Origin of the sequence: Confluentibacter citreus, assembly GCF_002807055.1 — a bacterium.
GTDB lineage: Bacteria > Bacteroidota > Bacteroidia > Flavobacteriales > Flavobacteriaceae > Confluentibacter > Confluentibacter citreus.
In genome coordinates, this window is record NZ_NIXN01000002.1 from 230,686 (window position 1) to 288,356 (window position 57,671).

Below are 57,671 nucleotides of genomic sequence, written 5' to 3' on the forward strand. Positions count from 1 at the left end.
GGAATATAAAGTATCTATTAAACCAATTTGAATTCCTCTATCCGTCTTTGAAGTTGTCTTTTCTTCATTAATCTGTTTTTTATTTTGTCCACAGGAAACAATGCTCAATAATAAAATAGCAATTAGTAATTTTTCAAATTTTATCATTGAAGTACATTTTTTTAGTTTGTCTCCCGTAATTGCTCGTGGCTTTTATCTTAATCAAAAAAGACTCCTCTGCTCTAAGCTAAGCGGTAGCGAGGGTTGTGTGGCGTTTTATTTGTCGGTTTCATTATATCTATCTCCACGAGTTGTAGGTTCTGAAATCACAATAAATTCTAAATTTTCTGATTGGTCATTTCGAATTCTGTGTTTTGTTCTTGGGGGAATATGAATTCCGTTCCCTTTTTCAATTTCGACTATTTCATTTTCAATTTCAAAAGTCGCTTTTCCGCTTAATATTCTAAAAAATTGTTGAGATAAGTTATGGTAGTGTTTTGTCTCTTGAGTTTTCGGAGGCATTAATTCCTCTATCACACTTAAACTTTGAGATTTCACTAAGTGCCAACCACTACAATTATCTCCCCATATATAATGCTCGCTATTCTCTTTCGATTTTTTCATTTCCTTTTTGATTTGTAGTGTTTTTTTAAAAAGACACAATGATTTTCAAGTAATGTAAAGTTGTATGTTTAGATATAACTAACCATTTTTTACACAAGGTGTTAGCACAGTTATTTTTCTAAACGTTTAACTTTATCTCCATCTAAAAACCCATTTAATAGAACCACTTCATTAACCATTCCAGTGGAGTCTCTCAAAAATCTCACCGCGGAATCCGTCTGTTCCATATAAAATTGATTAGCAGATTGCGGGATTAAATGAACTTTATTTGGCCCCAATATTACAAATAAGCTGTCATTTTCATTCAGTACATTAAAATTCATATTCTGATTTAATGCGTAAGTGCCAGAATAATCTTTTAGCAACTTTTTATCTATATCAAAAGGTTTTCTCAACAAAGGAAGCCTGTATTCTTCGTCTTGAAAAATTTGGTTTATCGCTGTTGACATTTCCTTTGCAACTGGATGTCTACGATTACTCAATACAACAATGGTTGTTTGAGTTTTGGGATCATTTACTAATGAATAACTAAAACCGTCATTTTCTAAATAGCCATAAATGTCTAATTCTTTATTTTGATTTATAATCTTTATCAAATCTCTAGCAGTGGATTTAAGACCATTACTGCTAAATGTAATATCTAAATCAGCACTTGGTGATTTATGCAATTCATCACCATTTCCACGATAATTACTATAGAGATAACCCACAACAAGAGAGGTGTTTTTTTTTTGAAAATAAGTATTTTCTAATCCCAAATTTGCAGAATAATCTTGTATGTTTTTTTGAAAACTTGTTCCACTTATTCTTTCAATAAGCAATCCCAAAATATTATAATCTAAATCACTAATTTCTAATGTATCTGAAGATTTTGAACCTAAATTGGTATAAGCAATGGTTGAGTATTTAAGTTCTGGGGTTTTCTGCTGAATTTTTTGAATACTTGGTAAATGAGTGTTATGATTTAGTAAATCATTTATTGTAATATCTGCTTCTATTTCTGGAATATATTTAGATATGCTATCTGATAACTGAAAATCATCTTTATTTGCCATTTCCTGCACCATATTTTCAGTAATTAGTTCAGAAATTGTACCAATTTTAAAAGTACTTTTATCCGAAAAAGGCTTTTTGCTTTCATAATCAGCGAAACCAAAACTTTCATTGTAAAGGATATTATTATTTCTGGCCACTAAAATGACTCCGCTAAATCGATTTAATTCAAGATAACGATTTGCAAGAATATTTATATTTTCAACTTTTGATTTTTCAAGATATTCGATTTTTGATTCCTTATCCTTTTTACAGGAAACGAAGCAAAAGATTAAGATACAAAGGTAAAATAGCTTGTTCGTGATTTTTTTCATAATTATTGCCAAAAATTGAACTTAATCAATAGACTATATTCAATTTATATAATCACGAATATAATAAAAATTCACTTACAAAAAATAGGTTTTTAAATCCTATTTACCATTCATCGGTATTTTAAAAAGTAGTTTATCAAGGATTGTTCGAGTTTGAATTTTTTGGGAAAACCCTTATTTTACGAAAATAACTTACGCTAAAACAAAACAGTTTTGAATCCGCAGCAGATTCAAAACTGTTCAATGCAATTTATCTATTTACTAAATTTTTAAAAGCAGATCCAAAAATTAAATAACTGGTATTTCCGCCAATCGTGCCCTCGTTTTGTCCCCACAGAAATGGCCAATCGTCGTAGTTTTCAAAGTGGTCGGGTTTCCTGAATAAAATGCCTGGAGCCACATTACCCGGAATAAATGAGAAATCGGCCCTGTTATTACCATAAAAAACGGATTTGGGACGCGTAGCGCCCACTGTTGCCACTAACGAATAATTGTGGTACGGATGGCTACCAAACAGATAGTTAGAGGCCTTAAAGGCATGGCTAGCATCGATGATATCAGGAAAATGTTTACTAGCAAAGCATACGGTGGTACCAAAGTTTACCATGGCTCCGCCACCTGCCCAGTTACCAAGACCGATGGGAACTCCGTAGGGATTATTCTTTTCAAGATCATCGATATAGGCTTTGTATTTTACAACATACGGACGGAGCTTTTCTTGAAAGGATGCGTCCATGTGCGGTATGGCATTTAATGCCGTAAGAAGTCCGAAATTAACATTGCGATCAAGCGCAGGCCATAAAAGTTGCTGAAATTTATCGTTGTATTGTTGCTCACCAGTTGAGATGTACAACTGAAGATTGGTGGCCACATCTGCGGATCTGCCTCCCCTAAACGTGGTATCTTGCGCCTGTTTGGCAAGTAATTCCGTGGCTTCTTTTAACAGTCTTTTTGACTGTTGCAACGCCCTTGACGAAAGATCGTCGTTATATCCCTTCAATGCCCGGCTTGCTGCGGCAAACATGGTTGCAGCTTGAAGATCTAGACTAGGATTACGGCTTGTAAATGCCCACATATCATCCTTAACGCCGCTCGACAGGCCATCAGGCGCTATTTCGTAAGGGCCAAGGTTGGGATTGTAAGGAAGACCATCGGTCAGTGAAGCTGCATCCCCAAGATGATGGTAATTATGGAGCACGGAATTAGAAAGCGTTTGAGCCATGTGACCGATAATTTCTGCCTGAGCAACCAGATTCAAAGTTCCGTGCTCGATAAATTGTAATATGTCTGGTGTGCCGTCTGGACGATGAAGAACAACGTGACGTGTCTTCTGATCCACATAAGTCTGATCACGTAAGGGTTTGAAATATTCCCATGTGTGCACAAAGTTCTGCACCACGCTAATGTTAGAACCAGTCTCAATGTCAAAATCCCCTGCATCAAAAAAACCGCCAACGTTTAATCCAGGAATCAATTCGAGTGGTTTAAACTTGGTATCGGTTGTGGGCCCTTGATCATGAAGGTCGAAATGATCGGTATTAGGCGGCGCTTGGAGATAACCTTCCTTGAAAGGCTCACCATGCCAGACCCTGTAACCCTCCTTTACGAACATATGGTTCATATGTATGGGAATCCATATATCACTGGTGGCATCGGTAATCTGATCGTAAACAGTATTATCAATTATAAAATTATTGGTTTTAAAATCGCCATATTGAATATAGTATATACCGGGAGTGTCCACTGAAGTAAAATCGAATTTCACATAGTGGTATTTATAATAATCACCCCAAGGTTTGACATCGCCGTTGAATACTTCGGTTGCATGGCCGTCGTCGCCTATTTTATGGATGGATGCTTTTGCAAGCGGTTTGTCTTTCTTGTCGAGTTCAATAACAGATACTTTTTGTTGTGAAGGCAAGTAGCCCACTTGGGAGAAACCGATATTGGGCTCTCTTAACCAACCGTTGATGGCATTTGGTTCCACTGTCCAGGTTAGAACCTTACCGGTTTTTCCTGTCGGAAGTAAACTGCGAACGACATACCAGCCGTTTTGGGCCAGTACGCGACCGTCAAAAAGCATAAGGTCGGCATCTTGCGAGGTGACTTTTACCATACGTGAAGGTTCATCGGGTGCAAGGAGCAGCATACGTCCGGTTTCCAGAGGAAGCGGATCGATGAATTCGCCAGTCCCTCGGTCATCATAAGTTTCATACCCCTTAAATTGTTTGAGCTTATCACTGTTAGGTCTCGTAATGGTATTGCCTACCACATAGCGTGGGAACCGATTGAAACGTCCATCCATCAAATAGGTCTTTGCCCAATATTGCGAGGGAAGAAACTCAAGATTAAAACCTGCTTTCCCTTCTAGTACCTTGGGAACGGGTTTGTCAAGGTAGACAGATATCTCAACCCCCTTACCCTTGGCCGTGACAACCACTCGCGAATTAAAATCGTAATCTTCATACCTCAACGTAGCTTCAATGGTATTGGACGCCCTGTCGACCTTTCGGTTTGAGATGGCTGGAACAAGATCCCATTGCTCGGGAGTATTGGAAAGTCTCACAGCGCCGCCTTGCGATGTTCTGACGCCATGGTGAATCAATTCTATACCGGCATTCTTCTCATCGTTGAAACCTCCCGTAAAAAGATTATTGTAAATAAGGACATTGACGCCTTGGGTTTCGAAATACTCCAGATCGTTGAGTTTCAAATCCTGGCTCCAAGCATAATTGAATGCGGCTAGTGATAGCCCTAAAGCTGATAAAAATGTTAGTCTTTTCATATCGTTAAAAATTAAAAAATAATTCCCTATTTACCCTGACTGCTCACCTATAAAGATAAGCAAAATAGTCCCAAATGAGGTGGTAAAACCATTATTATAAGTAGTGAAAACTAAAAATTATCCACGTGTTCGAGTCACCAATTTTGTCAACCTGTCTTTAACCTTATTCTTTATTTTTACGCGTTCGAATAAAGTGGCAATTTGAGGTTTTATGGATTTTTTTGCACGTTGACAAATGAGATAGGAATATGGAGGCTTTGCCTTGGAATGGAAATATTTATCTTGTGGTGCTAAAGATTGGTTTTTTCTTAATCAATAAAGAAATTCCCATCCCAATAACAATCGGGAGTTATCATGGCAGGATTTCAGAAGTTTAAGATGAAGCAGAAAAAGAGTCAGCTTTAGTTAACATTTACTATTGTTTGTCTAATCTTTCGACAATCATGGACGAAAAATATGTTACGCCTGTTTTTATGCATGTTTCATCAACAACAAAATCAGGCGTGTGGGGCATGGAAATCATATTCGCCTCATAATTGGAACCTCCTAAAAAGTAATAAACGCCCGGAACTTGATGTTGAAAATATGCAAAATCATCATTGGAATTTGGAATAACACCATGGATTGGAATGATGCTTTGTTCACCATAAAGCTTAGTGATGATTTGTATGGTTTCATTGGTTAAATTAGGATCGTTAATTACTGATGGAAATTCCTTTGAGTAATTTACAGATATGAGTTTATCGGAGTATCTTGAATTGGATATTGCCTCTTTAATTAACTGAGGGATTGAATCGAGATGCTTTTTATCGCTACTCATTATAACGGTACTTAATTTAACTTGATTTTCGGATTGTTCAACATTAAAATTATTATTAACTGTTAAGTAATCTTTATATATGGTATTGGGATTATATATTCCAACATGTGTGTCGACTAAATTTCTACTATCCCAAAACTTACTATCTGGTTGAACGTTCTGAAAACCTGAAACAAGGTTTTTTGTATAATGAACTATTGAGTCCAAATCGCTTGTATTTTTTAATGAAATCTCAATGATGCTCTTGTAAGCATAAACTAATTCAGGATTAACCACCACAGAACCACTAGGCATAGGGGCAATATGCAATCCATATATTTCATCGGGTGAAATGATATCAAAAAGTCCGTCGTCTATCATTGATTTTGCCCCTTCAAAACTTTCTTCCGCAGGTTGGAAAATAAAATATACGACCCCTTCAAGTTTGTCTTTGTGATGCGAGAGAACGTTTGCAATACCAAGCCCTATAGTTGTATGGATATCGTGTCCACAAATATGACGAACACCCGGCGTTTGCGATTTAAAATCAACACTGTCAGGAAAATCCGTTTCTAATGCATCAATATCTGACCGCCAAGCGATGCGTTTTCCTGGTTTACCACCGTTTAATATCCCTACAACTCCATGACCGCCAATGTTTGCTCTAACTTCTAATCCGAGTGAACGCAAGTATTCTGCGATTTTTTCAGAAGTTCGTTTCTCTTCTCCTGACAACTCTGGGAACCTATGAAAATCCCTTCTCATTTTAATGAGATTATCATATATAGTATTAGTGTGCTGCTGAATCAGATCATGGATTGTATTTTCTGTCTTAAGTTCTTGTCCAAATACAGACATTCCACAAATCAATCCGAAAGTTAAACTTAAGATTTTGGTTTTCATATCTACTCAATTTTATAGGTATCGTGGTTTAAATAACAAATAACTGCTTCAATTATTATGATTGTTGTCAAAAAACTTGTAACAAAAATGGACAACTTGTTCTTCATGAGTCGGTTTAGTACTTCTGTAAAAGTCTATAGCATAGTCATCAACCTTGTCGGCCTGTACAAATACTTCTTCAAAACCCTGCTGTTTGCAATAATTGTTGGTAAACTCAATCAGTTTTTTCCCAATACCTTTTCTTTGGTATTCGGTCAATACTGCAAGGTCATAAATGTATGCCAATGGTTTCTGGGAGTAATATTGGTCCAGCACATAAACTGACAGTCCTCCTATTAACTTGTTGTTATTTTTAGCAATAACCGCAAAGAAAGTTTGTTTGTTTAATAGTTTTTGCAAATGTTCTTCGTGAGGTTGTTTGAAATTTTCCATTTCAAATACGTTCGCAAAAACTGAAATAAGTTCCTTTAGTTCCTCCAGATTATTTGAATGCAATATCTGTAATTCTATGTTCATTTTGTTTTTTATACGAAGTTAATCTCCTGTTAAATAACTTAATACACAAAGAGGTATGAGCGCTATCGAAACAGCCAAAAATATGCCAACTCTTATGTAATTAAGTGTCTGCCTAAGCGAAGTTCCCATCTACAACATTCTAAACATGAAGAAATTCCCGCCATCACCGGAATTAGCCTAACCAGCCTTCCCTATCCAAACCTTTATATTTTATCATTCTTTCAGGTTAATTTTATTATTCAAACTACCTTACTAAGCTAAAATGTCCTTTTAAAATCCTGCCATCTTTATAGGTTAATAAAAACCAATAGTCATTAGCTGACATGGGGCTGCCATTAAAGGTACCATCCCACCCTGATGAAATATCTACCATTTGTTTTAACAGCTTTCCGTAGCGATCATAAATAAATATACTTGATATGAGATTTAATGAGTTTGGAACTATCCAATAATCATTTACGTTATCGTTATTTGGTGTGAAAAACTTTGGAGGTAAATCTGAATTTATAACAATCGTTTCTGTACTGAAAATTTCTTCCACACAAGCTGTAGCATCTCCATCTAAATTATAGGGTATTATGCTAACATAAATAGTTGTGTTTTCGGGTAAATCTGAAGGTAAATTATAAGTGGTCACATTGCCAACATCATACGCATTCAATATATTGAAAGCACTTGAGCTCGTACCAACCGTTAATTTATAACCTATGGCATTAGTAACGGTATTCCATGTTAAATCTGTTCCTACAGGAACATTTGTTTCCCCAGCCAACAGTGAAGATAAAGTAGTACAGTTGGGCAATACCGTTATCGTTTCTGTAGTGAAAATTTCCTCAACACAAGCACTAGCATCCCCATCTAAGTTATATGGAGTTATGCTAACATAAATAGTTATGTTTTCGGGTAAATCTGAAGGTAAATTGTAAGTGGTCACATTGCCAACATCATAGGCATTCAAAATATTGAAAGCACCTGAACTCGTACCAACCGTTAATTTATAACCTATGGCATTAGTAACGGCATCCCATGTTAAATCTGTTCCTATAGGAACATTTGTTGCCCCAGCTAATGGTGAAGATAAAGTAGTGCAGTTGGGCAATACCGTTATCGTTTCTGTAGTGAAAATTTCCTCAACACAAGCACTAGCATCCCCATCTAAGTTATATGGAGTTATGCTAACATAAATAGTTATGTTTTCGGGTAAATCTGAAGGTAAATTGTAAGTGGTCACATTGCCAACATCATAGGCATTCAAAATATTGAAAGCACCTGAACTCGTACCAACCGTTAATTTATAACCAGTGGCATTAGTAACGGCATCCCATGTTAAATCTGTTCCTATAGGAACATTTGTTGCTCCAGCTAATGGTGAAGATAAAGTAGTGCACGATGGCAGAAGAGTGATTGTCAATAAAAAATCTTGTTCTGAACTACATCCCGAACTCAACCTATCATATACATATAACAAAACGGGATAAGAAGCAAAATCATTAAACCCAACTACATCTCCACCATTATAAACAGAACCTGTACCATTAGCACCTGTATAATACTTTTCATTACCCGTGAGATTTGTCCCTGTAATTATGGGCAAAGTATAACTTGTTGAAGCGATTTGATTAGGGATATCATTAATTTGTGGGGCTATTGATCCTCCATCAGTAATGGTCCAATTGTCGTTACCAATCATATTGGTTCTAGCTGCTTCACCTAAACAATATTGGCTTAATCCACCACTAAATGGTACATTTTGTTGTAAAATTTTTGAATTCCATCCCATAAGCAAAGAATCATAATTAGCAACGGAGAGTTTTACACCATTAAACATACTACTCATGTCTATAACATTTATGACATTCCAATTACCTAAATCTTGATCAAATGCTGTTGCCATTTCAAACATACTAATCATATTATCCGCACTAATAACATTCCAACGACTAATATCCTGATTAAATGATGTAGCTCCATAAAACATAAATGCCATTCTTATTACATTGCCAACATCCCAATCTCCAATATCTTGATTAAAAGAAGTCGCTTCATAGAACATAGCGCCCGTATCGTTAACACTACTGGTATTCCAACGTCCTATATCTTGATTAAATGCCGTGGCCCGAGCAAACATAGCTTCAAAAACCTCTACCTTAGATACATTCCAATTACCAATATCTTGATTGAATGAATGCGCTTCAAAAAACATAAATTCCATATTATCAACATTGCCAACATCCCAATTACCAATATCTTGATTAAATGAAATAGCCTCTCCAAATGTTGCACCCATATTAACAACTTGGCTAACATCCCATCCTCCAATATCCTGATTAAAAGCCTCAGCATCATGAAACAAAAATGCCATATCGGTAACATTGCTCACATCCCAATTACTTACATCTTGATTAAATAAAACAGCCTCTGAAAACATGGCTTGCATGTTCGTAACATTACTCATATCCCAATCATCAACATAATAATTAAATGACGATGCCGAAGCAAACATAAAACCTGTTGATGTTACTAATGATAAATCTGGACTATCGGTATAGTTGCCTTGCAAGTTGCTACAGCCCTGAAAAGCAACAAACATACTAAGCCACTTAATGTCGCCCCACTGCTCGATGGTTAAAATCTTATCTTTGTCCCCAACATCATTAAAGGCAATCATTAATTCATCTCCAAGAATACTAACCGTATAAATACCAGGAACAGCATAGGTGTGAGTAGCTTCATCCGCTTCAGTAGTTATTGTTCCATCTCCCCAATCAACCGTATAATTGTTGCCTCCGCTAAATATGGGTATAGTAATTTGGTTATTGTTTGAAACTCCTGGGTTATTCGTTTTCCATGTTGTGATAAAAGGAGCTGGATCATTACTAATTACCAATTTAAAATCTTGTTGAGAACTACAACTAATACTTGTTCCTCCATACATATAAAGCGAAACAGGATAACTGAGAAAATCTGAAAAATTAATAACATCTCCAACATTAAAGGCCGTACCCGTACCATTTGCCCCAGTATAATAAGCCTCGTTACCTACAAGATCCATACCCGTGATTGCTGGTAAAGTGAAACTTCCTGTACTATTTTGATCTACCAAATCATATATTGATGGCGCTGCAATTCCTCCATCCGTAATACTCCAATTATCACTGTTAATCATATTGGCTCTTGCTGAAGCTCCGGCACAATATTTACTATTACCTCCATGGAAATTAAGATTTGGACTTAAAATTTGTGAATCCCATCCAATTAGAAGGGCGTCATAATTAGCAATAGATAGAGTAGCCCCAAGAAACATATCGGTAGCCTGTGTAACATTCCTCACATTCCAATTACTTATATCTCGGTTAAAAGAACTAGCACTTAAAAACATCCATTGCATATTGGTAACATTACCCACATTCCAATTGCCTATATCTTGATTAAATGAGCTAGCTCTCATAAACATCCCAAGCATATTAGTAACATTACCAACATTCCAATTACTTATATCTTGATTAAACAAACTAGTTTCATGAAACAAAGCTTGCATATTTGTCACATTACTCACATTCCAATTCCCTATGTCTTGGTTAAACGAACTAGCACTTGAGAACATACTTGACATAGAAGTAACACTACTTACATCCCAATTACTTATATTTTGGTCAAAGGAACTAGCACTACCAAACATATCCATCATATTAGTAACATTGCTTACATCCCAATTACCTATGTCTTGGTTAAATAAACTAGCACTATTAAACATAGTTTGCATATTTGTAACATTACTAACGTCCCAATCCCCTATATCCTGATTAAACTTACTAGCAAGATAAAACATGAAACTCATATTGGTGACATTTGATAAATCTGGACTATCGGTAAAATTTCCTTGTAGATTACTACATCCACTAAAGGCTAATTGCATAGACAACCATTGGTTATTTCCCCATTGCTCTATGCTTAATATTTTATTCTTATCTCCTAAATTGTTAAAATGAATTCTCGGGAAAGTTCCAGTAATACTAACTGTATAAGTTCCTGGGGTAACATAGGTATGGGTAGCATTTCCTGTTTCGGTGGTTGGTGGAGTACTATCTCCCCAATCTACAATATAATTATAACCACCTCCGATAATTGGAATGGTTATTTGATTATTTGCGGAAATCCCAGGGTTATCTGTTTTCCATGTTGTAATAAAGGGTGTTGTTCCTAAGAAGTTGGAGCTATATGCTTTTGTAATAAACAAAAAGAGTATGAAAAAAAGTGGTATATAATACTTCATAGAATATTGCTTATTCATCTAGTGAACTTATTAATGGTTATAAATATTAAAAAACTTTAATTTAAAGCCATTTACTTACTACCAGTAAATAAAAAATAAAAATAGGATTTTATATGTATCACAACTATTCTTTTCGTTAAACAACCTTTTTTTAAGGAGTAGGTTTGATTTAAATCACTTAAAATAAAAACTGTAAAATTCCCGTCCCGATAGCTATTAGGATCGCGGGAATTACCCCAACCAGCCTTCCCTATCCAAACTTCTGTATTGAATGGCTTCACTAATATGAGAACCATCTACATCCTCCACACCTTCTAAATCGGCAATCGTTCTAGCTACTTTTAAAATGCGGTCGTAGGCTCTGGCAGATAAATTTAATCGTTCCATTGCGGTTTTTAATAGTTGCTTCGAGGCTTCATCTAAAACACAGTATTTACGGATTTGTTTTGTATTCATCTGCGCATTGTAATGAACGGCATCCGATTCCTTAAAACGTGCCGTTTGAATCTCCCTAGCTTTGGTAACACGCTTTCTAATATCTACCGAGGTTTCTCCTTTTCTATCTTCCGAGAGTTTTTCAAAAGGCACGGGCGTCACTTCAATATGAATATCGATTCTATCCAACAAAGGGCCGGAAATCTTACTTAAATAGCGTTGCATTTCCGCAGGACTGGAGGTTACTGGTGCATTGGGGTCGTTAAAATACCCGCCCGGACTGGGGTTCATGCTCGCCACCAGCATAAAACTACTTGGGTAAGTGACCGTAAATTTCGCTCTGGAAATGGTGACTTCCCTATCTTCCAAGGGCTGACGCAATACTTCCAATACACCACGCTTGAATTCGGGCAATTCATCTAAAAATAAGACGCCATTATGGGACAAGGAGATTTCCCCCGGTTGCGGAAACGCGCCGCCGCCAACCAAGGCTACGTCTGATATTGTATGGTGGGGACTCCGAAAAGGTCGTTGTGCCATGAGTCCGGTATGCGCTTGAACCCGACCAACTACCGAATGTATTTTGGTGGTTTCCAAGGCTTCATGCAAGGTCATAGGCGGTAAAATAGAGGGTAAACGTTTTGCCAACATCGTTTTACCTGCTCCCGGTGGGCCGATTAAAATAATGTTGTGACCGCCTGCGGCTGCAATTTCCATGCAACGCTTAATACCTTCTTGTCCTTTCACGTCGGAGAAATCATGCTCAGGAAAATCGAGGTTCTTTTCAAACTCTTCACGGGTATTGATGATGGTTTGTTCTAATGGTTCTCCTTTATCAAAACAATCAATGACTTGCTTGATAGTATCAACTCCAAAAACTTTTAAATCGTTAACAATTGCTGCCTCCTTAGCATTTTGACTCGGTAAAATAAAACCCTCAAAACCTTCTTCCCTAGCTTTTATGGCAATGGGCAACGCTCCTTTTATGGGTTGCAAACTACCGTCAAGAGAAAGTTCACCCATAATTAAATATTTTTCTAAATTCTCGGCTTGAATTTGATTGGACGCTGCTAGAATGCCAATGGCTAAGGTTAAGTCGTATGATGAGCCTTCCTTGCGTAAATCGGCCGGAGCCATATTAATCGTAATCTTTTTTCCAGGGATTTTATAACCATTATTCTGAAGCGCGGCAGCAATGCGGAAATTACTCTCTTTAATGGCATTATCTGGCAGACCAACCAAATGATAGCCAATACCAGCATCGACATTTACCTCAACGGTAATTGTGGTGGCTTCTACACCAAACACGGCACTTCCAAAAACTTTTTTAAGCATATATGAATTTTACCGCTTAAAAGTAAGAAAAGTATTTTAAATTGAAAACCATCATTGCGAAAGAGGTACGACTGAAGCAATCCGTTTGTTTTTTAGTTCTATTCTATATCATGAGATTGCTTCGTTCCTCACAATGACGGTAGTTTAGGACTGTCTGGTAGGTCATTACGAGGAGTGAGGCGCGAACGACGAAGCAATCTTACTATTATAGCTCTGTATATTCTTGATCAAACGATAAATAGATTGCTTCACTGCGTTCGCAATGACGTAAAAAAAATAATCTGCTTCGTTGATTGTTAAGTTTTTTTTCTAAAAATAAAATAATGTATTTTTATTTTTCCAGAAAACTGGACCAACTAAACTAAAAACCATGAATAAATCCATTGTGTTACTGCTTGCCATCCTTTTTTTAAATTATTCTTGCAAAAAAACAGAAAGCAATAATAACCAAAACAAAACTACTACCTTCATTACTGAAAACGTTAAAAAACGCATCGATTCAACCTTAAAAAGCTTTATAGATGAAGGCAAAGTCGTAGGCATATCGACCTTGATTTTTGAGAAAGACAAAGAGGTGCATTACGCCCAATTCGGCTATGCCGATCGGGAAGACAGCATTCCTATGGATAGAAATACCATTGTACGTATTTATTCCATGACAAAACCTATTGTCGGGGTGGCGCTCATGACTTTATATGAAAAAGGTGCATTCAAATTAGACGACCCACTTACTAAATATGCTCCAGAATTTGAAAATATGCAAGTATATGCGGGCTATGATAGTATTAATATAAAAGTCATTTTAGAACCACTTAAAAGACCCATAACCATTCGTGATATCACGCGCCACACAGCAGGATTCGACGGATTCATGCGAGGCGTGCCACGCTTACGCGGAAAAGACAATCCAACCGATAAAGAAAACACCTTACAAGAAATGGCTGAAAAACTAGGGAAACGTCCTTTAGCTTTTCAACCCGGTACACGATGGGCTTATGGGGTTTCTGTGGATGTTCAAGCGTTTTTGGTGGAGCGCATTTCTGGTGTGCCATTTGAACAATATTTAAGAGACAATGTACTAGACCCTTTAGGAATGGACGAAACTAGATATTTTATCCCTGAAGAAGACAGACATAGATTTGCTGCCACCTACAATTACAATCGTGAAACCACGGAGTTAACTAGAGTTCCTGATACCATAACACAAATTTTGAATTACCATAAATGGCCATTTACGCCCGGTGGCTTGGGATTGACTTCAACATTAGATGATTATCAGACCTTTGCGCAAATGCTAATAAATGATGGAACCATTAACGGTGTAACCATATTAAAACCTGAAACTGTAAAACTGATGAGAACCAATCATTTGGATCTTAATATTCCTATTTCGGATAGAGGATTCCTGCCCAACAGAGGCCAAATGGGCTTCGGGATTGATTTTGGTGTACGAGTAGCGCCTCCAGTTGATGCAGACGAAAACAATGGTGTTGTGGGTGAATTTTTCTGGGATGGGGCTTTTAGCACCTTGTTCATTGGTGACCCAGTAAATGACTTGACAATAGTGATGTTTGTACAATTATCACCATACGATCAAATCCAATTACATAAAAAATTCAGGGATGCTATTTATGGTAATTTTGTCCCTGAAGCTAAAAACTAATCAGAATAAAATCGTCATTGCGAAGAAGGAACGACTGAAGCAATCTTTTTATTTTGAGTTCTAATTAATGGGATTACTTCACTGCGTTCGTAATGACGTAATACCTGCGTTCGCAATGACGTAAAAAAGAATCCCGCTTGCGCGGGACCCTCAACATTTAAACACTTTGACCAATAAAATTATTTAACTATGACCCGATTAAAGAATTTTAATTTAAAAACTTAGGTTTTAAAACCAACATGGCCCATGCCCAGTTTTGGGTATCGGATGCATTAGCCTCTGAAACGCCTTTTAACTCATACATACCATCAGCCGCAAACATGTGCGAGTAACCTAGTATCATACTATATCCTTTGAATTTTTTAGTATATACTAAATCCACTTCCGTTCCCAATGATTTTTCGCCACTCGCAAGCTCTTGTTCTCCACTAAAATTAAGTGCTTTAACCATTAAACTAGATGTTTCACTGAACGTGAAGTTGGCACTCACATGAACATCCAATAACCCGACCGTATTGGCGTGGTTGCCCACATAGAAGTAATCCATGAATCCGTTAAACTTGTGGTTGGTTCCATATAATGGGAAGAAAGCACTTGTTTCACCAGCACCTTTATCATTTCCGCTTATAATTTCTATTCCAGCACCTAAACCAATCTTAGCGGTTGCTTTATAACTTAAATCCAATCCCAGTAAATAAGCTCCTTTCACGTCTATGTCACCCTCTCTTTTACCTGTTTGAATGAATGCGTTTGCAGCCAACCCAAAGCTTCCTTTTTTATATTCTAAATGCGTTCCCATTGTTTGAAGATTACTAGTGCCATCTGCCACACTTGGAGTCACCGTTGTATCAAAATTTTGGAAACCATTGTTCAACAACAACAAACTTCCTGAAAGATTTTCCCATGCTTGTTTTAAATACACATATTGCATTGTTTTATAAGTAAAATTTCCTGAAGTATTGTAAGCAGTTCCTGAATTCACAAATCCTGTTGGGTGGGAATAATCCTGACCAAACGCCAAGCCTAAATCGAGCATAAATTTTTCCTTTTTATACTGAATTAATGCGGCGTCATGGTTTCTACCTTGTTGCGCCCAATCCAATCCACCAAAAATACGCTCGTCGTCATAAGAAATAACTTGTCGTCCTAATTTTGTAGAAAATCCAGATCCTAAAGCCAATTCTCCCCAAGCTTCAAAAACCGCAAAGGAATTATTTTGATCGTATGGAAGTAGTTGCATGTTTTCACCCCAGACCATCACATCTTGAAAACTTACATAAAATTTGTAAGACTCGGTTGCATAACCAGCGTTTAATCGTATTCTGGTTGAAATACCAAAACCAGCATCTGCAGCATCTGGAATTAAGGTTCCAAAACCATGGCGATACTCTGTTCGTGGCCTGAATTCACCATCTAGTGAAAATTGTGCATTTGCAAATTGAACCGTCACTGCCAATATGCATACTAAAAGATATTGTTTTTTCATTTTCTTTGGTTTTTGAGTTAATTATTTGATTGTTTTTGAGTTAGTTTTTTAGCTAATTTATAAGTAGTGCATCCTTGATTTTATGATAATTATCATGTCATTTTTTTTAGTGTTCTAAAAAGTCTATAAGATGTTTTCTGTATTTATAATAATCGTCATGTTCCAAAACCGATTTTCGTGTTCTGGGCCGTTCAAATTCAATATTTAAAATATCTCCGATTTTGGCTTTTGGTCCGCTGGTCATCATTACCACCCTATCCGCTAAAAAGATGGCTTCATCAACGTCATGGGTAATCATAACGGCGGTGATTTTTTCTTTATTCCATATTTCAATAAGAATATCCTGAAGTTCGCCTCTGGTTAACGAATCCAACATTCCGAAAGGTTCGTCCAACAATAATACTTTTGGTTTAATGGCAAAGGCTCTAGCGATACCAACGCGCTGTTGCATACCTTGGGAAAGTTCTGTTGCTTTTTTATTGAACGCATCCTCTAGCCCTACTTTTTGTAAATAGTATTTGGCAATATCCCTACGTTGAGATTTTGAAACATGCGGAAACACTTGATTCACGCCAAGCAGTACATTTTCAAGTGCCGTCATCCAGGGCATTAAACTGGGCGATTGGAAAATAACGCCTCTATCGGGTCCTGGCCCTTTGATGTGTTTTCCCAATACGGAAATAGCACCTCCTGAAATATTATTAAGTCCAGCAATCATGGACAACATGGTTGTTTTACCACACCCAGAATGGCCAATGATGGTCACAAATTCTTCCTTCATGATTTGAAGGTTCAAATCTTCCAAAACAATGTAATCACCTTTTGGTGTTGGATATACTTTTTTAAGATGCACCAAATCCAACATCACGCCATTGGAAGGATATGCAATACCGTTCTCTGAATATATATTTGTTTGATTATTTTCTAATATAGTTGTGTTCATAATTCCTCTTTTTTTTTAGTTACCAAACAAAACTTTTGGGTGCTACCTCTGGCAAGACATATTCCTTTTTCGCTTCAGATTTTCGCTCATTGCCAATATCCATTAAATACTCAATGATGGTGTTTCGTGTCTTTTTAAAATTTGGGTTGTCGTTTAAAGCGGTTTTATCCCTTGGACGTTCAATGTCTATTTTGAATTCTGGTCCTAATGTGGCTCTTGGACCTGGACGCAATGGAATGATTCTGTCTGCCATATAAATACCTTCATCAACATCATTGGTAATCAATAAAGCTGTGCGCTTGTCTTTACCCCAGATTCTCAAGATTTCATCCTGTAAATTGCCGCGTGTTAACGCATCCAATGCACCTAAAGGTTCATCCATAATAATCATCTCGGGTTTCATCGCCAATGCCCTTGCAACCGACACTCTTTGGCGCATTCCTCCAGATAATTCCTTAGGACGTTTGTTTATGGCCGGCGTTAAGTTTACCATGTCCACGTATTCTGCGACAATAGCTTGTAACTCCGACTTACTTTTCTTAGGAAATGCTTCCTTCACAGCCATGTATACATTCTGACCAACCGTTAACCAAGGCAGCAATGAATAGTTTTGAAAAATAACACCGCGCTCATGACTGGTTCCAACAACAGGTTCACCTTTAAACAATACTTCGCCTTTAGTTGGCTCTAACAAGCCGTTTATAAGATTGACCAGTGTGGTCTTGCCGCTTCCTGTAAACCCTACAATAGCTACAAACTCTCCTTCCTCAATCGTTAGGTTGATATTGGAAAGCACCTCGGTAGTATTATCTCCTTGCCCGTAGGTTTTATAGATGTTTTTTAGTTCTAAATATGCCATTTCCTTTTCTGTTTATTCGTTGATTCGTTTATTTGTTGATTTGTTGATGACGTATACACGATTAAACAATTCCACAGTTAAACAAATTTTAAACTCAATCATTTTTATTAAACGAAACCATCTTTTGAATTGTTAACATGATTCTATCCAACATAAAACCAATCAGACCAATAACAAACATAGCTGCTATTATTTTTGAGTTGGAATCATTTGCTCCATTTTGAAATTCCTCCCAAACAAATAAGCCCAATCCCGGACTTTGAGCCAAGAGTTCGATAGCAATAAGTACCATCCATGCCACAGACAACGTGATACGAAGTCCCGTAAAGATTAATGGTAATGACGATGGCAAAATCACTTTGAATACTTTTTGAATGGGGCCAAGCTTTAACACTTTTGCCACATTGATATAATCTTTATCCACAGAAGACACACCCATAGCTGTGTTTACCAATGTTGCCCACATAGAACAGAGTCCAACACTTATAAAACAGATGATGAAAGCGCTATCTGAACTGGAGTTTTTAGTGAATGTTTTTACAATCATAAAAACCAATAAGAACCAAACCACGGGAGATACAGGCTTAAAAATTTGTATCAACCAATTAACGGAACTTCTTAAAGTTGGACTTAACCCTATAACGATTCCGATAGGAACAGCAATGAAAAGTGCCAATAAGAATCCTGCAAATACCGTGATGATGCTCGTGTAGATTTGGTCAACGAATGATGGTCTTCCCGTATAAGTGATAGGATTTTCACCATTAGCGATACGCTTTTCATTAATCGCAGCTGTTTTCTCTATAAATGCTTTCTTATCTGCACTGATAACATAATGATCTGCCAGTAATGTTTGATAAGCTCCCCATACTTGTACAGGTGATGGCAATGCGTTTGGCTGGCATGATTTATCGCCAGAAGCAATACATGCTCTTAGTTTTTCGGCTTCTGCTGGCCCTTGCTCAACCAACGCTTTGTTTATCAAATGATTTGCTTCAATCTCATGAAGTTTATTAGCGCCCAGATACCACACTACAAAGAATAATAAAACCGAAGCTAGAGGCATTATTACTTTTCTTAAAAAGTTTTTAAAGTCATCTTTATCAAGCTTCCCTGCAAACACATTTTTTAATGTTTCTATAAATCCTGCCAAACCTATAAACCTGGTCACGTTTCCTAATGTTATGCTCTGCTTCATTTTTTTTAAGTTTGAATTATTTAAAAGAATTATATATCCTTGTTTCCGATTTTAAAGCTATTGATGTAACCAATGGGATCTTTAGCATCGTATTTGGTACCATCTATAAAATCTGTTGTTGCCGGTTTGTAACCGTCTGTATCTGGCACATCAGCAGCAGGCATGTGTCCTTCTTTCACCAACATATCAGCGGCTTGTTTCCAGATGTCTGGACGGTAAATATTTTTAATGGTTTCTTCGTACCATGCAGCTGGTTTCGCGTCAGGAATTTGTCCCCAACGACGCATTTGGGTTAAAAACCAAATACCATCAGAATAGAAAGGATAGGTGGCGTTGTATTTGTAGAATACGTTAAAATCTGGTAAATCACGTTTATCACCTTTTTCAAATTCAAAGGTTCCTGTCATGGAGTTTGCCAAAACGGCTTCATCGGCCCCAACGTATTGTGACATCGATAATATTTTTACTGCCTCCGCCCTGTTACTTGGCTCATCCAACCATTTTCCTGCTCTTATCAATGCTTTTGTAATGGCAATGGCTGTATTCGGATTTTCCTCAACAAACTTTTTGGTCATAACAAACACCTTTTCTGGGTTGTTTTTCCAGATATCGTAATTAGTCACCACAGGCACACCAATACCTTTAAATACTGCTTGTTGGTTCCAAGGCTCGCCTACGCAATACCCATAAATAGTTCCTGCTTCCAAGGTTGCTGGCATTTGTGGCGGCGGTGTCACAGATAGTAACACATCGGCATCAATTTGTCCTTGTACATTATCTGCCGTGTACATGCCTGGATTAATTCCAGCTGCAGCTAACCAATATCTTATTTCATAATTATGTGTAGAAACAGGAAACACCATACCCATTTTAAATGGTTTTCCTGCATTTTTATATTGTGTAATGACCGGTTTTAAAGCATCTGCTTTGATGGGATGAATGGGTTTGCCATCAGAATCAATTGGTACATTTGGTTTCATTTTTGACCAAACATCATTTGAAACGGTAATGGCATTACCATTTAAGTCCATTGAAAAAGGCGTTACCAACTCGGCTTGTCTACCAAAACCAGCACCAGCCGCAATGGGTTGTCCCGCCAACATGTGCGACCCATCTAATTGTCCGTCAATGACACGATCTAATACGTTTTTCCAGTTTGATTGGGCTTCTACAGACACAAATAAGCCTTCGTCTTCAAAAAATCCTTTTTCTTTAGCGATGGCCAAAGGAGCCATATCTGTTAATTTGATGAACCCAAACGTTAATTGCGGTTTTTCAATTGTTAATTTACTTTCTTCCGTTTCAGTGGCCGCTTCTTTTTTTTCAGCTTTGCCTCCGCAAGAAAATAGCACTACCGAAAGAGAAAAAAGTAATGATGCTTTTGTAATTAGTGTTTTCATTTTTTGAATGTTTTAAGTTTACTAAGTATTTATACTTATTTTTGACAAATATATAAGTAGTTTAAAATAATTTATATGGTTATAACCATTTAAAAACAACTTTTTAAACCATTAAAATACCTGCAAAAAAATAGGTTTATTACATAAACATTTAATAAACAAATATTTAAACAAAATATATTTCTAAGTTTTAATGCTTATTTTTCTAAGTATTACCCTAATTAATTACTTAGTTTATTAAAATAAAAGAGAGCGTAAATTATTTTTGTAGGGACTTTAGCCATTCATCTTGGGACAAACCAATATATTTTTTATTGGTTCCATAAGGATCTTCGCTTCCTTTGAAATAATCCTGAATCGTTTTCATTGGAATCGTGTCCTTTAATTTGGTTGGCACTTTATAGGTGTGGTTGCCATGGAAATCATGACATTGGATACAGGTAAACCATTCTTCATTGGCTATTAACGTTTTATGATCTATATCTAGTGGATCATTCTCTACTTCTAATTTTTGATGGCAATTCATGCAATAATCAATGGAAGGTACTGTAACGCGTTCTGCATGATGTTCAGAATGGCAAGTAATACAAGTTCTGGCATCTATTTTCTTTACCGCTTCCTTAAATCGAGGTTCTGAAAATCGGTAATTTGGATGACGATCATTAGGTCTGTCATGGCATCCCAAACAATTGTTTAGAGTAACATCTTGTGTTCCAAAGTCAACACCTGTTTTTCTAGCACCAACAGCATGGGACATATTCGACTGGAGTTGTTGCCAAAGATTCCCTTTAGCATCTGCATGGCAAGTGAAACAAGACAGCTCCTCATGACCTGCATTCATCGGTCCAAGTGAGATATACGCTTCTGAGGATTCCCTGGTAAAGAAATAGAAAATCGAAACTCCCAAAACCAAACCAATTACACCTCCTAAAAATTGTCTTTTTCTTAACGGACTTACTTTAAACATAAAAATTGAATTTATACCATTAAAACTCCAGAACTATGGCTTCACTTTCCGGATAACTGATACAGGTTAAAACATAGCCTTTAGCAACGTCTTCCTCGCTTAAAAAGTGTCCGTCAATCATTTTAATGTCTCCAGAAACACATGTAGCTTTACATGTAGAACACATACCAGCCCTGCATGAATAGGGCAAAACAATGTTGTCAGACATCGCTTGTTGCAATATTGATTTATCGCCTCTTACTTTAATTTGATGTGTTTTACCACCTAACTTTATGCTTACATCACTCATCAAGTCTTTCCCGAACATTTTAACAATAGGGCTTTTAAAGACTTCAATCTTTATTTTTTCCCTTGAAATACCGTTATCATTTAAAATTTCCTTCACCTTTTCCATATAGCCAAACGGCCCACATATCATGTAAACATAATCACCATAAAAAAGACCATGTTTTAAGAAAATTCCATCAATAAGTTCTTTTGTTGCCAGTCCAGAATGATAATTGTTATCATTCATATTTAGGGATGATACAATATGCTCAACTTGAAAATTGTCAGGATATTTGTTTTCAAGAGCCGTTATTTCATTTTTAAAAATAATAGACCCAATGTCCCTATTTGCATAAACCAATAAAACCCTTGAACTTGCCTCGTTTACCAAAACCGATTCTGCAATGGAGTAGATTGGAGTAATGCCACTGCCTCCAGCAAATAGCACATATTGCTTTTGAGAATTTTTATTGGGTTCAATGTAAAAGGATCCCGCAGGTTTATCTATTTCCAGTGTATCACCTACTTTGATATGGTCATGTATATAATTGGAAACCAATCCTTTTTCTACACGCTTTATAGTGATCTTCAAATCCTTATCCGTATATGGATTGCTGCTGAACGAATAAGCCCTTTTATGCACTACATGATCTATAGGCACATGAATAGTTAAAAATTGCCCAGGTTTGTATGATACCTTATTAAAGAAATTTCCGTTTTTGAAACACAGGCTTAACGCATCATCTGTTTCCTTTATAATATTTTTTATCTGAAGTTTCATGGGCTAGAGTTTGAAGATTATTTATAATAAAACACCACGCCTATATGAAAGAACATGACTATGGTGACCATGATAGAAAATGCCACATGCATAATCATCCAGCCTTTAAATAACCAATCGCTATTATTTTTAATGACATCTAAATTGAGATAACCCAACAACGTATTTGAAAAAAACACATATGAAAAAAACAACAAATACCCATAACCAAAGCCCATGCTGTGGACGTAAAATAGTAACGGACTCAATGCGCCAGCCCATTTATGAATAAGTAACATGGTTTGGGCATTTTTTCTGAATTTTTTAATGATTCTGCTCAAGGTTAGAAACCACTGCAATGTTATAAATAACGCTAGTCCTAAACCAGACCAACGCTTATACATTTCGTCTTGTTGAAACGTTTTAAGCCATGTCCATTCCAATTTTAAAAAAAACTGTAAAAAAAATAGTGATAGCAGTATTAAGCCCAGTAGTGTAGATTTGTTGTTTTTTACCATATGAATGTCAATGCTTTAGCTTTAATTCAAGGATTTACAGATTTAAAAGACCTCTGTTTACTATTTTACTACGACTAATTTTTTCATGGTTTCATAGGCTGTTAATTTCCTAACACTATCCAAAAACACTTCAGCAGATGGCAAGTATTTACCCTCTTGTGGCCATTTATTGCCTATCTCAGGTTTCTCACTATTAATAAATGCTTCAACCTCACTTAAATATTCTTTGTAAGTATCTAAAGTACCTTTAGCATAAGAATCCAATATCGCTACGGTTTCTTTATAGCTCAACGAGTCTTTTGGATATTGCCACGTGGTTGCCCCCATAACATCCCCAAGTTTCCAATCCGTTTTAGGTGATTGTTTATGGTCGTTATGACAAGTAACACATGCAGCCGCACTTGCTAAATCGGCGAACATGGCAGTATGCAATTTGGTATCTTCTTCATAGAAAAATTCAGGCTTTTGGCTCAATTTTATTTTTTCGAATAACTCAGCTTGTTTACCAACAAACTTATTGGCAGCATTTACAGGAAAATCTGAGCCTAAATACAAACCAAGAGGCACAGGGCCTTTTTGAATACTTGTTGCTATCCCTCTTAAAAATAAAGCTGGTAATGGGCCAGCCTCTACATCATCTTTTCTCCAGTCTTCATCAAACTTCATTCCTTGTAATTTACCCTGGCCCACAATCGCAGACGTATATAAAGTTCTAGTAACATCATTTTCTTTTGCTACCATTTCCAATACTTCGTCTACCGAAAATACAGGCTCATCAATTAAAGCACTTGATTTCTCTTCCGGAACACCTCCACAAGAGGTTAAAAAGACATTAATAGCTAATGCAAAAACGCTTATAAACGAAAACTGTTTTTTATTTTTCATACATGTAAAATTTATTTGTTTATTTAAGGTCATGTGGTTGATTTTTAAGTTTATTAAATTAATTTTTGTATGAAGCATCTATCATAACTGAAGACATCGTTCCATACACCGTTGCCCAAGCGTCTTTAACCTCAGGCGTGAAATCATCACCTAAGCCTACTTTCAACGTATCTAACAATGCAGCACCAACAGTATTATAATGAGATGGTTCTACTTTATACTCTACATGTCTTTTCCCTAAATTTTGAAGTACGGGAACCAAAGCTTCTAGATTGCTCAAGCCAGCAACTGCTGCAGCTAGCATAGTCATCAACTTATTACCTTGAACTTTCATCGCCTCTTCGCTATTAGGAAACAATGCTTTTAGTGTGGGGTCTAATTCAAATAATTTTGAGTAAAATATGTCAGCTGCTGTTGCCGCAATTGGTTTTACTTTTTCAAATGAATCTTGTACGAGCGTGATTGTTTTTTGTTCCATTTTATTATTATTAGTGTTTGTTAAGTTTACTTACAAATACGTATTAATACTTATTTTGAACAAAAATAAAAGGAGTTTATTAGAATAATAATGAAATAAGGCAGTGTAAAAAAACTTTTTTTACATGCAAAAAACTACAAAAACGCAGTTTCTATATAAATATAAAGTTGTTTTTAAGTATTTTCTTGAAAAATAAAATGAATACGTAGTGAGAACGATTAGCTATCTAAGAAGTAGTTATGCTCGCTAATTTCTTTTTTAAGACCTTCAATGTTATTAATACCTATTCGCTTGCCTTTTGCAATAATCAGGTGTTCCTTTTTTAAGATTGAAAAGATACGAATGACTTGTTCTTCGGTAGTTCCTGCATAATCCGCATATTCCTTTCTACTTAGAACAACATTTAAAAAGCCTTTGTTTTCTCCAAACTTTCTATTAATATACAATAAGGTATCAATAACGCGTTCCCTAACGGTCATTTGGGAAAGTGACTTTACCTTTGATTCGCTCCTATTGAGTTCATTAGCATAAAAAAGCATCATATCATACGTAAACTCTGGAGTTTTATATAGTGCTTTTTGTAAACTGCTCTTAGAAAAATAACAAAGCATGGTATCTTCAAGCGCAATGGCACCAATGGAATAATACTCTTCTGTTCCAAAACCTCGGTGTCCAATAATTTCACCTTCCTTAGCAAATCTTACTATTTGCTCCCTCCCATTGATGCCTGTTCTAAAAACTTTCACCTTACCCTTTAAGACAAAGAAAAGTCCATTTACCGGCGCACCTTCCATAATGAATTGATGACCCTTTTTACATCGTATATTATTTTTTTCATAAGGTAAATCAGATTCGGAAAGTGCCACATAGTTTCGTTTTATCAAGCAAGTCCCATTGTCACAAACACTACAACCTAACCCTGAGAAAGGTCGTCTGGCTACATTAGATTGGTATGATTTTGCTACTTCAGAATCCATAATAATGTTAAAATGATCATGTGAACGAAACAAATATACGTATTAATACTTATATTTTATAAAAATACTTATTTTTTGTAAAAAATATTAAATTTTCGTTATGTTTGTATATATATAACGATTTGTATGATTTCCATTGATGAGGCCATAGACCTAGTTAAAAGCAAAAGCAAGCCCTTATTAAAAGAAGCGGTATTGCCTATTGAAAAATCTGGTGGTTATTTGCTGTTTAAAGATGTTTTATCTCCTATAAATATGCCGCCATTTAGGCAATCGGCCATGGATGGTTATGCGCTTCATCTACACAACGATTTAACATATACTTTAGTTGGGGAAGTAAAGGCTGGAGATGGCCATCAACCTATTTTAAATAAAGGCGAAGCTGTTAGGATTTTTACAGGCGCAGCCGTTCCAGATAGTGCCAATGCCGTTATTATGCAAGAAAAAGTCATAATCAATGGTTCTGAACTGGTGATAGAAAATCAATTATCCGAACACCATAACATTCGTGCCATCGGTGAACAAGTGAAGAAAGGCGACTTGGCACTTGCAAAAGACACCAAACTAACACCAGCAGCTATTGGTTATTTGGCTTCTTTAGGTATATCACAAGTATCCGTCTATAAAAAACCATCCATTGCTTTGCTTACTACTGGAAACGAACTTATGGAGGCTTGTCAGTCATTAAGTTACGGAAAAATATATGAGAGCAATTCCAAAATGCTTCAAAATGCACTCTACAATTTAAAGTTTTATGACCTCCATTTTCATAAGGTAGAGGACGATTACGGCAAAACATTATCAATCTTGCAGAAGGTTATCTCACAACATGACTTAGTTATTATTTCTGGCGGTATTTCCGTTGGGGATTACGATTTTGTTGGGAAAGCGCTCCAAGAATTACACGTTGAAGAACATTTTTATACCGTAAAACAAAAACCTGGAAAGCCATTGTTTTTCGGAACAAAAAACGACACACTTATTTTTGCTCTTCCCGGAAATCCAGCTGCTTCGCTTACCTGTTTCTACATATATGTTCACATCGCTTTACAAAAAATGATGAATAAAACGGATGTGGAATTACCAAGAGTAAAGGCTAAGGCCACGAATGAATTTACACGATTCGGGGATAGACCACAATTCCTAAAGGCAATATATAATAATGACGGCGTTACGATTTTAGAAGGCCAGAGTTCCGCGATGTTGCAAACATTTGCACTTTCAAATGCGTTGGTGTTTGTGCCGGAGCATGTATCGAAGATTGAAATAAATGATGACGTTGAAGTGATTCTATTACCAAATTAGCTGATTATGGATTATAAGATAAAAAGTCGGATATGGATAGAATCTGAGAACAATGTGCTTTTGGGTGAAGGACGTGTGCAATTATTGAAAGCCATCAACGAAACTGGTTCGCTATCCAAAGCAGCGAAATCCATTAATATATCCTATAAAAAGGCATGGGGACTTTTAGATTCCATCAATAAATCCGCTAAAAAACCTGTGACCATAAACAGTGTCGGCGGAAAAGGTGGCGGTGGCGCCGAATTAACGGATTATGGAAAGGCATTAATTCTAGCATTTGATGATATTAATAAAAATTGCTGGGAGTTTTTGGATACGCAGTTGGAGAAAATTGAGAGTTTATGACTAGGAGTGCCTAAAGTTGAAAATGAATAATGAATAATGAATAATGAATAATGAATAATGAATAGTGAATAATGAATAATGAATAGCCAAATGTTACATAACGAATACATATATCTATTTTTATTAATCTTGCCCATCGTGTCCTTTTTATACGCAAGTGTGGGTCACGGTGGGGCAAGCGGGTATTTAGCATTAATGGCATTGTTTTCGTTTGCACCAGAAACCATGAAACCCACTGCCCTACTACTTAATTTGTTTGTGGCAGGAATTTCGTTTTTCTATTATTATAAAGAAGGCCATTTTAACAAAAATCTATTTATTCCTTTTGCTATTGCTTCCATTCCTTTAGCTTTTTTAGGTGGCACTATTGAAATTGATGCTTCCATTTACAAAAAAATCCTTGCTATTTTATTAGTGTTTGCCATTTTAAAAATGCTGAATGTTTTTGGAAAGGAAAAAGAAGACATAAAAAAAGTCAGACTTTGGCAAGGTTTGGTTGTTGGTGGTATTATTGGTTTCTTTTCGGGACTCATTGGTATTGGTGGTGGCATTATTTTAACACCTATTATTTTATTGCTTCATTGGGGAAATATGAAAGAAGCCGCTGCAGTTTCGGCTTTATTTATTTGGGTAAACTCGGCTTCTGGATTGGTCGGGCAAATAAGTACTGGCGTGCATTTTGAAATTGAAACGTTTGTGTTGGTCGCCATTGCATTAATTGGTGGCGTTCTTGGCGGATATTATGGCAGCAAAAAAATAAACAATCAAAAACTGAGGTATATATTGTCTTTTGTACTCGCCATTGCGTGTTTAAAATTATTTTTCGCATAAATGACAGACAAAAAAAACATAACTGGCATCATTCTTTCTGGCGGAAAAAGTAGTCGTATGGGAACGGATAAAGGGTTTTTATTGTTTAATGGAAAGTCTTTTATGCAACATAGCATCGACGCTTTAAAACCTTTTGTTGAGAGTATTATGATTGTTTCAAATAATAAAGACTATGATATTTTTGGATTGAAACGTATTGACGATGCCATTGAAAATGCAGGCCCTCTAGCGGGTATTTATTCTGGATTGAAAGAGTCTAAAACCGACTATAATTTGGTGTTGAGTTGCGATATTCCATTAATTAATTCAAATATTTTACAAAAACTGATTGATGCTATTGATGACGATTCTGGTATCATTCAAATTGAAAGCCAAGGAAAAGCCATGCCATTAATCGCCCTATATAAAAAACAATGTGAACCTATATTTTTAAAGCTTTTGAATGAAGGCGAACTCCGATTGCAATATGCAGTTAATCAATGTAACGTAAAAAATGTGGTGTTAAATGAGGAAGAAACCTGTTTTACGCAAAATATCAATACACCAGAACAATTAAATGCCATTTTAAAATGATTATTACAATAAAATATTTCGGACTTATTGCTGAAGTCACAAATCAATCTGAGGAATCTATTGATTTCTCTGGAAGATTGATTTCAGACCTTTTGAATACTTTATATGCTAAATATCCCGATTTAAAAAACAAGGATTTTCAAGTAGCACAAAATCAGGAATTAGTTTCAGAAAGTACCGAAATTACAGGACAGGAATTAGCATTATTACCACCGTTTTCAGGCGGGTAGAAAAATGAGTAGACACAACAGACATATTATTTTATCTGAAATTGGTCAACTAGGACAAGACAAACTAACAAACGCAAAAGTGTTAGTGGTTGGTGCTGGTGGCTTGGGCTGTCCTATTTTACAATATTTAGCGGCTGCAGGCATTGGTACATTGGGAATTATCGATTTTGATGTGGTTGAAATATCCAATTTACAACGCCAAGTGTTGTTTGGAACCTCATCATTAGGAAAAAACAAAGCCGAAGCGGCTAAAACACGGTTGGAAGATTTAAATTCGGAAATTTCCGTAATCGCTTACGCAGAAAAACTCACTTACCAAAATGCTTTGGAACTATTTAATAACTATGATATTATTGTGGATGGCTCTGATAATTTTGAAACGCGTTATTTGGTAAATGATGCCTGTATCATCACCAACAAACCTTTGGTGTTTGGTGCGATTTATAAGTTTGAAGGTCAGGTTTCCGTATTTAATTATCAAAACGGCCCGAGTTACAGATGTCTGTTTCCAAATCCGCCACAAAAAGATGCGGTTCCGAATTGTTCCGAAATTGGTGTCTTAGGCGTTTTACCAGGAATTATCGGTAGCATGCAAGCTAACGAAGTTATAAAAATCATACTAGGTATTGGGAATGTATTGTCAGGTAAATTATTATGTTATAATGCATTAACTTCCCAACCATCAACCTTAAAAATCAATAAATCAGCAAAACAGATTGAATTGGTTTTAAAAGGAAAAGATAATTTCAACAAAAAACAATTAGAAATTGATTGTGAATTTCAATCTGATATTTCAATAAAAGACTTTTTATTTAAAGATAACGTTCAATTTATTGATGTTCGAGAAGCCCATGAACAACCAAAAGTTGAAGGTTTAGAAATTACACAAATTCCTTTAAATCAATTAGAAAATAATTTAGATTCCATTGATTTATCAAAACAAAAAATGATTTTTTGCCAATCGGGAATACGTAGCAAACAAGCTGTTTCTTTATTAAGAAACTCTGGAATATTGAATTGTTATAGCATCAAAGAAGGTGCTTTAGAAATAATAGATTTTATAAATAGTCGTCATTGCGAAGAGTCCCGATAATTATCGGGAGACTGAAGCAATCTGCTCCCAATAAAGAGATTGCTTTATTTCGACTGCGCTCAACACAAGCTCTCGCAATGACTAAAAAAATAAAAAAATGACAGATAAAAAACCAAAAAACGTGTTTAAGCAAGGAGCTATTTCTTCAGAATTTATAGGAGAATCGATTGCCAAACACCAAACTAAAACGAGTATCGGCGCCCACAATATTTTTTTGGGACAAGTCAGAGCCGATGTTATTGATGGCAAAACAGTTACAGCGATTGAATACACCGCTTATGAAGATATGGCAAACGCCAAATTTGATGAAATACGCGAAACCGCTTTTGAAAAGTTCGAACTGACTTGCATGCATATTTATCACAGCTTAGGAGTTGTGAAAGCTGGAGAGATTTGCTTATTCGTTTTCGTGTCATCACCTAAAAGAAAAGTGGTTTTTAAAGCGTTGGAATACATCGTTGAAGAAATAAAAGCACAGGTACCTGTTTTTGGTAAGGAGATTTTTGAGGATGATTCGCATCAATGGAAAAAAAACATGTAAGTGTTTTTTGTGGAATCGTTGATTCGTTTAACTGTTTAATCATAAATCGTAAAATAATGGAGTATATATTTTCATTTGAAAAATTGAATGTTTGGATTGATGCAAAAGAATTGGTAAAACTGATTTACTTGGTAACTAAAGATTTCCCAAGTGAAGAAAAATTCGGATTAACAAATCAATTAAGAAGGGCATCAATATCAGTGACTTCAAATTTAGCTGAAGGTACTTCAAGAAAAACAAGCAAGGACAAATCTCATTTCACAACACTGTCATTCAGCTCATTAATGGAAGTTTTAAATCAAGTTATCATAGCAAAAGAATTAAATTTTCTAAATGAAGACAATTATCAAATTATCAGAACAGAAATTGAAAAAATTTCAAATAAGCTGAATGCTTTGCGCAACGCACAATTAAACAGTTAAACAATTCAACGATTAAACACATAAAATGATTGACATTACACATAAAAACACAACCCTAAGAACCGCAACAGCACAAGCCATCGTCAAGGTGAGCAAACCTGAAACGATTGCGGCCATACAAAACGACATCGTTCCAAAAGGCAATGTATTTGCCATGAGTAAAGCTGCGGGTTTGTTGGGTGTAAAACGAACGCCTGATATTTTACCAGATTGCCATCCGTTACCAATCGAATTTACGGGGGTTGAATATGAAATAAATGGATTGGAAATCACCGTTCTTTTCACTGTTAAGACGATTTACAAAACGGGTGTTGAAGTCGAAGCCATGCATGGTGCTAGTGTGGTGGCATTAAACATGTATGATATGTTAAAACCAATTGATAAAGGCATCGAAATTCATTACATCAAATTATTGAATAAAAAAGGTGGTAAATCAGACTTTAAGAATAAGTTCAGAAAAGATTTAACCGCAGCTGTTATTGTGTGTTCAGATACTATTTCAGCAGGACAAAAAGAAGATAAAGCTGGAAAAGCCATCATAAATATACTAGAAGCATGCGAGGTCAAAATTGCCGATTATATCATCATTCCAGATGAAAAAGAGGTTATTCAAGAAAAAGCAAAAATATATCAAAAACAAGGTATCGATTTAATCATTTATACAGGTGGCACTGGACTTTCCGCAAGGGATGTGACACCAGAAGCCTTAATTCCGTTGTTAGACAGACGCATTCCCGGCATCGAAGAAGCTATTCGCAATTACGGACAAGATAGAACGCCGTATGCCATGCTATCAAGAAGTGTGGCTGGTACTATAAAAAATACCTTGGTTTTGGCTTTACCGGGTTCAACAAATGGCGCAAAGGAATCTATGGAGGCTATTTTTCCATCAGTGTTGCATATTTTTGGGATATTGAGAGGGGCGAGACATGACTAAAATGTTTATTCGTGGAATCGTTTAGTCGTTTAGCCGATTACACATTTCAACGATTCAACAATTAAACAGAGTGAAGAAATGAATGAAAACAAAAACATATTACAAGATTCCCACGGTAGAGACCATGCATATTTGCGTATTTCATTAATTGAACGTTGCAACTTGCGCTGCTCATATTGTATGCCTGAAGAAGGCGTTCAATTATCTCCGAAAAGCCATTTAATGACTTATGAGGAAATTTATGAGATTGCCAAAACCTTTGTAAAACATGGGGTTACAAAAATAAGATTAACTGGCGGCGAACCATTAATAAGAAAGGACATTCCCGTGATTTTAGAAAAATTGGCAACGCTTCCTGTGGAATTATCAATTACTTCAAATGCTATAATAATCGATTCATTTATTGATGTTTTAAAGGCAAATAAGGTAAATAAAATCAATGTCAGCTTAGATTCTTTAGATCGAGAAAAGTTTAAACACATCACACGTCGCGATCAATTTGAAAAAGTTTACAGCAATATTTTTCTTTTAATTAAGGAAGGTTTTAACGTTAAAGTCAATGCTGTTTTAATCAAGGGCTTTAATGACAATGAAATCATTGACTTTATTAATTTCACTAAAGACTTACCTATTTCAGTTCGATTCATTGAGTTCATGCCTTTTGATGGCAATAAATGGGATATGAGCAAAATGGTGTCTTACAAAGACGTGATGACTTATGTAAACACGTCTTTTACTGAAGATCACATTGAGCGTTTACAAGATGCGCCAAACGACACGTCTAAAAACTACAAAATAAAAGGGTATAAAGGCAGTTTTGCCATTATCAGTTCTGTTACCAATCCGTTTTGTGATTCCTGTAACAGATTGCGCTTAACGGCAAACGGACAATTAAAAAATTGTCTGTTTTCTGCAACAGAATCGGATTTATTAACGACACTTCGACAAGGAAATCCCATTGAACCCATCATTCAAAAAGCAGTTCAAGCTAAGTTTAAAATCCGTGGCGGTATGGATACCTTAGAGAAACTTCAAGAACCAAAATTGCACAATAATAATAGGAGTATGATTACTATTGGAGGTTGAAAATACGTTTATTCGTTAAGTTGTTTAGATGTTTAGATGTTTAGTTGTTTGGTGTTGAGATGCTTACATTATACCTTTTCATTTATTAAAAAATAAATTAAATTTTAATTAGGATAAATTTGTCCGTTATTATTTTGTACGTTACTTTTGCATCTTAAAGTTTAAATATATTAAAAATACTTACGAATTAAAATAGGACATTTTTATCCTATTTTAAAGAAAGCATCACAAATGATATACCACGTAAACATTATAAGCACCAACAACAAACGGATTGAAATTCCATTTAAGCGATTTCAATATCCAAATTTGATGGAATTGATTGTCGACACATATTACGAAGATATTGGTGAATGCCTGGGAAGAGGTTTATGCGGTACCTGCCATGTAAAAATCCAATCGGGTTCCATAAATGACAGCATAGAACCAGTTGAAAAAGAAACGCTTAATAATCTTTACAATTCAGATACAAACAGTCGATTGGCATGCCAAATCATGCTGGATGAAAAAATAAATAATATGACTTTTAAAATAATAACTGATAATAAAATAAATCCTAACCCATGAACACAGCATCATTAGTAGAACAGCTTGTCTACCAAGAAGACAAACCAGCAGTGACCCCATTACTTACAACAAAAACAACCAAAGAAATAAGAATTGTCATGAAAAAAGGACAAACCATGAAAGAGCATAAAGCCCCCTACCCCATAGTTATTGAACTATTTGAAGGCAGCATCGATTTTGGTGTAAATGGTATAAAACAACTGCTCAAAAAAGGCGATTTAATTGCTTTGGATGAAAACGTACCACATGATTTAACCTGTATTTCAGATAGCATCATTCGGTTATCACTTTCCATTTTTGATGATGTTGAACGCGTCAATAGTGTGAATAATTAAATATAAACCAACTAATTACATTTCAATGAAAAAAATATGGATTACATTTATTAGTGTTGTGTCAATTTCCTTCATAATACTAATTTGGATAGGAACAGAGGTATACCAAACACAACCTCCCATTCCAGAAATCGTTATCGTAAAAGAAACACAAGACATACTTTATACTAAAGAAGACATTCAAATCGGACAAAACGTTTGGGAATCTATTGGAGGTATGGAAGTCGGTTCCATTTGGGGACATGGTAGTTATGTGGCTCCGGATTGGACAGCCGATTGGATTCATAAAGAAGCTACATTTATGCTGGAAGCATGGGCTCAAAATGATTACAACACCAATTACGAGGCATTAGATGTAGAAAAAAAGGCATCATTAAAAGCACGTTTAATTAAAGACATTAAAACCAATACGTTTAATAATGCTGACAAGTCAATCACCATATCAGAAAGTAGATCAGCTGCTATTAAAGAAAATATTAAACATTACACTAATATTTTTTCTGAAGGAAAAGAAGAATATGCCATTCCCAAAGGTGCCTTGGTAGATCCCGAAAAATTAGAACAACTAAATGCCTTTTTGTTCTGGACCTCTTGGGCTGCAAGTACCAACAGACCCCATAAAGATTATACCTATACGTCCAATTGGCCTCACGAACCTTTAATCGATAATAACATAACAAGCGATTCATTAATCTGGTCTGGTTTATCTATTGTATTGCTATTATTGTTCATTGGTATTTTAACCTATTACTACTTATTAAATCACGAGAAAGGTGAATTACTTACTAAACCAGAAAGTGATCCGTTAACAAATTTAAAATTGTTTAAATCACAAAAAGCGATATTAAAATATTTTATAGTAATCTCATTGCTCATAGGATTGCAAGTTATTTTAGGCATCATAACCGTACATTACACGGTTGAAGGACAGGCCTTTTTTGGATTCGATTTATCTAGTTTCCTACCCTATTCCATTACTAGAACTTGGCATACCCAATTGGCCGTTTTTTGGATTGCCGCTACTTGGTTGGCTACGGGTTTATTTTTAGCGCCTATGATTTCTGGAAAAGAAATGAAATACCAACGTTTTGGTATTAACTTCTTATTTATCGCCTTAATTATTATTGTATTAGGCTCTATGATGGGTGAATGGTTGGGTGTACACCAATTCTTAGAATTAACAACTAATTTTTATTTCGGACATCAAGGCTATGAATACATGGATTTAGGTCGTTTCTGGCAAATATTCTTAGGCATTGGTTTGGTGCTTTGGGTAATTATGGTTAGTAGACACATTTTTTATGGCATTAGTAAAAAAGATGAATCTAAACACTTATTAATTATCTTGTTAATATCCGTCATGGCGATTGGCATGTTCTTTTTCTCTGGCTTAATGTATGGTGAAAACAGCACCTTACCAGTCATTAATTACTGGAGATGGTGGTTGGTGCATTTATGGGTCGAAGGCTTCTTTGAAGTATTTGCAACTGTGGTTATTGCCTACATCTTCTCAAGATTAAAAATCATATCCGTTAAAACCGCAGGGCGCGTATCTATCGCTTCAGCTTCTATATTTTTAGCTGGGGGAATAATAGGTACATTACACCATTTATACTACTCAGGAACCCCGGTTCAAGCGATTGCTTTAGGTGCGACTTTTAGTGCTTTGGAAGTGGTCCCATTAACACTTATGGGTTTTGAAATCAGGGAAAATTGGAATCTTTTAAAAAGCAAACAATGGATGCAAAAATATAAATGGCCCATCTTTTTCTTCATCGCCGTAGCTTTCTGGAATTTTGTAGGTGCAGGTGTATTCGGATTTTTAATCAACCCACCAATTGCACTATACTACATTCAAGGTTTAAATACCACCGCAGTACACGCGCACACCGCTTTATTTGGGGTATATGGCATGTTAGGCATGGGCTTTATTCTCATTTGCTTACGCTTTTATTCTGACAGAGTTTGGCAGAATAAAAAATTAACCCGTGCTTTTTGGCTGTTAAATATAGGTCTAGTTGCCATGGTGCTTTTAAGTTTATTACCCATAGGTATCATTCAAGCTTACACCTCGATTACAAAAGGTTATTCGTTTGCTAGGGATGCCGATTTATTATACTCACCAACAGTTCAAACCTTAAAATGGATGCGTATGATTGGAGATATTATATTTTCTGTGGGTATCTTTTATTTTTGTTGGTTTACGATTGATGAAACCATTTACAATTTCAAAAGGAAAAACATCAATTAATTTTTAAGTAGAAAAAACCCTTATAAAGTTCATTTATAAGGGTTTTTTTATTGGATTGTATGGTTAGTCGTTGAGTTGTTTGCGTAGAGTCGACAACTAAACAACAAACGACTAAACTGTTTTCAATAAAATTTTCTTTTCAAAATTACTTTTTGGTGCTTCACAAAGCGAACATTCGTAGTTTTCAGGAAGATCTTTAAATGGGGTATTTGGTTTTATATTTTGCGTGATGTCTCCGTAGCTTTCATTGTAAATCGTTAAACAATCCTTACACTGATAAACTTTGAGTTCTACTTTTTCCTTTGAAATTGATTTTAAGGTATCGTGATCTTTTTCCGTACCTAATTGTTCAAAATACAGCTTACTTAGTTCCATTAATAATTGAGGTAATTCCTCTTTATCAACATCTTGCACATGCATAACGTAATCACGCGTATTTGGGTCGAAATTTTTGGCATAAAGCAAATTATATGTAGCACGAATATTAAAATCTTCCAATTCTTTTGGAATGGTGTTTTTCTTAATGACTATCGACGTAAAATAATTTGATTTTTTTGAGTAATCGGTAATACCAAATGTCAATCCGTATGTGCTTATATCATTCTTATCAAAATTGGAAACTAAATATTTTTTTAAAGTAATCGCTTCTTTGTTATTTACTGGAAGATGCCAATTGAGTTCCAGCATGGAATGGCGCACATTAATACCATATCTTCCTAGAAACTTTTCCCATTGTAGTTTGGCGTTGATGGGGATACCTTTCACAATAAATGATTTCCAAGGCGTAATGGAGATTTTACCTATTTTACATTCATCACAAAGTTCGCACATGGCTTTTAAAAATGAAATATCGTATTTGTTATTTCTCCAATAGAGTCCCAACCAATATTTATCCATCCCAATTCTATTCATCCCTTCATAATATGGAAACGGATAAAAAGGGACATCCAACGGTTTATCAACCGTGCGGTTATTGGTATCTATAGCATCACTTACCAATTCAAAAACGGTATCAATGTCTTCAGGTTCTTCCTGTAAAATATTTTCAATAGCAGTTTCTATTTTATCCAGATCCCAACTGTAAATAAGTGCTGGATACATCTCGGTTTTATCCCATTCTGGCAATCTTACATATAAATACCAATAATCTTCATGTTCTGAAGCGATGAAGTTTAAATGACCCGTAAATAAAGGGACCAAGCGTTGTTTCGGGTCGGTTATATTGACTTTTAATTTTAGTTTGGACCGAAATTGTTCCAAAATGTACAAATACCGATCACTAGTAAGCCAAGCTGTGCTTGGAAAAATATCTGAACACACATAGGACGATACAATATTTTGAATTTGCTCATGGTCTTTACCAACGATTTGAAGTTTATCAAAAACTGCCAATTGTTCCTTTTCAGTCTCTTTGGGAAGCAAAATATCTTGTCTGGAACCAAATGAAATCGTTGTCAGTCCCAAACTTTCCACGCACTCGCAAATGTATTTTAGTTCGCCAGGCGATAACACACCTCCTTTAATTATTAATCTGTTTAACCGACCCATTATGAAAGTACTTTTACATTAGTTAATATCTCCCTGACCTCGGTTTTACAACTTCCACAACCCAAACCAGCACCCGTCTTGTTACAAAGTTCTGCAAAATTAGTACAACCCAATTCAATAGCTTCTCTAATATTCCCTTCACCCACCTGACTGCAGGAACAAACCAATTTTCCTAAAACAGGTTTTGTATTGGATGCGCCTCTTAAAAGCGTATCCCTTTTATCTGCCATTTCAATTTTACTTTCAATCATGGTTTTAAATTCGGCAAACTCATTTTTATCACCCATTAAAACCGCTCCAACCAACAAATCGTCTTTAACAATACATTTTTTATAATAGCGTTTGGAAATATCGGTGAATATGATTTCTTGGTAATTATCATCATTTTCAGGCACTTCAATATCGCCAATACTGCATAGGTTAAGGTCGTTAAACTTTAGGATATTCATGAGTACCGAACCATTGTAAGCACTGCTGATATCACCAGCTATAAAATTTGCTAGTATGCTTGCTTGTTCCTCAGCTGCGGAAGTAATTCCGAATAACTGGTTATTATATTCTGCTATTTCACCAATGGCAAAAATATCTGGATTTGATGTCTGCAAATGTTGATTGACCCTAACACCTCGACCACAAATAAGACCATTCTCTTTAGCCACTTCAATATTTGGTTGTGTTCCAATAGCATACACAATGGCGTGCGAGGTAATTAATTTACCACTTTTCAATGTAATATTCAGTTCGCCTGATTCATCATCTTCAAACACCGTACTCACTTCGTTATCAAAATAAATTTGAATGCCACGTTCTTGCACATCTAAAGCCAATAATTTACTGGACACTTTATCCAATTGACGTTCCATGAGTCTCGAAGAACGCTGAATGATGGTTATTTGTATGTTTTTATGTTTTAAAGCAGCGGCTAACTCTAAGCCCAACAAACCCCCGCCTACAATGGTAACATGCTGGCTTTCTGGTGGCAACTGTGTTTGTTCTAAATAAGCTTTAAATCTGTCGGCATCACTTTTATTTCGCATGGTAAACCTGCCCGGTAGATCTATTTGAACATCTTTAGGAATAAATGCACGACTTCCTGTTGCCAAGATTAGTTTATCAAAATTGTGTACGTCACCATTGCTATCTATAACTTCTTTATTTTCTTGATCTATCTTTGTGATGAATGTTTCTGGAAATGATTTTATATTGAGCTTGTTCAACTCTACTTGTTTAATCTTTAAAAGTTGTTCCCAAGTCAGTTCTTCCGTAACATATTCCGGAAGCAATACCCTATTATAAAATAAATTAGGCTCTTTAGAAAACACCAAAATTTCATCCTTTTCGTTGTTTTCCCTATAATTTTGGATAAACCTAAAAGCAGCAGCTCCCGCTCCAACTACAATGATTTTTTCAACTGGTTTTTTATATTTTGAAACCGATACGGTTGTGAACTTAAAATCGGGTTCTTTAGAAAAGGGGTCTACAACGGTATTAGTTAAGTTATTTACCCGATTTAGGTCGTTTTCGAGTTGCTTGCCCCAATGCATGGGCAAAAATACGACGCCTTTCCTTATGGAATCCGTTACCTTTGCTCGTACCCTAACAACACCATTTTTACTCTTAATTTCGGCGATACTACCATCTTTAATCTTATTTATAAAGGCATCAACAGGATTGATTTCTAAAACCGGCGTAGGATAATGGGTTTTTAAGCGAGACACTTTGCCCGTTTTGGTCATGGTGTGCCATTGGTCGCGAATACGTCCGTTTGTTAATATCAACGGAAACTCCTCATTGGGCATGACTGAGGTATTTACAATGCTTTGAGGTATATTGAAAATAGCTTTTTTTGATGGCGTGTAGAATTTTTTATCTTCAAAAAGTCTTGGAGTTCCTTGGTGCCTGTATTCTGGCACCGGCCATTGAAAAGTGCCTTCATTTTTTAGGCGGTCATAATTTAAAAATGAAATGTCCATATTGGTTCCTTTGGTCATGGAACAATATTCAGCATAAATTTCTTCAGCACTATTATAATTAAATCCCCTAAAACCCATACGTTGCGCAAAATCGCAAAGGATTTCAACATCTGGTCTAGCCTCTCCGGGCGGCTCTATTTCTTTAGGCAAATAAGAAATACGTCTTTCAGAATTTGTCATCGTGCCTTCCTTTTCCAACCAACCAGCAGCCGGTAACACCAAATCGGCAAAAGCCACTGTATCGGACTTATGGGATATTTCCTGAACCACCACAAATTTGGCATTCGCCATGGCCTTCTCTATTTTGTTGATATTTGGCAAACTGACTAACGGATTGGTACACATAATCCAAACAGCTTTTAATGTGCCTTTTTCAAGCGCATCAAACATTTCCGTAGCCGTTAAGCCCGGTTTGGGTGAAATTTTATCGACGCCCCAAAACTGTGCTACTTCCCTACGATGTTCTTCATTCGCTAAATCTTTATGGACAGCCAATAAATTAGCCATCCCTCCTACTTCTCGACCGCCCATAGCGTTTGGCTGACCCGTAAGTGAAAAGGGGCCAGAACCCGGTTTACCAACCTGACCTGTAATAAGCGATAAATTGATAAGGGATACATTTTTATCGGTTCCAACGGCACTTTGGTTAAGTCCCATAGCCCACATACTGATAAATCCTTTTGAGAGTCCGATGATATCGGCCGCTTTTCTAATATCTTTTTCAGGAACACCACATAATTTTGAGGCATCACTTAATGATGTTGAAAAAATTAAATCCTTATACGCTTTAAAACCTTCGGTATGGTTCTTTATAAAATCTTCATCAATCAAACCACGTTCGAATAAGCGTCTTCCAATGGCATTGTAAAGAATGACATCGGTTCCCGGAATCAGCTGCAGGTGTAAATCGGCAAAACTTGCAGAATCCGTTTTACGTGGATCTATAACAATAATTTGTACATGGGGATTTTTCTCTTTGTGCTTTTCAATCCTTCTGAAAATTATGGGATGGCACCATGCGGGATTTGCACCAGTGATTAGGAAACAGTCAGCCAATTCTATATCTGCATACGACACAGGCACAATATCTTCCCCAAACGTCTTTTTATAACCAACTACAGCCGAACTCATACATAATCTAGAATTAGTGTCTATGTTATTGGTTCCTAAAAATCCTTTAGTCAGTTTATTGGCTATGTAATATTCTTCAGTTAAACTTTGTCCGGACACATAGAAAGCGACACTATCTGGTCCGTACTTTTTGATCAAGGATTTAAAAACACTACTAGCCCTATCCAATGCAACGTCCCAACTGACGCGTTCACGAGGATGGGATCTGCTCCAACGCATTTCTGGGTATAAAATTCTATCAGACGTATCATTTACAACATAATGCAGGTTCATGCCTTTTGAACAAAGCATCCCTTGGCTGACTGGATGATTGGGGTCCGCTTCAACCAAAACCTTATTATCTATGTCTTTTTTTATGATAATACCACAGCCTACACCACAATATGAACACGTTGTTTTAGCTTCATTTTTTATCATGACACTACTGGATTTTACACTAATTAAAAGATTAAACTAACGCTAAACAAAAATAACCTACATTATTCTGAATACTTTAAAAACAATCAAAAAAGCTTGTATTTGATTGTTTTTAAGATTCATTTTTAACTTTTATTGGGATGAGGTTTTCTAAGGACATATCGGCGTTTTCAACAGATACTTCTTCATCTTCCCTAGAAAAACGAATCGCTAAAGCTAAAATTGCCGTAATGACTACCAAACATCCAATTAACAAATAACCACTTGAAACTGCCGCCGCGGATGCAGTAGATTGTGCGGCGCTTACAGCATCTGCAGCTAACCCTTCGGTGGAAGCAATGGCTGCTTTTTCAGCTACGGCCGATTTATATTTAAGTAATAGTGCCGCTAAAAAAGCGCCAACATTCCCACCAGCTCCTACGATTCCAGAAACGGATCCTATGGCCTTTTTATTAATAAAAGGTACTACGGAAAACGTGGCGCCTTCTGCCATTTGCACTGACAAACTAAATAAAATTAAGAATAAAATCCCTAGCACTATACTTGTAATTCCTGAAAAAGCAACTAACATAATCCCTTGAACGGCGAGTATACATGATAAAAACAAAACCCTTCCACGAAGCCCTTTTGATTTTCCGAATTTATCTCCAAAATAACCCCCTAATGTTCTTGCGAAAATATTCATCAAGGCAAATGACAAAACAATGTTACCGGCCGTAATACGACTTAATTGAAATGTATTTTGTAAATAATCGTCCATAGTACCATAAACTGTCAATTCAATTCCAAAACAAGCCGCATACACCAAAAATAGAATCCAAATTCTATAATCCTTTATGACTTTCATAAATCCTATTTGATCTTTTTTAGTGGGTATCATCGTTCCGGAAGCTCTTAATTCCTTAAAATTTCCTTCCGGTGTATCTTGGGTAAAAAAGAAGTAAACAAGTCCCATTAAAAAACAAATTAGACCAGCAAAAATCATGGAATACCGCCAAGCCTCTGCTTCAGCAACACCAAAACCAATAACCATCGCCGCTATCAAGGGCATACCCAAGCGGTTAGCTCCACCTCCTAAATTTCCCCAGCCAGCCGAGGTTGCATTGGCAGTTCCGACAATATTAGGAGCAAACATCAATGAGGTGTGTACTTGGGTAATAACGAAAGAAGCTCCAATAAAGCCTATAAAAAGTCTACAAATTAAAAACTGGAAAGGTGTTTGTGCCAAACCACATAAAATAACTGGTATAGCACCTAAAACCAAAAGCCACGTATAGCATAATCTTGGCCCGTATTTATCACATAATTTCCCTACTAACAATCTGGCGAACACCGTACCTGCAACTCCTAAAATAACGGAATTCCATTTTTGATCGGGGGTTAAACCCAAATCTTTAACCACATCTGGCATAAATGGCACAATACCAAACCATGCAAAAAAGCACATGAAGAATGATATAGAGGTAATCCAGAATGTTTGGGTTGGAATGCTTTTAAAATTGAAAAGTTCAAGTTTAGTTGCTTTAGCAGATTCAAAATTTTTCATATTAAACTGTTTTATACTTACAAAAATAAGTATAATTACTTAATTTTAAATGCTAAAAATACGTATTTTTAAATTAATATTAGATTATCAATAAAAAAATACGTTTCTGAGAATATTACAATATAATGACAGCAATTATTGATTTTTTTGAATTATAATGAGGATTTAGATAGCTAAACTAAATAAGTTGAAATTCATTTGCCTTATGATTCAATTCCATAATATTTTTAACATCCAATTTCTTCATTAAATTGAAACGATGTACTTCAGCTGTGCGTCTGCTGATATTAAGTTCTTCGGCGATATCCTTATTATTTTTTAATTGAAGCACCAGATTCAAAATTTGCTTTTCCCGTTTGGTAAGATTAAAAGGATCTTCAACAACTTCTTTTTTTGGAGTATGCTTCACTACGCCATTAACAAAATTATTCATGATGATAGAAGATACATCCCCTGTAAAATATTTTCCGCCAGCAGCAACAGTGTGTAAGGCCTTTAAAAACTCATCTTTACTGGCACCTTTTAGCAAATACCCATCCGCACCAGCCTGTATGGCTTGAATGACATATTCTTCGGAATCATGCATGGAAAGCACCAATGTTCTAACATCTTTATACTTGTTATTGTTATTGATAATCCTCACCACCTCAATACCATTCAGCTCTGGCATTCTTATATCTACAATCAATATATGTGGTTTGTTTTTTGTGATGACTTCTATGGCCTCTTTTCCATTAGAAGCTTCGTCAATAACTTTAATGCCTTGCTGATCTTCTAAAAGTGCTTTTATACCATCCCGAACCAGTACATGGTCATCTGCTAAAACGACATTAATAATATCCATTTTTTTAATCTTTTTATAAAAACAATTATCGCAAAGTTAGTAAAATTTACGTAGTTATACTTAATTCCTGTAAAGGTATGTTTAGTGTGACGCGCGTGCCTTTATTCAACTCGGAATTAAGAAATAAACGTCCGTTTATATATTTAATACGCTCCCTCATAAACGTCATGCCCATACCCCCATCACCATTTTTAACGTTCTTGATTTTATTGGGGTCAAAGCCCTTGCCATTATCATCAATCACGATACTAAGTATTTCATCACTATTGGAAATCGACACCAATATATGTGTGGAATCGGCATATTTTATGGCATTATTAATGGCTTCTTGGGTAATTCTATAAATGTTTATTTCCGCTAGAGAATCCAATCTTTGGTTAAAATCCGTCTTATTATAAAGCACAATGTTTTTCCCTGTTAGTTTGGTCAACTCCGTTGTCAATTTAGTAATTGCAGGAACAATGCCGTGATCAGCCAATTCTGGAGGTGTTAAATTAAAAGTCGCCGTTCTAACACCTTTTATTATGTTAGTTGTAAGTTCTTTTAAATGTTCAATTTTTTTAGCCGTTTTATTTATATCCGAAATATCAATACTTTCCAGATTATATTTTAAACCTGTTAACATTTGCCCAATCCCATCGTGCACATCTTTTGCAATGCGGTTTTGTTCCTTTTCTTGGTTTTCAATGATCTTACTGGAAATGACTTTTTGTTGGTTCATACGTTCTTCAAAACTTTCCTTTGTCAAACGTTCAATTTCCATTTGGCCTTCTTTACGTTTTGTTATTTCGGAAGCAATGATCAACAATTCGGTTTTATCATCTGTCGGACTAAAAGGAATGATTGCCATTTCCAACCAAACTGGCTGGTTATCTTTTGTGGTCGCCTTCACCTCTCCTTGCCAACCCGTTTTTTTATGGCTTTTAATCAAACTTTCAATGGCCATGCGCTCACTTTCCACAATTGACAAAACATCATAAAAATTCACATTAGCACTAAAATTATTGAATTTAAATAACCTTGAAAATTTATTCCCCATATGTACAATAACACCATTGGATGTGATACGAGCGAACAACAAGGTATCGTCCATGGCCTGACTTAATGCCCGTAATTCTTTAATGGATTTTTCTTTGGCGACACTTAACAAATCGGCATCATATGCCATTTTTTTTGCTTTTTTCTCAGCTTCGATCAATTCAGCAAGACTCTGTTTTACCGTTTTAGCAGTTGGCCAAAAAATAAACAGAAACTCAGCCAACAAAAGTGCTAATGTAATAAACATGATAAATAATTCCAGCTTTCGTAGCCAGGTTACTTTTCCATCCGCTTCAAAATCATATTGATTTACAATATCATCCATGATGGATAAAAATCCGCCTTCTGTTTGCTTTACCGTACTTATTTCATCTGTAAACATGTCAATAGGCAGTGGTGGAACGTTCTCTATTTTTTCAATAATAGATTTAGCAGCATCTCTAATGGCGTTGAATTTCGGATTTAATTCACGGAACATTTTTGAAATATCGGCACTATTGGTCCCCGGTAAACCTAAACTATCATTTCCCATTTGAAGTCCATTATGGGAAAGCTCCCAAAGTGCCAAGGTTTCCTTTAGACTGTTTTTTAATGCGATTCTTTTTTCTAAATCGTTTTCAGCAGCCATAGAAACGATTTCTTTTGTTAATTTCTGACTCAACATACGTTGTCTGCCAGCAACATTTATAATGGACGAATCACTTTCTTGATCGTGAAGATGTTTTCGCACAAGAATCTGACTAATTACTACCGATAGCGCAATCGCACTTAACGCAATAATGTACAAACGACTTAATCGCTCAAAAGTATGTTGGTCTAAGGAGGAAATACCTTTTTTAGTCATTTACTATTGTATTTTATGCTATTGCTTGCTTTATTAATGACAAACTTTTCTCGGAAAAACTAATTTTTAATGCGGCATCATGACCTTTATCTGACATCTTTACCCACGTTTTTTGAAGAATATCAATCACTTTGTCATCGTCATGTTTCTCTGCAAATTCCTCAAAATAATATTCTAAAAATACCAGACAAATCACATCTTCCAAGGTTTGGCTTCCATCATCTTTTTTAATGAGTTTTTTATTTATTAAAAAGGACACTCTATCAATAAATTCAGTATCATACCCAACTTCTTTTAAAATTTCCGAAGTCAGGTCAGCATGCATTTTCTTTAAAGTTTCCCGCCATTTTAAATAACCCACTCTATCCATAGGGTATTCATCCCTTGCTATTTTCCATCTACAAATATGTTGCGCTCGTGCAGCAATCTGTAATTCTTCTGAAGCTTGAGGTTCAAACTGTAATAATTTTTGGGACATGCGTTGGGAATATAATAACTCCTTAGAAATCTCTAAACCATGTACTTGATAGGTATTTATATCTTCTGAATTTTTGTTGTCAATCATAATAAGGGCACTCTCAAATCGTGTTGGCTTCATAATGTTTTGTGTTAATCTGAAAAGCCAATATACACATTTCCACCTTCAATTTTAACAGGATATACCGCAATTTTTAAGTCGTCACCACCAAGATTGGAGCCATCTTCCAACGAAAAATTCTTTTTATGCATGGGGCAAGCGACTTTTGGAATCCCTTCTTTATCGCCAATCATTCCAAAAGCCAATACCATTTCCATTTTATGTGGACATAGATTTTGGCAAGCGTACCATTTAGACAGCCTTGCAAAATTATAAACGGCTATTTGTTTGGTTTTGTATTTTATGCAGGCGCCGCTATTTTCTGGGAAATCGGATACTGTTCCAACTTCAAACCACATTTTAACCTCTGCTTCTGTAACCGATTTATATTGTTCAAGTATATTTTGCATATCTATTATTTTTATTCAATTCTTTATTTGTGTTATCGTGTAATCGTTAGCGACAATTCAACGATTAAACGATTCAACTTTTAAACATTTACCAAGCTTTCGGCATTTTCATTTCCCGCATCGGAACAAAAACCAAATTATCATCGGTATCATCCGAATTCACAAAATGTTTAAAACGTTTTGCTATATTAGGATCTTCTATAGCTTGTTTCCATTCACACTCATATTTATTGACTAGGCTTTGCATTTCTCTATCAAGTTCTTCTGCAATTCCTAAAGAATCTTCAATAACCACTTTCTTTAAATACTCAATACCACCATCCAATTTTTCTAACCATGGAGCTGTTCTTACCAACGGTCCAGCCGTACGGATATAGTACATTAAAAACCTATCTAAATATTTTATAGCGGTGGCATCGTCCAAATGTTCTGCAAAAAGAATAGCATGCTTTGGTGTAGCACCACCATTTCCGCATACATATAAGTTCCAACCACCATCTACCGCTATCAATCCGAAATCCTTACCTCGTGCTTCTGCACATTCACGAATACAACCCGACACACCGCCTTTTAACTTGTGTGGCGAACGCAAACCTTTATATCGGTTTTCAATTTCAATGGCAAACGTAACACTTTCATGCATACCGTATCGACACCACGTAGAACCCACGCAGCTTTTTACGGTTCGAAGTGATTTTCCATAAGCATGGCCACTTTCAAAACCCGCATCAATCAATTCCTTCCAAATAAGGGGCAACTCATGTAACTGTGCCCCAAACAAATCTATACGTTGGCCGCCCGTAATTTTCGTATATAAATCATACTTTTTAGCAACTTGACCAAGAACAATCAATTTCTCAGGTGTAATTTCTCCCCCTGCAACACGAGGCACCACGGAATAGGTTCCGTTTCTTTGAATGTTTGCTAAAAAGCGATCGTTTGTATCTTGAATCGCGTGTTGTTTATTAGGCGTTTCCATCGTGATGGTTGCAAATATGGATGCTAAAGCAGGTTTGCAAACTTCGCAACCATGACCTTCACCAAACAAATTAAGAGCCTCTTCATAATCTGCTACACGGTTGATTTTAACTAAATCATATAACTCTTGTCTATTGAAACTAAAATGCTCACAAATGGTTTCTTTAACTTCCTTGCCAAGCGATTTTAAGGTTTCATTTACCAAATCGACTACCATAGGTTTACAACCACCACAGCCTGTAGTTGCTTTGGTTTTTTTAATGACATCTGCCAGATTATTACATCCGTCTTCAGTAATCGAGCAACAAATAGCACCTTTGGTAACACTTTCACAAGAGCATACTTGAGCGGCATCTGGGATGTCTAGAACGCTTCCAAAAGAGGAACCTCCCTCTCCTCTAGCGCCTATAATTAATTCTTCGGCATCTTCAGGAATAGGTAAACTGTTCAAATATATTTGATGGAACATGTTATAATCGGAGGCATCTCCAATTAAAATACCGCCCATTAACTTTTTGCCATCATGACTGATATTGATACGCTTGTATAAATTTTTGGTTTTGTTTTCATAAATGATGGAATACCCTTTTTCTATTGGCATATAAGGCTCTCCATAGCTAGCCACATCAACACCTATCAACTTTAATTTTGTTGACATATCAATCTCACTTGGCATCACAATCTCTTTATTTCCTAATATTTGATTGACAGCGACTTCGGCCATATCATACCCAGGGGCTACCAAACCATAAATCATATTATTCAGCAATGCCACCTCTCCAATCGCATAAATTTCGGGATCGGATGTTTGCATTTTGTTATTCACAAGAATACCGCCTCTAACTCCCATTTTCAAATCGCACGTTTTTCCAAGTTCATCCCGAGGCCTAATACCTGCAGAAATAACCAACATTTCAACATCTATCTTATCATATTCGCCAAATTCCATGCCTGTTATACTATCATCACCCAAAATTTTGTTGGTGGCTTTAGATAAATGCACATGAATCCCCAATGATTCTATCTTTTCTTGAAGCACTTTACTTCCTCTAGTATCTAATTGCCTAGGCATCAACTTAGATGCAAATTCAACCACATGAGGCTCAAATCCCATGTCTTTAACTGCTTTTGCTGCCTCTAATCCTAAAAGTCCACCACCCAACACAGCTGCTTTAATGGTATCAGTTCTTTTGGCTTTAATTTTATCGGCATACGCCAGCATCCCTTCCAAATCCTCAATGGTTCTATATACAAAAACACCATTCTTTTCTACTCCGGGTATATTTGGGACAAAGGGAGCAGACCCAGTAGCTAAAACTAAGTAGTCGTATTTATAATGTAAATCTTTAGTTGTTGTGATTTTTTTTGAAGCACGATGGATATCTGTAACACGTTCGTTAGTAATCAATTCAATTCCGTGTTCTTCATACCAAGAGAGAGGTGCCATTTCTAAAGCTTTAGCATCTCTATTTTCAAAGAATTCACTCAAATGAACTCTGTCGTACGCTGGTCTGGGTTCGTCTCCAAACACCGTTATTTTAAATTGCTCTCTATTGGATTTCGATACAAACTTTTCGCAGAATTTATATCCGACCATACCATTGCCTACAACTATAATTTTTTTCATGACTACGTAATTTTAAACAAATATAAGTATTATTACTTAATTTTATATACGTAGTTATAAAAATTTATGTAAATAGATTATTATTACTGATTTCTCAAACAGACATCGCTTTCATTGATGTATACATAAATGGATTGCATCATATTATGGAACCTATTAATTAATCCTTTAAAAGACCTACAAACAAAACTACTTTTTACCTTTTAGCTTCCTTACGGTTTTTTTTAGAATTAGTATAAAACGGATGATAACGTTTTTCTTCATTCTACGAACCTCACTTTGATGTTTTGCTATTTCAGATTTTGCTAGTTGTAATTGATTTAATAGATACGCATGACGCCTATCATTAATAGGAAAATCATCCAGGTTTGCATAAAGATGGTTAAGTCGTTCGCTCATAATGGAGCCTACGGAATAAAGCGATAGTTTCTCTTTGACAAACCGTTGCGCATTCATAGCTTTTTCATTCCTTAATTCCATGTTTTCATAAACTTCCTTTAGCTTTTTAATGGCATGTTCCATTATCGGATTGGCCCATAAAGTCTTTGAAGAAAAATTAATGTCTGGATTCATTATAAAACCCAGTTCATAATCCACTAAAAAGCTATTGTTTTCATTCATAAATTCCGTATTACCAGAATAATTGGTCGCTACCGCTGGTTTGCCTAAGCACATGGCTTCTGCAAGCGTCAACCCAAATCCTTCAGAGTGATGCATCGACACATAACAGTCGCAATCGTTTATTAGGTGATTGACGCTGTTTTTGTTCATATCCGCATTAATAATTTTTATGTTTTTCTTATCAGAAATAAATCGATGCAGATGCCTTTCGGATTTTTTAAATTTTTCCGCTCCAACTGTTTTAATAATTAATTCGACATTGTCATTATTACCAAAGGCTTTTGAAAATGCTTCCATTAAAAAGAATGGATTTTTCCTTTCTATTGAACTGTGGTAACTGAAAATAAACAGAAAGCTAAATTTATTTTTATCAAAAAGAGTTAAAGCATTTTGATTTTGAACAGGTTTCAGATTTACTTCTACGGGATGGGGAACCGTTATAATAGGACCATTAAATACGTTTTGAAATAGGTCTTTGCAATAGGTAGAAGCAGTCCATATCTCATTAAAAAGATTGATGTTTTTTTTAAGATTTTGGGGAATATATTCCGATTCCCATATTAAAAAAAGAATGGTGTATCTATCATTGAAAAAACCAGGGTCAATGACACTAAAGAACCGATCAAGATCATTTAATGATATTTGCACTAGATTTATGGTATATGGAAAGCTATATTGATAACTGCTTTCATATTTAACCTTTTCATAATTGATGATGTTAAGCGGTATATCAAGTTTTTCTGCTGCCTGAATATTTAATCTCACAGCTTCTCCTAAACCAGACATCGCATCTGTATATCCAACAACATTGAGTCCTAGATTATGGGGGTTCATTTTTTGGGGATTTTAATTGACTTCTAACGATTGAAGTGATACTAATTTATTATAGGTTCCGTTCATTCTCAATAGCTCTTCGTGGGTACCTTGCTCTACAATCACACCTTTTTTCATGACAACAATGAGGTCTGCTTTTTGTATGGTTGAAAGCCTGTGGGCAATCACTATGGCGGTGCGGTTTTCCATCATGTTCTCAATCGCATCTTGGACCAGCTTTTCAGATTCGGTGTCCAACGCCGATGTGGCTTCATCAAGAATCATGATGGGAGGATTTTTCATCACCGCTCTTGCTATGGCAATACGCTGCCTTTGTCCGCCCGAAAGCAAGCTGCCACCATCCCCTACATTGTTGTTGTACTTATTAGGAAACTCCGAAATAAAGTTGTGTGCATTGGCTATTTTTGCTGCCGCTATAATTTTTTCTTCACTGGCATCATCAATTCCTAGGGATATGTTGTTGGCAATGGTATCATTAAACAAAATAGAATCTTGAGCTACGATGCCCATCTGTTCCCGTAAGGATTTTGAAGTCACATCCTTAATATCAACACCATCAAAAGTAATACTACCTTCGTTGACGTCGTAAAAACGCGTCACTAAGTTAGCTAAAGTCGACTTCCCACTTCCAGACTCCCCTACCAAGGCTACGGTTTTCCCTTTGGGAACGGTCAGGTTAAAATGCTTCAACACATAATCGTCCTTGTATTTAAAAGAGACATTCTGAAACTTTATTTCTTTATGGAAGCCTGTAATGACTTTGGCGTTTGGCTTATCCTTTAACGGGTTTTCGGCATCTAAAATGAATGCAATCCGTTCATAAGCGGCATTCCCACCCAGCAATGCGTGGTGTGCTTTGGTGATGGCCTTCGCTGGCGTTAAAATCTGATACGCCAAACCCATATACGCCATAAAAGCCCCGCCACTTAGCGACTGTTCCACAAGCACCAACATCCCCCCATAAACAAGCAACACCGAAATAACAAAAATTCCCAAAAACTCGCTTACCGGAGCTGATAAACTCATTTTCTTTCCAACGGAATTATTGAGTGTATTGATGTTTTCCGTAAAATCATTAAATTTTTTGGAAAAATAGGATTCGGACGTAAAGTTTTTAATGATTTTTATGCCTCCTAAAGTTTCCTCTATATTGGACAACAGACCGCCTTCCAAGGCAAAAATATCACCTGATTGGCTTTTAATGCTTTTTCCTGCTTTTGAAATAAAATATCCTGAAATGGGAATAAAGAACAGTACAAATACGGTTAATTTCCAACTTATGGCAAACATGCCTATGAGCGTAAAAAAGATTGTTAAAGGCTCCCTGACCATCATTAAAATACTCATAAAAGATACTTTTATGGTATTAATATCGGAAGTCATCCTGGCGATGAGGTCACCCTTACGTTCATTAGAAAAGAACCCTACGTTTAACGTGATTACTTTATTATAAACGTCTTGCCTAAGGTCTTTTAAGATGCCATTATTCAAATATGTCATATATAAAATAGACAGATAATTAAATAGGTTTTTTAACAAAAACGTACTCAATACCAAACCCACTATGGTTATCAACGTCATCAAGGGACCCTTAGAATCCCGGGTTGTGGTAATAAAATAATTAAGGTAGTTTTCAATATAGTTTAAATCAATATCCCTAATTCCATTAAAATCAGGTTTTACCCTTAATTTTTCGCCTTCATCAAAAAGCACTTTAACCATGGGCAATAAAGACAGCATGGATATGGAAGAAAAAAGGGCATATAGGATATTAAAAACAATGCTTAGGATTTGGATTTTTTTGTAGGGTATAAGGTATTTAAGGAATCTTTTAAAATTCTTCATTGATGTGAAATCTTCAATTTATTAAGGGAATTACTAACTATGAGGGGCGGGTTTATAAAATGCTTTTATAAACTTCAATATACTGCTTGGCGGCATTCTCCCATGTAAATTGTTGTGAACGTTGTATGTATTCGGCCGTAAACATGTCTTTATTGTTTTCAAACATAGTCATCCCTTCTACAAAAACACTTGCCATGTACTCCGCTTCAAAATTTTCCCAGTAGAAAGACTTTTCCCCTCCTATTTCCGGTAGTGAGGTGTTAATGGATAAAAACACGGGCTTACCAAAGGTCATGGCTTCCAAAACGGGCAAACCAAAACCTTCCCTTAAGGAAGGAAACGCAAATGCCAGACAATTTTTATAATAGAATATTTTCTCTGATTCCGTGATATTGCCAAGCAAAAAGACTCTTTTCTCTAACTTGTATTTTTGAATCATGCGTTTCAAAATTTCGGCATATCCAGTCTTCATTTCTCCGGCTATCACCAAATCTATATCCGTTAAAAACAGCAACATTTCAATGAGTGTGTGGAAGTTTTTCTTCTCCACCAATTTCCCAATTGAAAATATAAAAGGCTTGTTTGGAATAAAATTGGTAAATGTATCTGTCGATATGGTGGAATGATTATTAAACGTATTTCCGTTATAAATCACGTATTCTGGAATATTTGGAACTTTAAAATAATCGTGCGTACTTTTCTTGGCAAACTCTGAAATATAAACCACGGCACGACTCCTTTCTAATTTGCTTTTAAATTGATTGATTCTAAAATCCAATTTTTTTCCATGTTCTTCATTCAAAAAATTGACATCATGCACCGTTAACAAATAAGGTATCTTATTTGAAGAAGGTTCAATTTTAGTATTCTGATTTACAGAATGCCACAAACTAAATTTCTCCTTAATCCTAAATAGCGGATATCTTGTAATGGGCAAATATTTTTTGTACGATAGTTTTTCGCCCAATTCTTTTTTCGCTGTATCGTTATTGCAGTTAATAACGACTTCGTGTTCATTGAGAAACTCGTTCTCAGCGCTTAGGGCTTTTGCCAAATTAAAATTGAATTGTCCGAAACCTGTATATAAATTCCTAATGTTGTGTGTTTCTAAAAAAATACTTCTCATAGCAATCCTTTTTCTGTTTTATTTTTTCTTTTTCATTAACATTTAGTTAAAGCCTATTTCAACTAAACATCATAATCTAGATGTGGAAAACATAAATTGGTTGCTTCAAATACTATTTAATAATTGTGAAATAGTTTGAAGTAATATCAATTCAGAAGGAAGTAAATTATTAGGGAAAGAAAATACTAATTGCTTGTATCAACAATAACTCTAATAACCACACTTTTTGAAGCAGGTGTTTTAGCAGTATGTGCAAAACTATCAAGGGGCACTAACACATTGGTTTCAGGAAAATACGTCGCACAGCAGTTTTTCGGAATATCGTAACCCACGACTTTAAAATTATCAGCTTTTCTAAGAACGCCATTGAATTCAGATTGTAAATTGACGATTTGCTGGTCTTTTAAATTCCTGATTTTCATATCATCCCGATTCATGAAAATGATGCGTCGTTCATTAAAAACACCTCGGTATCGATCGTCCAATCCGTAAATGGTGGTATTAAATTGGTCGTGACTACGTATGGTCATCATAATCAATTCATCATCCTTCAATCTCCATTCTGGGAGTTTATTGATGGTAAAATGGGCTTTTCCTGTTTTAGTTTTAAAACGGCGTTCCCTTGCACCATTTGGTAAATAAAATCCTGAAGGTTGTTTTAGTCGGTTATTATAATCTTCAAATCCTTCTATAACCCCTTGAATATCATCACGCACCAAATTATAATCGTCTTTGTAATTTAGCCACTTAATCTTAGTTCTACTTTTTAAAGTAGCATTAGCAATGCCACAAACAACGGCGACTTCACTCATTAAATCAGATGAACAAGGTTCTAAAATCCCTTTGGTAGAAGACACCACACCCATAGAATTTTCGACACTTTGTACTTGAATGCCCGTTTTTTGATAATCTTTTTCCGTACGTCCCAAACAGGGTAAAATCAGGGCTTCTTTACCAGTTACTAGATGCGAGCGATTTAATTTCGTACTGACATGAACCGTTAAATCGCAATTAGCCATCCCTTTGGCGGAATAGGTGGTATCTGGCACAGCCGAAATAAAATTACCCCCCATGCCGAAAAAGACTTTGACTTTGCCTTCATTCATGGCTTTTATGGCATCAATGACTGAATAACCGTGTTGTGATTTTGGTTTAAATCCGTATTTATTTTCAATTTTATCCAGAAACGCTTGGGGAGCGGCTTCCCAAATACCAACCGTTCTATCTCCTTGCACGTTGGAATGTCCGCGTACCGGACAAGTGCCTGAGCCTTCTTTTCCAATACTACCTTTCAGCAATAATAAATTAACCAATTCCCGAATGTTATCAACCGCATTTTGGTGTTGTGTTAACCCCATTGCCCAACAGAAAATAATCCTATTTTTAGATAAAATCAACTCGAAAGCGTCATCAAATATCCCTTTTGAAATTCCTGCTGCTTGTAAGCATGCCTCAAAATCATAGGTTTTTAAATCCGAAATAAAAGCCTCAAATCCATGTGTATGATCTTTGATAAAATCCAAATCAAATACACCACCTTCAATCTCTTCTTTTTCTAATAATTTAATCAATAAAGCTTTAAAAAAAGCGACATCACCATTGATGGTAATTGGCACAAAAACATCGGTTAATGTAGTTCCACCAGAGAGCAATTTAATCGGACTCTGGGGGTTTGCAAAGCTTATCAAACCAACCTCAGGTAAAGGATTGACCGTTATAATCTTACCACCATTATTTTTACACTTTTCTAGAGCATTCAACATACGTGGATGGTTAGTTCCTGGATTTTGCCCCACAACCAGCACCAATTCCGCTTTATATAAATCGTCTAAGGTGACAGATCCTTTGCCAATTCCCAAGGTTTCAGATAAGGCACTCCCACTGGCTTCGTGGCACATATTGGAACAATCTGGTAAATTAGACGTTCCAAATTCACGCACAAATAACTGATACAAAAAAGCAGCTTCATTGGTGGTTCTTCCCGATGTATAAAACACAGCTTCATCAGGATTTTCCAAAGCATTTAAATGTGTTGCAACTTTATTAAAAGCGTCTTCCCATGAAATGGGTTGATAATGTGTGCCGCCTTTAGGTAAATACATGGGTTCAGAAAGCCTTCCTGATTTACCGATTTCAAAATCCGATAATTCAGCAAGTTCGTCAACAGCATGGGTTGCAAAAAAATCTCGATTGATAAGTTTGTTTTGCATTTCTTCCGTCATGGCTTTAATCCCGTTTTCGCAGTATTCGCCTATGGAGGAACGCTCGTCATCAGGATCTGGCCACGCACAACCAGGACAGTCAAAACCTCCTTTTTGGTTCATTTTAAGGGATGTTTTTATGGCATCCCATGGCTTCGTATATTTTAAAACATGGGTAACGGAAGACTTCAAAGCACCAAATCCCACACTATTTTGAGGCGGTGTTTTAATATTTAAATCGGTAAAAGTTTCTGGTGTTTGTGCTTTCTTTTCTGCGGAAGAACCCATGGTTACTTTTTAAAATTTGATTGATACAAATTAATGTAATCTTCATTGGTATCCAAATCCATATTTTTTTCAGGGGGCAACAAACCCAAAACTTGGTCCTGATATTTTATTAAAATGTCCTTAGCCCCTTGGTCGTCATGTAACATTGACAAGTCATCAAAATAAACTTTATCAAAAAACGCAGGAACGCCATATTTTCCACCACCATAAGATGTGGCTATGATTTTATTTTCATTAGGCTTAAATTTTGAAACTAATGACTTTAAAAAATCAGCCGTGATTAAGGGTTGGTCGCATAATATTATTAGAATGCCATCGACCTTCGATTTTGAATTTTGTAAATGTTTGATCGCAAAAGCAATAGAGGTACCCAAACCTTTTTCCCAATGCGTATTGTTTAATATGGTAATTTCTGAATTCTCAATATTTTGATTAATCAGTTCAAAATGAGCCCCCAAAACCACAATAAGTTTTTTAGGATTCACTTTTGAAGCGATTTTTATGGCGTGACCGATTAAAGTATCATCTCCCCATTTTAATAATTGCTTAGGTTTACCCATGCGTTTGGATGCACCAGCAGCTAATATAATGATGGCGATGTTTGATTGGGATGCAATCATTAAAAGCTATGAATTAGAATGGATTTTCCCTGATTTTTTGCTCAATGAGATGGTATCTCTGTTTCTAGTCACCGCCAAGATTTCAGCTATAATGGAAATGGCAATTTCCTGGGGTGTTTCTGAACCGATATCAATGCCTGCAGGACCATGAATCCGCTCTAAAAAAGCATCTTCAACATCCGGACAATATTCTATGAATTGTGCCAATAAATCCTCGCGCCTTTTGGTTGGCCCCAAGACACCAATGTAATTAGGATTTGTCTCTTTTAAAGCTACCAAAAAACGTAAATCGTTGGCAAAACTATGGGTCATTAAAACGATGGCCGTTTGGTTGTCTATTAAACTTATATCAATCGCTTCAGGAGTAATGGCATGAAATTCTGATGCTCCCGGAAAATTTTCAATGGTTTTAGCGTCTTTAGCTCCAGCGATGATAGTGACTTCCCAACCTGTTAAAGTGGCGTATTTACAAAGTTGTACGGCGTCATGCTCTGCCCCAACAATAACCAATTTGGAACAAGCTGATAATGTTTGTTTGAATACTGAAAGGTTTTCCCTTTGTGCTTCGAAAGGATTTCCTAAACTGAATGTGGTTTCCTTCAATTTTACAAAAGACCCTAATCCATCTAGACTTTCTTCGCTTTTTGTAAAATAAGAATGGATTTCGAAGGCATGTCTTTCTTTAATACATTTTGAAAAAGCGGTTTCAAAGGCTTCTACTGGTTGAAACAATTCTAATAAAATATACAAAACACCTTCACAACCCAAACGGTACCTGCCATCATAAGTCATTATTTTGGACTGTCCCGTTTTAAAAACAGTTTGTGATTGTAGCAATATTTCCTTTTCAACACAACCACCACTGACAGCGCCAACCATTTGGTTATTTTCAAGAATCAGCATTCGCACACCTGGCCTACGGTACGACGATCCATCTAAGGCTACCACAGATGCCAATACCGATTTTATTCCTTGTTTTTTGGCTGATAATCCTTGATGGACAATATCCTTAAATTCATGCGTCATAGTATTGTTTGATGTTGAGTTGTTTGGTGTTGAGTCGTTTTTGTTAAGTTGACTTTAGTGAACAGCTTAACAAAAAACGACTAAACGACTTCACTAATAATTACGAAACGACTTCAATAACCTCTTCCATATATTTAAGATACGGTTGAATTCTATAACGTTGCCCAGTTGCTGCTTTAATGGCATTAGAAATTGCTGCTCCTACAGGTGGTAACGACGGTTCTCCCAAACCAGTTGGGTCTTC

Annotated in this window: 48 protein-coding genes (2 of these 48 only partly in view); 14 read left to right on the forward strand and 34 right to left on the reverse strand. The window is 36.0% G+C overall.

The genetic code is table 11. The annotated features are described in order from the left end of the window. The 8 genes from CDH49_RS06800 to CDH49_RS06835 all read right to left on the reverse strand — a co-directional run. On the reverse strand, positions 1-147 hold the 5' portion of the coding sequence (locus CDH49_RS06800) for an alpha/beta hydrolase-fold protein (protein ID WP_100614745.1). 1,110 nt of this gene lie to the left of the window's left edge; only the first 147 of its 1,257 coding nucleotides appear in the window; its start codon is at positions 145-147; the stop codon falls past the left edge of the window. Positions 148-255: 108 nt separating this feature from the next. Next, positions 256-603: a cupin domain-containing protein gene (locus CDH49_RS06805; RefSeq protein WP_100614913.1), complete on the reverse strand. Its 348-nt coding sequence runs from the start codon at positions 601-603 to the stop codon at positions 256-258. Positions 604-713: 110 nt separating this feature from the next. Next, positions 714-1,970, reverse strand: coding sequence for a serine hydrolase domain-containing protein (locus CDH49_RS06810; protein WP_239970606.1), 1,257 nt, complete (start codon positions 1,968-1,970; stop codon positions 714-716). A 250-nt stretch (positions 1,971-2,220) separates the two neighbouring features. Next, positions 2,221-4,755 (reverse strand): glycoside hydrolase family 9 protein, encoded by a 2,535-nt coding sequence (locus CDH49_RS06815; protein WP_100614746.1) that lies wholly within the window; start codon positions 4,753-4,755, stop codon positions 2,221-2,223. Between the two features lie 415 nt (positions 4,756-5,170). Further along, positions 5,171-6,457 carry a M20 metallopeptidase family protein gene (locus CDH49_RS06820; protein ID WP_100614747.1) on the reverse strand — a complete coding sequence of 429 codons (1,287 nt, stop codon included), beginning with the start codon at positions 6,455-6,457 and terminating at the stop codon, positions 5,171-5,173. 48 nt (positions 6,458-6,505) lie between these two features. Further along, the gene (locus tag CDH49_RS06825) at positions 6,506-6,973 is read right to left on the reverse strand and encodes a GNAT family N-acetyltransferase (protein ID WP_100614748.1); all 468 of its coding nucleotides are present in this window, start codon (positions 6,971-6,973) and stop codon (positions 6,506-6,508) included. A gap of 244 nt (positions 6,974-7,217) precedes the next feature. Beyond that, complete coding sequence (locus tag CDH49_RS06830) at positions 7,218-11,246, reverse strand: BspA family leucine-rich repeat surface protein (RefSeq protein ID WP_162296710.1); 4,029 nt, start codon at positions 11,244-11,246, stop codon at positions 7,218-7,220. Between the two features lie 231 nt (positions 11,247-11,477). Next, positions 11,478-13,016, reverse strand: a complete 1,539-nt coding sequence (locus CDH49_RS06835) for a YifB family Mg chelatase-like AAA ATPase (RefSeq protein ID WP_100614750.1) — start codon at positions 13,014-13,016, stop codon at positions 11,478-11,480. A 370-nt stretch (positions 13,017-13,386) separates the two neighbouring features. On the opposite strand from CDH49_RS06835, the gene CDH49_RS06840 reads away from it, so the two are divergent. Beyond that, positions 13,387-14,679: a serine hydrolase domain-containing protein gene (locus CDH49_RS06840; RefSeq protein ID WP_100614751.1), complete on the forward strand. Its 1,293-nt coding sequence runs from the start codon at positions 13,387-13,389 to the stop codon at positions 14,677-14,679. A gap of 208 nt (positions 14,680-14,887) precedes the next feature. On the opposite strand, the gene CDH49_RS06845 is transcribed toward CDH49_RS06840, so the two are convergent. From CDH49_RS06845 to CDH49_RS06895, 11 genes are all read right to left on the reverse strand, one after another. Continuing rightward, positions 14,888-16,165 (reverse strand): alginate export family protein, encoded by a 1,278-nt coding sequence (locus tag CDH49_RS06845; RefSeq protein WP_100614752.1) that lies wholly within the window; start codon positions 16,163-16,165, stop codon positions 14,888-14,890. 106 nt (positions 16,166-16,271) lie between these two features. Further along, positions 16,272-17,108, reverse strand: a complete 837-nt coding sequence (locus tag CDH49_RS06850; RefSeq protein WP_100614753.1) for an ABC transporter ATP-binding protein — start codon at positions 17,106-17,108, stop codon at positions 16,272-16,274. 19 nt (positions 17,109-17,127) lie between these two features. Continuing rightward, positions 17,128-17,967 carry an ABC transporter ATP-binding protein gene (locus CDH49_RS06855; protein WP_100614754.1) on the reverse strand — a complete coding sequence of 280 codons (840 nt, stop codon included), beginning with the start codon at positions 17,965-17,967 and terminating at the stop codon, positions 17,128-17,130. Positions 17,968-18,061: 94 nt separating this feature from the next. Then, the gene (locus CDH49_RS06860; RefSeq protein WP_100614755.1) at positions 18,062-19,165 is read right to left on the reverse strand and encodes an ABC transporter permease; all 1,104 of its coding nucleotides are present in this window, start codon (positions 19,163-19,165) and stop codon (positions 18,062-18,064) included. A 29-nt stretch (positions 19,166-19,194) separates the two neighbouring features. Next, positions 19,195-20,565: a CmpA/NrtA family ABC transporter substrate-binding protein gene (locus tag CDH49_RS06865; protein WP_100614756.1), complete on the reverse strand. Its 1,371-nt coding sequence runs from the start codon at positions 20,563-20,565 to the stop codon at positions 19,195-19,197. Positions 20,566-20,824: 259 nt separating this feature from the next. Further along, positions 20,825-21,532 (reverse strand): cytochrome c3 family protein, encoded by a 708-nt coding sequence (locus CDH49_RS06870; protein ID WP_100614757.1) that lies wholly within the window; start codon positions 21,530-21,532, stop codon positions 20,825-20,827. A gap of 19 nt (positions 21,533-21,551) precedes the next feature. Continuing rightward, positions 21,552-22,580, reverse strand: a complete 1,029-nt coding sequence (locus CDH49_RS06875) for a 2Fe-2S iron-sulfur cluster-binding protein (protein WP_100614758.1) — start codon at positions 22,578-22,580, stop codon at positions 21,552-21,554. Positions 22,581-22,597: 17 nt separating this feature from the next. Then, positions 22,598-23,077 (reverse strand): hypothetical protein, encoded by a 480-nt coding sequence (locus tag CDH49_RS06880; RefSeq protein ID WP_100614759.1) that lies wholly within the window; start codon positions 23,075-23,077, stop codon positions 22,598-22,600. Positions 23,078-23,137: 60 nt separating this feature from the next. Beyond that, the gene (locus tag CDH49_RS06885; RefSeq protein WP_100614915.1) at positions 23,138-23,962 is read right to left on the reverse strand and encodes a c-type heme family protein; all 825 of its coding nucleotides are present in this window, start codon (positions 23,960-23,962) and stop codon (positions 23,138-23,140) included. Positions 23,963-24,020: 58 nt separating this feature from the next. Then, entirely contained in the window at positions 24,021-24,440 is a 420-nt protein-coding gene (locus CDH49_RS06890) for a globin family protein (RefSeq protein WP_100614760.1), read from the reverse strand. Positions 24,441-24,658: 218 nt separating this feature from the next. After that, the gene (locus CDH49_RS06895) at positions 24,659-25,417 is read right to left on the reverse strand and encodes a Crp/Fnr family transcriptional regulator (RefSeq protein ID WP_100614761.1); all 759 of its coding nucleotides are present in this window, start codon (positions 25,415-25,417) and stop codon (positions 24,659-24,661) included. Positions 25,418-25,543: 126 nt separating this feature from the next. On the opposite strand from CDH49_RS06895, the gene CDH49_RS06900 reads away from it, so the two are divergent. The 13 genes from CDH49_RS06900 (at position 25,544) to CDH49_RS06960 (ending at position 35,933) form a co-directional block, all read left to right on the forward strand. Then, complete coding sequence (locus CDH49_RS06900) at positions 25,544-26,722, forward strand: molybdopterin molybdotransferase MoeA (RefSeq protein ID WP_100614762.1); 1,179 nt, start codon at positions 25,544-25,546, stop codon at positions 26,720-26,722. Between the two features lie 6 nt (positions 26,723-26,728). Then, entirely contained in the window at positions 26,729-27,067 is a 339-nt protein-coding gene (locus tag CDH49_RS06905) for a winged helix-turn-helix domain-containing protein (protein ID WP_100614763.1), read from the forward strand. A gap of 78 nt (positions 27,068-27,145) precedes the next feature. Next, positions 27,146-27,898: a sulfite exporter TauE/SafE family protein gene (locus CDH49_RS06910; protein WP_100614764.1), complete on the forward strand. Its 753-nt coding sequence runs from the start codon at positions 27,146-27,148 to the stop codon at positions 27,896-27,898. Continuing rightward, positions 27,899-28,471: a molybdenum cofactor guanylyltransferase gene (mobA, locus tag CDH49_RS06915; RefSeq protein ID WP_100614765.1), complete on the forward strand. Its 573-nt coding sequence runs from the start codon at positions 27,899-27,901 to the stop codon at positions 28,469-28,471. Beyond that, the gene (locus tag CDH49_RS06920) at positions 28,468-28,701 is read left to right on the forward strand and encodes a MoaD/ThiS family protein (RefSeq protein WP_100614766.1); all 234 of its coding nucleotides are present in this window, start codon (positions 28,468-28,470) and stop codon (positions 28,699-28,701) included. Before mobA ends, CDH49_RS06920 begins: the two co-directional genes overlap by 4 nt. A 4-nt stretch (positions 28,702-28,705) precedes the next feature. After that, the gene (gene moeB, locus CDH49_RS06925) at positions 28,706-29,794 is read left to right on the forward strand and encodes a HesA/MoeB/ThiF family protein (RefSeq protein WP_100614767.1); all 1,089 of its coding nucleotides are present in this window, start codon (positions 28,706-28,708) and stop codon (positions 29,792-29,794) included. A gap of 97 nt (positions 29,795-29,891) precedes the next feature. Further along, a complete protein-coding gene (locus CDH49_RS06930; RefSeq protein ID WP_100614768.1) occupies positions 29,892-30,335 on the forward strand; it encodes a molybdenum cofactor biosynthesis protein MoaE in 444 nt (147 codons plus the stop codon). Positions 30,336-30,391: 56 nt separating this feature from the next. Next, a complete protein-coding gene (locus tag CDH49_RS06935) occupies positions 30,392-30,757 on the forward strand; it encodes a four helix bundle protein (protein ID WP_100614916.1) in 366 nt (121 codons plus the stop codon). Between the two features lie 25 nt (positions 30,758-30,782). Further along, entirely contained in the window at positions 30,783-31,694 is a 912-nt protein-coding gene (gene moaCB / locus CDH49_RS06940) for a bifunctional molybdenum cofactor biosynthesis protein MoaC/MoaB (RefSeq protein WP_100614769.1), read from the forward strand. Between the two features lie 78 nt (positions 31,695-31,772). Beyond that, entirely contained in the window at positions 31,773-32,780 is a 1,008-nt protein-coding gene (moaA, locus tag CDH49_RS06945) for a GTP 3',8-cyclase MoaA (RefSeq protein WP_100614770.1), read from the forward strand. A 231-nt stretch (positions 32,781-33,011) separates the two neighbouring features. After that, positions 33,012-33,347 (forward strand): 2Fe-2S iron-sulfur cluster-binding protein, encoded by a 336-nt coding sequence (locus CDH49_RS06950; protein ID WP_100614771.1) that lies wholly within the window; start codon positions 33,012-33,014, stop codon positions 33,345-33,347. Beyond that, positions 33,344-33,682, forward strand: coding sequence for a cupin domain-containing protein (locus CDH49_RS06955; RefSeq protein WP_100614772.1), 339 nt, complete (start codon positions 33,344-33,346; stop codon positions 33,680-33,682). Before CDH49_RS06950 ends, CDH49_RS06955 begins: the two co-directional genes overlap by 4 nt. Positions 33,683-33,707: 25 nt before the next feature. Then, positions 33,708-35,933 carry a nitric-oxide reductase large subunit gene (locus tag CDH49_RS06960; RefSeq protein ID WP_100614773.1) on the forward strand — a complete coding sequence of 742 codons (2,226 nt, stop codon included), beginning with the start codon at positions 33,708-33,710 and terminating at the stop codon, positions 35,931-35,933. 111 nt (positions 35,934-36,044) lie between these two features. On the opposite strand, the gene CDH49_RS06965 is transcribed toward CDH49_RS06960, so the two are convergent. The 15 genes from CDH49_RS06965 to CDH49_RS07035 form a co-directional block, all read right to left on the reverse strand. Further along, positions 36,045-37,481 carry a rubredoxin domain-containing protein gene (locus tag CDH49_RS06965; protein ID WP_100614774.1) on the reverse strand — a complete coding sequence of 479 codons (1,437 nt, stop codon included), beginning with the start codon at positions 37,479-37,481 and terminating at the stop codon, positions 36,045-36,047. Next, positions 37,481-41,002: a nitrate reductase gene (locus tag CDH49_RS06970; protein WP_100614775.1), complete on the reverse strand. Its 3,522-nt coding sequence runs from the start codon at positions 41,000-41,002 to the stop codon at positions 37,481-37,483. The genes CDH49_RS06965 and CDH49_RS06970 overlap by 1 nt, the downstream gene beginning before the upstream one ends. Positions 41,003-41,114: 112 nt before the next feature. Beyond that, entirely contained in the window at positions 41,115-42,548 is a 1,434-nt protein-coding gene (locus tag CDH49_RS06975) for an MFS transporter (RefSeq protein WP_100614776.1), read from the reverse strand. 178 nt (positions 42,549-42,726) lie between these two features. Continuing rightward, on the reverse strand, positions 42,727-43,392 hold the full coding sequence (locus CDH49_RS06980; protein ID WP_100614777.1) for a response regulator transcription factor: 666 nt from the start codon (positions 43,390-43,392) through the stop codon (positions 42,727-42,729). 46 nt (positions 43,393-43,438) lie between these two features. Beyond that, entirely contained in the window at positions 43,439-45,274 is a 1,836-nt protein-coding gene (locus tag CDH49_RS06985) for a sensor histidine kinase (protein WP_100614778.1), read from the reverse strand. 13 nt (positions 45,275-45,287) lie between these two features. Next, complete coding sequence (locus CDH49_RS06990; RefSeq protein WP_100614779.1) at positions 45,288-45,872, reverse strand: DUF4202 domain-containing protein; 585 nt, start codon at positions 45,870-45,872, stop codon at positions 45,288-45,290. Positions 45,873-45,883: 11 nt separating this feature from the next. Further along, entirely contained in the window at positions 45,884-46,261 is a 378-nt protein-coding gene (gene nirD / locus CDH49_RS06995) for a nitrite reductase small subunit NirD (RefSeq protein WP_100614780.1), read from the reverse strand. Between the two features lie 88 nt (positions 46,262-46,349). Beyond that, a complete protein-coding gene (nirB, locus tag CDH49_RS07000; RefSeq protein WP_100614781.1) occupies positions 46,350-48,866 on the reverse strand; it encodes a nitrite reductase large subunit NirB in 2,517 nt (838 codons plus the stop codon). Positions 48,867-49,055: 189 nt separating this feature from the next. After that, positions 49,056-50,321 (reverse strand): glycosyltransferase family 4 protein, encoded by a 1,266-nt coding sequence (locus tag CDH49_RS07005; protein ID WP_100614782.1) that lies wholly within the window; start codon positions 50,319-50,321, stop codon positions 49,056-49,058. Between the two features lie 12 nt (positions 50,322-50,333). Further along, positions 50,334-52,166: an ABC transporter ATP-binding protein gene (locus CDH49_RS07010; RefSeq protein WP_100614783.1), complete on the reverse strand. Its 1,833-nt coding sequence runs from the start codon at positions 52,164-52,166 to the stop codon at positions 50,334-50,336. A gap of 52 nt (positions 52,167-52,218) precedes the next feature. Continuing rightward, complete coding sequence (locus CDH49_RS07015; protein ID WP_100614784.1) at positions 52,219-53,292, reverse strand: glycosyltransferase family 4 protein; 1,074 nt, start codon at positions 53,290-53,292, stop codon at positions 52,219-52,221. Positions 53,293-53,477: 185 nt separating this feature from the next. Continuing rightward, positions 53,478-55,781 carry an FdhF/YdeP family oxidoreductase gene (locus tag CDH49_RS07020; protein ID WP_100614785.1) on the reverse strand — a complete coding sequence of 768 codons (2,304 nt, stop codon included), beginning with the start codon at positions 55,779-55,781 and terminating at the stop codon, positions 53,478-53,480. 2 nt (positions 55,782-55,783) lie between these two features. Further along, a complete protein-coding gene (locus CDH49_RS07025; protein WP_100614786.1) occupies positions 55,784-56,401 on the reverse strand; it encodes a nucleotidyltransferase family protein in 618 nt (205 codons plus the stop codon). A gap of 6 nt (positions 56,402-56,407) precedes the next feature. Then, on the reverse strand, positions 56,408-57,427 hold the full coding sequence (locus CDH49_RS07030) for an XdhC family protein (protein WP_100614787.1): 1,020 nt from the start codon (positions 57,425-57,427) through the stop codon (positions 56,408-56,410). 100 nt (positions 57,428-57,527) lie between these two features. Beyond that, positions 57,528-57,671: the end of a xanthine dehydrogenase family protein molybdopterin-binding subunit gene (locus tag CDH49_RS07035; RefSeq protein ID WP_100614788.1), read on the reverse strand. Its footprint extends 2,013 nt past the window's final position; the window shows 144 of its 2,157 coding nt (coding positions 2,014-2,157); its start codon lies beyond the right edge, outside the window; the stop codon is at positions 57,528-57,530.

Coding starts and splice junctions, on each gene's coding strand:
- CDH49_RS07005 (WP_100614782.1), bottom strand. CDS start 50,321: ATGAACCCCCATAATCTAGGACTCAATGTTGTTGGATATACAGATGCG.
- CDH49_RS06985 (WP_100614778.1), bottom strand. CDS start 45,274: ATGACTAAAAAAGGTATTTCCTCCTTAGACCAACATACTTTTGAGCGA.
- CDH49_RS06975 (WP_100614776.1), bottom strand. CDS start 42,548: ATGAAAAATTTTGAATCTGCTAAAGCAACTAAACTTGAACTTTTCAAT.
- CDH49_RS06815 (WP_100614746.1), bottom strand. CDS start 4,755: ATGAAAAGACTAACATTTTTATCAGCTTTAGGGCTATCACTAGCCGCA.
- CDH49_RS06910 (WP_100614764.1), top strand. CDS start 27,146: ATGAATAGCCAAATGTTACATAACGAATACATATATCTATTTTTATTA.
- CDH49_RS07030 (WP_100614787.1), bottom strand. CDS start 57,427: ATGACGCATGAATTTAAGGATATTGTCCATCAAGGATTATCAGCCAAA.
- CDH49_RS06930 (WP_100614768.1), top strand. CDS start 29,892: ATGACAGATAAAAAACCAAAAAACGTGTTTAAGCAAGGAGCTATTTCT.
- CDH49_RS06885 (WP_100614915.1), bottom strand. CDS start 23,962: ATGAAAAATAAAAAACAGTTTTCGTTTATAAGCGTTTTTGCATTAGCT.
- CDH49_RS06900 (WP_100614762.1), top strand. CDS start 25,544: ATGATTTCCATTGATGAGGCCATAGACCTAGTTAAAAGCAAAAGCAAG.
- CDH49_RS06890 (WP_100614760.1), bottom strand. CDS start 24,440: ATGGAACAAAAAACAATCACGCTCGTACAAGATTCATTTGAAAAAGTA.
- CDH49_RS06980 (WP_100614777.1), bottom strand. CDS start 43,392: ATGGATATTATTAATGTCGTTTTAGCAGATGACCATGTACTGGTTCGG.
- CDH49_RS07020 (WP_100614785.1), bottom strand. CDS start 55,781: ATGGGTTCTTCCGCAGAAAAGAAAGCACAAACACCAGAAACTTTTACC.
- CDH49_RS06820 (WP_100614747.1), bottom strand. CDS start 6,457: ATGAAAACCAAAATCTTAAGTTTAACTTTCGGATTGATTTGTGGAATG.
- CDH49_RS06895 (WP_100614761.1), bottom strand. CDS start 25,417: ATGGATTCTGAAGTAGCAAAATCATACCAATCTAATGTAGCCAGACGA.
- CDH49_RS06990 (WP_100614779.1), bottom strand. CDS start 45,872: ATGAAGCCAACACGATTTGAGAGTGCCCTTATTATGATTGACAACAAA.
- CDH49_RS06880 (WP_100614759.1), bottom strand. CDS start 23,077: ATGGTAAAAAACAACAAATCTACACTACTGGGCTTAATACTGCTATCA.
- CDH49_RS06860 (WP_100614755.1), bottom strand. CDS start 19,165: ATGAAGCAGAGCATAACATTAGGAAACGTGACCAGGTTTATAGGTTTG.
- CDH49_RS06825 (WP_100614748.1), bottom strand. CDS start 6,973: ATGAACATAGAATTACAGATATTGCATTCAAATAATCTGGAGGAACTA.
- nirD (WP_100614780.1), bottom strand. CDS start 46,261: ATGCAAAATATACTTGAACAATATAAATCGGTTACAGAAGCAGAGGTT.
- CDH49_RS06960 (WP_100614773.1), top strand. CDS start 33,708: ATGAAAAAAATATGGATTACATTTATTAGTGTTGTGTCAATTTCCTTC.
- CDH49_RS06875 (WP_100614758.1), bottom strand. CDS start 22,580: ATGAAACTTCAGATAAAAAATATTATAAAGGAAACAGATGATGCGTTA.
- CDH49_RS06970 (WP_100614775.1), bottom strand. CDS start 41,002: ATGATAAAAAATGAAGCTAAAACAACGTGTTCATATTGTGGTGTAGGC.
- CDH49_RS06955 (WP_100614772.1), top strand. CDS start 33,344: ATGAACACAGCATCATTAGTAGAACAGCTTGTCTACCAAGAAGACAAA.
- CDH49_RS06865 (WP_100614756.1), bottom strand. CDS start 20,565: ATGAAAACACTAATTACAAAAGCATCATTACTTTTTTCTCTTTCGGTA.
- CDH49_RS06835 (WP_100614750.1), bottom strand. CDS start 13,016: ATGCTTAAAAAAGTTTTTGGAAGTGCCGTGTTTGGTGTAGAAGCCACC.
- moaCB (WP_100614769.1), top strand. CDS start 30,783: ATGATTGACATTACACATAAAAACACAACCCTAAGAACCGCAACAGCA.
- CDH49_RS07025 (WP_100614786.1), bottom strand. CDS start 56,401: ATGATTGCATCCCAATCAAACATCGCCATCATTATATTAGCTGCTGGT.
- nirB (WP_100614781.1), bottom strand. CDS start 48,866: ATGAAAAAAATTATAGTTGTAGGCAATGGTATGGTCGGATATAAATTC.
- moeB (WP_100614767.1), top strand. CDS start 28,706: ATGAGTAGACACAACAGACATATTATTTTATCTGAAATTGGTCAACTA.
- CDH49_RS06845 (WP_100614752.1), bottom strand. CDS start 16,165: ATGAAAAAACAATATCTTTTAGTATGCATATTGGCAGTGACGGTTCAA.
- CDH49_RS06805 (WP_100614913.1), bottom strand. CDS start 603: ATGAAAAAATCGAAAGAGAATAGCGAGCATTATATATGGGGAGATAAT.
- CDH49_RS07010 (WP_100614783.1), bottom strand. CDS start 52,166: ATGAAGAATTTTAAAAGATTCCTTAAATACCTTATACCCTACAAAAAA.
- CDH49_RS06920 (WP_100614766.1), top strand. CDS start 28,468: ATGATTATTACAATAAAATATTTCGGACTTATTGCTGAAGTCACAAAT.
- mobA (WP_100614765.1), top strand. CDS start 27,899: ATGACAGACAAAAAAAACATAACTGGCATCATTCTTTCTGGCGGAAAA.
- CDH49_RS06905 (WP_100614763.1), top strand. CDS start 26,729: ATGGATTATAAGATAAAAAGTCGGATATGGATAGAATCTGAGAACAAT.
- moaA (WP_100614770.1), top strand. CDS start 31,773: ATGAATGAAAACAAAAACATATTACAAGATTCCCACGGTAGAGACCAT.
- CDH49_RS06850 (WP_100614753.1), bottom strand. CDS start 17,108: ATGAACACAACTATATTAGAAAATAATCAAACAAATATATATTCAGAG.
- CDH49_RS06830 (WP_162296710.1), bottom strand. CDS start 11,246: ATGAAGTATTATATACCACTTTTTTTCATACTCTTTTTGTTTATTACA.
- CDH49_RS07015 (WP_100614784.1), bottom strand. CDS start 53,292: ATGAGAAGTATTTTTTTAGAAACACACAACATTAGGAATTTATATACA.
- CDH49_RS06935 (WP_100614916.1), top strand. CDS start 30,392: ATGGAGTATATATTTTCATTTGAAAAATTGAATGTTTGGATTGATGCA.
- CDH49_RS06870 (WP_100614757.1), bottom strand. CDS start 21,532: ATGTTTAAAGTAAGTCCGTTAAGAAAAAGACAATTTTTAGGAGGTGTA.
- CDH49_RS06965 (WP_100614774.1), bottom strand. CDS start 37,481: ATGGGTCGGTTAAACAGATTAATAATTAAAGGAGGTGTGTTATCGCCT.
- CDH49_RS06950 (WP_100614771.1), top strand. CDS start 33,012: ATGATATACCACGTAAACATTATAAGCACCAACAACAAACGGATTGAA.
- CDH49_RS06840 (WP_100614751.1), top strand. CDS start 13,387: ATGAATAAATCCATTGTGTTACTGCTTGCCATCCTTTTTTTAAATTAT.
- CDH49_RS06810 (WP_239970606.1), bottom strand. CDS start 1,970: ATGAAAAAAATCACGAACAAGCTATTTTACCTTTGTATCTTAATCTTT.
- CDH49_RS06855 (WP_100614754.1), bottom strand. CDS start 17,967: ATGGCATATTTAGAACTAAAAAACATCTATAAAACCTACGGGCAAGGA.